The sequence below is a fragment of the Hyphomonas sp. GM-8P genome (assembly GCF_003263315.1).
Lineage (GTDB): Bacteria > Pseudomonadota > Alphaproteobacteria > Caulobacterales > Hyphomonadaceae > Hyphomonas.
Window position 1 is genome coordinate 1 of the sequence record NZ_AWFE01000062.1, and the last position, 57,671, is coordinate 57,671.

Genomic DNA, 57,671 nt, shown 5'->3' on the forward strand with positions numbered 1-57,671 from the left:
GAAACGGTGGCCGGATCCGGACACGGGCTGAACTTCCCGACAATTGGGTGACTTTGCCGGAGCGCGGGAGCGTGTCCGGGCGGAGGTGCCGGTGAAGGCAGTTATTCCGTTTCCGGACCACCTGTCAGAGCCAGCAGCAGAAGCACGTCGCTTTCCAGCCGCGCGCGTTGTTCCGCCACCATCCGTTCGGCCGAGATCAGGGCACGCCGGCCGTTCAGGAATTCGGTGATGGTGATCTCGCCATACTCGTAGCCTTTCTGGATCGTCTCCAGAATCTTCCGGGAGGACTCGGCTGTCTCAAGGGATTTTTCGTAGAGTGTCATCGAAGCGCCAAGAGACTGCCGCGCAGACTGCACCGCCTGGAAGGCTTCTCGCTGGGCGGTGACGCGGTCCAGCTCGGCAACGGTGGCGCTGGCAGACATTTCCTGCGCATAGGCCCGGCGGGCCGAGCCGCCGATGGGAATACTGACCCGGGCCATGACACTGGTTTCGGATCCGCCAAACTCATTGCCGAAGTCGAGTCCGAAGGTCGGGTCCGGGCGCTTCTCCATCCGCGCGCGCTGTGCCTTCAGCCGGGCCTGTTCCGCGACCAGGCCCGCGCGGCGATAAGACGGTGTGTTCTCGATATTCGCCTCGAACAGGGGGGATATCATCTCATCGGACACATCGAGCGGCGCAGTCCGCTCCGGAAACACGATATCGGGATAGCGGGCGACCAGGGCCGCGCGGGCGACCTGAGCGGCTGTCCGGTCCTGCTCGGCCTGCAATTGCAGCAAACCGGCCTCGGCGGCCAGCTGGTCCGCCCGGATCTGGCGCTCTGCACCTTTGTCCACGGCGATCTGCTGGAGTTCGGCGATGCGCAGCGCTTCCGCCGCCTGAGACGCAGAGGACTCCGACAACAGGTCCGCCCGGCGCCAGGTATTCCAGAGCGAAGCGAACTTCTCCCGCTCGGCGAACAGGGATTGGTCGAGCCCGGTACCGGCAAGGTCGATTTCCAGCTGCGCCAGATTGGAGTCGACCTGGCGCTTGCCCGGCAGGCGCACAGTGCGGGAAATGCCGGCAGACCATTCCGTATACCGGTTCTCCGATGCCAGAGGGTCGTCGATCTTGCGCTGCCCGCCGCTGGCATTCATCTCGAACTCATAAGGGCCGGAAGCGATCCGCCGCGCCGAGGCGCTCGCCCGGTCCACATCGGCCTTAGCAGAGCGGTAAGACGGGCTCGTCCGGATGGCCTGTTCCATCAGGTCGACAACAGGATCGGTCTGGCTGGCGGCAGGTTGGGCGAAGAAGATGGCGCCAGCAAACGCGGCGGCAAGAAGAGGCAGTTTCATTTGAGGCGTCCAAAATCGAGTACGGGTTCGATCCAGTAGGAGATCTGGCGGCGCGGGCAGGCCTGGCGGATGGTTTCCAGAACGAGCGGAATGGCATTCTCCGGCAGGACCATCAGCACAGTGAAGACTTTCATCGCGCCTTTCACCTTTTCCGCGGTCGAGGCGAGATCCATCGAGCTGCCATGGCCGAGCCCATCATGGCTGGTATAGCCGGGCAGCGGCGGGTCAATCGCGTCCAGCGTGTCCAGCACGGTGGGCTGAATGCTTTTCGGGCAGACAAGCGTCAGTTTGCGTAGGGGCGAATCCATTGAACCTCTCCTTGCGGCACACCGGCTGGCGTGCGGTCGACACCGAACCGGCGGTAAAGCACCGGCAGAAGGAACAGTGTCAGAATGGTGGAAGAAACGAGCCCGCCGACCACAACGATCGCCAACGGACGTTGGAGTTCGGAGCCCGGGCCATGCGCGAACAGGAGCGGGACGAGGCCGAGGGCAGCGGCTGTCGCGGTCATCAGGACCGGACGCAGCCGGCGTTCAGCCCCCTGTCGCACGGCCTGTTCCGTGTCGAGACCAAGTGCGCGGAGATCATTGAAACAGGTGACCAGAACGAGCCCATTGAGGACAGCGATGCCGAGGAGGGCGATGAAGCCCACCGATGCCGGAACGGAAAGGTACTCGCCTGACAGGCTAAGCGCGATGATCCCGCCAACCAGTGCAAACGGAATGTTCAGCAGGATCAGCAGCGCCTGCCGCATCGATCTCAGGGTGCCGAACAGGACAATAAAGATCAGGCCGAGTGACAGCGGCACCATCAGTGACAGGCGGGCCGACGCGCGGCGCTGGTTCTCGAACTCACCGCCGAACTCCAGCGTGTAGCCAGCCGGCAACGCGACCGTCGCATCGACTGCGGCCTGAGCATCGGCGACGAAGCCGACAAGGTCCCGCCCTGATACGAAGGCCTGCACCACGGCGTAGCGAGACCCATTTTCGCGGGCAACGGAGGCGAGCCCGGCGACACGGGATACAGTGGCGACATCGGAGAGGCGCACCATCTCGCCGGCCGGGTTCACGATCAGAAGGTTGCCGAAGTCAAAGGCGCCAGTTCCTTCGGCCTGGTTCTGACGGATGACGATCGGAGTCCTTCGGCCTGGTTCAATGACTTCGCCAGCGAGAACACCTTCAAGGCGCGACCGCAGCTCATCCTGGATTGTAATGACATCCAATCCCAGACGGCCGGCCCGAATCGGATCGATTTCGACCTGCAGATACTCGGAAACATCATTCGATGCAGTGAATACGTCCGCGGCGCCCGGAACGGTCGAGATGGCTTGTTCCACACGCCCGGCCAGATCAGCCAGTTCATCGGAGTTGGGTCCGAAGATCTTGACGGCCAGGTCTCCCCGGGAACCCGTCAGCATTTCGGAGACACGCATCTCGATCGGTTGGGTGAAGGAGGACTCAATGCCGACAAAGTCGTCCATGACACTGCGGACTTCTCCGACCAGCCATTCCGTATCCGGCCCGCGCCACTCTTCCCGCGGTGCGAGTTCGAGGAACATGTCAGCTTCATTCAGGCCCATCGGATCGAGGCCGAGCTCATCCGAGCCGATGCGGCCAACAATGTGCTCAACTTCCGGAACCTTATCCAGAATGGCGGCTTGCGCGCGCATGGCGTCGGCTTCGCTTTGATTGAGGTTGATGGAGGGAAGCGCCGCGAGCTGCATCACCACAGCCCCCTCATTCATGGTCGGCATGAAAGTCTTGCCCGTGGACGTGTAAGCGAAGCCGGCAAACACCACGCTGATTGCCGCAACCGCGTAGACGATCACCGGCATGTTCAGGGTGCGGTTCAGAAGGCTGCGATATGCCGGCGTAAGTACCCGCATGAGGAAGGTCTCATGCGCTCCGGAGGATTTTAGCAGATAGGATGCAAGCACCGGGATAAGTGTGCACGCAAGCAGAAGGGCGGATCCGAGGGCGAACACGATGGCCAGTGCCACCGGTGCGAACAGTTTCCCTTCAAGGCCTTGCAGCGTGAGCAACGGAACGAAGACGAGGCAGATGATGAAGATGCCCGAAGCGGTCGGCAGAGCGACTTCGGATGCTGCGCGATAGATGACATGCAGCTTGCTGGATTTCGGGTTCTCGTGCAGGCGTTCGACGGCATTTTCCGTGACCACGATGGCACCATCCACGATCATGCCGATCGCGATGGCAAGACCGCCAAGGCTCATCAGGTTCGCCGAGAGGCCAAACATTTTCATCAGGAGGAAAGTTGCCAGTGCAGATGCAGGCAGGATGAGGGTCACGACTAGCGCAGCGCGCCAATCCCCGAGGAAGACGATGAGAAGGGCAATCACGAGAACAACTGCTATCAATAGCGCTTCCGTAACTGTCCAGACTGCTTTTTCGATCAGGTCGGAGCGATTGTAGAAGACTTCGACTCTTGTGCCCTCGGGCAGGCTGTTCTGGAGTTCAGCGAGCTTGTCTTCGACGCCTTTAATGACCGTCCGGGCATCAGCCCCGCGGAGGGCGACAACGATACCTTCGACAGCTTCGCCGGCTCCGTCGCGGGTGACGGATCCGTAGCGTGTGAGGCTGCCAAGCTGGATGGTTGCAATATCACGCAGACGGAGGACTTGCCCATCCGTTTCACGGATCACCAGCGCGCCGATATCTGCTTCGTTTTCGGTTGCGCCGATGGAACGAACGACGAGGGCTTCCTCTCCTTCTGACATCCGGCCGGCGCCGTCATTGCGATTGTTGTTCTCAAGCGCTGTGCGGATGTCATCCAGGCTGATGCCTGCCATCGCCATGGCCGCTTCGTCCGGTGCGATGTTGAATGTCCGAACGCGACCGCCAAGGGCGTTGACGTCCGCCACCCCCGGCAGGGTGCGCAAAGCGGGGCGGATGACCCAGTCGAGCAGGGAACGGCGCTCCTCAAGGGAGAGGTCGTCGCTCTCGATGGTGAACATGAAGACTTCCGACAGGGCGGTGGAGATCGGGGCAAGGCCACCGGAAACCGTTTCCGGGAAATCTCCACTAACAGCCGTCAGGCGTTCGGAGACCTGCTGGCGCGCCCAATAGATGTCTGTGCCTTCCTTGAAATCGATGGTGACGTCGGCGATCGCATACTTCGCCTTGGCGCGCATAACAGTCTGGTCGGGAATGCCGAGCAGTTCCATTTCGAGCGGACGGACAACGCGGGACTCGACTTCCTCCGGCGTCATGCCAGGGGCTTTCAGGATGATCTTGACCTGCGTGGGGGCGATCTCGGGAAAGGCGTCAATAGGAAGGCGGGCCGATGCATAGAGGCCGGCTATGGCCAGCAGCAGGGCGGCGCCCAGGATGAAGATACGCTGCGTGAGCGAAAAGGAAACAAGGCGATCCAGCACGGTCCTCAGACTCCTTCAGCGAGGTTCTTAAGGGCAGCCAGACCGGAGACGGCGACCTGATCGCCGGGGGAGACGCCGGCGTTCAGCACTGCATCGTCGCGGCTGCGGGTGATTATGCTGACTTCCACACGGCGGAAGCCTTCGCCCGTATCGATGAAAACACAGTCTGTACCGTTGATGCGGACGATGGCGCGCGCGGGAATGACGAGATTTGTTTCCTGCTCCGCTGTATCGAGAGACAGGTTGACCAATTGGCCGAGGCGCCATGAGGACGAGGTGGGCAGTTCAATCTTTATTCGGACAGACTGCAAGCGCGCGTCGACCGTGGGATCAATCGCCACCACAGTCCCTTTTCCGGCAGATCCGGGCAGGGATACCGAGGACCCGATCGAGAATGTGTTTGCCACACGCTCCGGCAACGCGACATCAAGCCAGTAGCGCTTGCCGTCAAAGATCGAGAGAAACGGTTCGGACATGCCAACCGCCTCACCGGCAGCGACCGATACGCTGGCCACCGTGCCGGAAGCAGGCGCGACAAGCTTGAAGCGGCCGGCACCGCCCGCGCTGCGTACCGCACTCAGGCGGCGCTGCGAGGCTGCGAGATTAAGGTGAGCCGATTTTGAATCGTGCTCGGCTTCATCTGCTTCCTGCGCGGAACGCAATCCGAGTTCACGAAGCTCCAATGCGCGCTCAAGCAGGTGATCCATGTGTTCGGCCATGATGCGCTGGGATTCGACTTCCGCGCGGGCCGTTTCATATTCAGGACTGTAGAGTAGGGCGACCGGATCTCCGGTCTCCACTTGCATGCCGGGAATGACCAGCGGCTCCAGCAGCACGGCTTCGAACGGGCTGGCGACGGGCGAGGAGTTCCCCGGAGGGGCAATCACGGTTCCAAATGTCCGTGTACCCTCAATGGAGCTCTCTGTCCGAACAGGTTCAGTCGTAATGCCGAGCGCTTTCCGGCTCGCCGCAGTGACTTCAACTGTCTGGGAAAGTGCCGGTTCGCCTAATATTGCCAGTGAGGTAACCGCAAGCGCTGTGCGCAAAACCCAATTCACCATCGTCTTCTCGCCGTGTCGTGGTTTCTGTCCATGACAACGTTCTGACAGCGCTCACTGACGCCAGCCTGACGGGGAATTGCGCATCTGCATGTGTGGCATGCGGAATTTGCAGCACCCGCATGCTTAAAAATCAGGCAGGGCGAGCGGTTGGAAACCGAAGGGCAAGACCGGAGGACTCCGGCAGGCAGGTGACCAGTTCGCCGCCATGGGAGTCGGCAATCCGGTCAGCAATCGCGAGGCCAAGCCCCGCTGCACCGCCCGGGGCCCGGTCAGCCCGGATGCCACGCGCCTTGAGCCGTTCCAGTTCGTCCGATGTCAGACCCTGTCCACCGTCTATGACAGCGAGGTTAGCCCCGGGGCCCGCGCGGACGATAACTTCGCTGCCTTCGGGAGCGGCGCGGAGGGCATTGACGATCAGGGTCCGCAAGGACGCCGCCACGGCTTCCTCCAATCCGCGGAATGGGGCGGGATGGTCGGTTTCCACAGACAATTCCCTGCCAGCCTGGATCGCGGCAGGGGCGAGCTCCGCCACGATGCGGCGGGCCAGACTGTCCGGCTCGATCAGGCTGCGACGTTGCGCCGTGTCCGGCGCATTGCTGCGGGCGAGCAACAGGAGCTGGTCGACCATGTCAGACAGTGCGTGGATCTGTGCACGCAAGGGAGCCGCGTCTTCTGCTGGCAACTTGTCGAGCGAGAGCGCGAGGATCGAGAGCGGGGTTTTCAACTCGTGCGCAGCGTCGGCGGCAAAGGCTTCCTGCCGTCTGGCATGTTCTGCCAACCGGCTGGTGAGTTCGTTGACAGCGTCCGTAAATGGCGTGAGCTCTGCAGGCAGTGCGTCGGGTGGCATTTGGTAGCTGCGAAGGTCTTGCGCGGCTTCCCTGACATCGCCTGCAATGGCTTTCAACTGGCGCTCCACGCGGCGCACGACCAGAAGCGCGCCAATGCCGAAGAGGGCGAGGAACACGCCAAAGGGGACGAGCACATGCTCGGTGATCTCGCGTACTGTTCGCCAGAACGGCGGTGGGTTCGGGCTGAGTAGGCCGTACTCATAGATCACCATGAGGGTGAGCACGACACCTCCCGCAAGGCCGGAGATCAAAAGGCCGCGCAGCAATCTGCCAGCGATGGAGTTCATGATGTTCTCCGGTTTCCGAACAGATACCCGACACCCCGGACCGTGTGGAGGATGTCCTCTTCACCGGCCTCGGCGAATCTACGCCGCAGTCTTGATGCGACAGCTTCGAGCGCGTTGGGCGTCACGGGATCCGCGGCGCTATAGAGTGCGCCTTCAATCCGTTCGCGTGGAACGACCTTGCCAGCATTACGAAGGAGAATTTCCAAGAAATCCGCTTCCTTGCGTCCAATTGCAAGCGGCCGGCCGGAGAGTTCTGCCTGCCGGCTGGTTGTATCAAAGGTGACGTCGCCGACCGTCAGGACGACCGGGTCGCGGCGGCCGGGCCGGCGGATCAGCGCTCGCAGACGGGCGGCGATTTCTTCGACTTCGGCAGGTTTGACCAGGTAATCGTCCGCCCCTGTGTCCAGACCGGTAACGCGGTCATCCAGGGTGCTGCGGGCAGACAGGATCAGAACGGGCGGGCGGTCCGCCGGCAGGCCGCGCAGCCAGTCGATTCCATCGCCATCCGGAAGGCCGAGGTCCAGCATGATCACGTCGAATTGCCCAACGGCCATGTGATCGTCAGCTTCGGCGATACCGCCGGCAATGTCGCTGTCGATGCCGCGCGCGCCAAGACGCTCGGCCAGCAGGCTGGCCAGTTCGCGATTGTCTTCGATGATCAATGTTCGCATGCGTATCTGGAGTCCGGAATTTTAAAGTATCTTACCAGCAAAAGCTGACATCGTCCTGACCAGTTGCGCCTGCTGAACAATGACCTCCGGCAGCCTCCCTTGGGCCAGCGCGGGATGACTGCGGAAGGACGGCCGGGTGCGACGTCCTGAACTGGACAAGTGCGACTTGCAGGTTATTGCATCACCAGATGAGCCAGTATCACGATCTTCTCGTTGCGCTGCGGAAAATAACCCGCGCCATTGATATGCACTCCAAAAAGCTGGCGAAGGACACCGGATTAACGGCGCCCCAATTGCTGGTTCTGCAAAGTGTCGCTGGCGCCAAGCGTGCGAAACCGAGTGACATCGCGCGGCAGGTTCACCTGTCGCAGGCGACGATCACATCGATCGTGGACCGGCTGGTGCGGGCAGGGCTGGTTGTCCGGGAACGCAATGAGCATGACCGGCGGAGCCTGGAAGTCGTGATCACTGAAGAGGGGAAGCGGCGCCTGGTGGATGCGCCCGAGCTCCTTCAGGAGGGGTTCCTGTCATCTTTCAATGGGTTGGCAGACTGGGAAAAGTCGCTTCTCGTTTCCAGCATGCAAAAAGTCGCGTTCATGATGAACGCAGACAATCTTGATGCCGCACCAATCCTGCAGGTCGGCGATATAAGCGATCCGGGAACCTAACGGTTCTCAATCTGCTCCAGCTCATTTTCCGGAGGCGTGTCCCACTGGATGTGCCGGCCATCGAGCACAACGATGTTGTCGCGGCTGACGATGGTCGCATTCGTCTGGAAGCCCAGCAGTTGCTTGGCAGGAATTTCCTTGTTTCGCGCGAGGATCAGGGTTTCCTCTGCCGTGAAGTTTGAGAGACCGCGGGCGCGCTCATTTCCTGATTCATCATAGATGTGGAGTACATCACCCCGGACGAAGGTGCCCTGGATCGATTGAATGTCTTGGCGCAGCAATCCGCGTTCCCCGCGGCAAAGCGCGTCGGCTGACTCTTCAGAGACCACAATGCTGCCGGCCATCTGAAGGCGGTCGGTCAGCCAGGCCGTCCAGTCGGTCGCCGGCTTGTCGTGTGCGATGCATCTGGTGTGCTTGCGCGACCCGTCGAGCAGGGAGGTCACCGGATTTTCCGCTTCACCATTCCCGATGATTGTGGTGCAGCCTGAGTTCTGGGCCATATTTGCGGCCTGCATCTTTGTCAGCATGCCACCGCTGCCGAGACTGCTCACGCCTTTGGTGACTTCGAGGAATTCGTTCACGTCATTCACGGTTTCGACCAGTTGTGCGCCTGGCTCTTCCGGATTGCGATCGTAGAGGCCATCCACGCAGGTCAGGATGATGAGAGTTTCGGCCTGCACCATCTGGGCGACCTTGGCCGCAAGCCGGTCATTGTCGCCGACGCGGATTTCTTCGGTCGTAATGGAGTCGTTCTCATTGACGATTGGCGTGATGCCGGCCTGAATCAGCCGGTGCACTGTGTTCTTCGTATTGAGGAAGCGGCGCCGGTCTTCGAGGTCTTTCAGCGTGATCAGCACCTGTGCGATGTCGAAGCTGTATTCGTGTGCGACCTGCTTGTAGGCATTCAGCAGGATTGGCATGCCGCACGCGGCAGCTGCCTGCTTGTCCCGCAAACCAGCCGTTTCCTGTGTTTCACCGATCGTGTTCAATCCGAGTGCGACAGCGCCGGATGAGCAGATCAGGACTTCATATCCATCATCGCGGAGCGTTTTAACATCGTTCAGCAATTGCTGCATGAACGCCCATCGCGGCGTCAGCAGCTCTTCATTGGCCAGTAGGCTGGATCCGATCTTGATAACGATACGCTTAGATTTAGGCACACAGGGCTCCCTTGGTTCCTCGGGCTACGACCTAGGCTGCGTTGGGTTGGTTCGCAACACGATTAGAGCACAAAGTAACAGTCTTTGGCTTAATATGCGGTGATAGCCCCGTATTTCTTCCAGAATTAACAGTTCATTGTCCGTAATTGTTCCGAAAGCAGGCTGCAAACGAAGGGAAACCGCAGCAGAATATTTGAATTCAAAGTAAGATCGGCCTATGTGCGGGGCATTCAGATTCGGAGGTTTCATGCACGTATTGATGGTTGGTTGTGGAAATATGGGCGCATCACTGCTGGCCCGTTGGGTAGATGTCCCGGGTATGACTTACTCGGTCGCTGACCCGGTCGCGACGTTCCCGGATTCACGTGTCAAATCCTTCAAGTCAGCAGAAGACGTCGAAGGTGGTCCGTTTGACCTGCTGGTTATCGCCGTGAAGCCGCAACTGATCGCGGACGTCATTCCGGACTACCTCGATCACCTTAAGGCAGATGCTCCCGCGCTTTCCATCGCTGCGGGCGTATCCTGTGAGCGGCTGGAATCGATTGTTGGTGCGCGTCCAGTCATTCGCGTCATGCCCAATCTGCCCGCCAGCATTGGGAAGGGCGTGAGCGGCCTGTATTTCACCGACAAGACTCCGGACGGTGCGAAAGAGACGGCGCAGCAGATGATGAGGGCTGCCGGCACTATCGTGGAGGTCGAAGAGGAGTTCGATCTCGACAAGGTGACCGCCATTGCGGGTAGTGGACCGGGTTATGTCTTCGAGATCGCGCGAGCCTACATGGAAGCGGCCAAGGAGCTTGGCTTTGAAGAAGAGCAGGCCCGCAAACTGGTGCTCGACACCATTGCCGGAACGATCGAGATGGCTGTCGGCTCGACCGATGACCTGGCCGACATGCGCAACGCCGTGACCAGTAAAGCGGGCACCACCGAGGCGGGCTTGAACGCCCTGAATGGAACCGGAGACCTTTCCCGGTTGTTGATTGGGGCAACACAGGCAGCGTACAAGCGCGCAGTCGAGTTGAGGTAACGCGTTTCATAGCGATGCAGGGGCAGGGCATGATGATATCACGCAGGACATGCAAGCGACGTCAGACTTTCATGACGCGCGTACCAATGGAGTGCGTTTTCTAGGCGCAATGCGGAAATCGCCAAGGCAGCAAAATCTCTCGATGGGTCGCTTCAGTTGGCCCTTTTCGAAATACGAACACCTGAAAAAGTGAGCCTATGAATTACGAAGCTCTGATCTCTCTTGCGGTATACTTTGTTCTGATGCTGGCCATCGGCCTTTATGCATACCGAAAATCCACCAGTGATGTTTCCGAATACATGTTGGGCGGGCGTAAGCTTCACCCAGCCGTCGGTGCGCTGTCTGCTGGCGCATCCGACATGAGCGGATGGATGCTCATGGGCCTTCCGGGCGCGGTTTTCGTGTCCGGGTTCAGCGCTGCCTGGATCGCTGTGGGTCTCGTTATTGGCGCGTATCTCAACTACCTCTTTGTTGCGCCACGTCTGCGCGTCTACACAGAGCTGGCAGACGACGCGATCACCATTCCGGACTTCTTCGAAAAGAGGTTCCACGACAAGTCACGTGCGCTGCGTGTTCTTTCTTCGGTCGTGATCGTTATCTTCTTTACACTGTATACGTCTGCGGGCGTTGTTGCTGGTGGCAAATTGTTTGAGGCCTCGTTCGGTCTCGATTACCAGCTGGGCTTGTTCCTGACAGCTGGTGTGGTTGTTGCCTACACGTTGTTCGGCGGATTTCTTGCCGTCAGCCTGACCGACTTTGTTCAGGGCTGCATCATGTTTGTGGCGTTGATCCTCGTGCCAGTCGTTTCCTTTATCGTCCTGAAGAACGAAGGTGACTGGGCCTCGGCTGCTGCTTCCGTTGAGCCTGGCTATTTCGGCATGTGGCCGAAGGGCATGACTGTGATGGGGGTCATCTCATTGCTTGCCTGGGGGCTTGGCTATTTCGGCCAGCCGCACATCATCGTCCGGTTTATGGCTATCCGTTCCCTCAAGGATATTGCCACGGCCCGCTATATTGGCATGAGCTGGATGATCGTGACGGTGATTGGTGCCGTGCTCACGGGGATCGCCGGCTATGCCTACACTTATGCTCACGGCACTCCTGTGGATGATCCTGAGACGATTTTCATCATTCTTTCCCAAATTCTGTTCCACCCGCTTGTGGCCGGTTTCCTGCTAGCAGCCATTCTCGCGGCGATCATGAGTACGATTTCGTCTCAGTTGCTTGTGTCTTCCAGCTCGCTAACGGAAGACTTCTACAAGACGTTCCTTCGCAAGGAAGCGAGTCAAGGGGAGCTGGTTGCGGTTGGCCGGATATCTGTGCTTGTCGTTTCGCTGGTCGCGATCGGGTTGGCATTTGATCGATCCAGCAACATCCTCTCGCTGGTCGGCAATGCTTGGGCCGGTTTCGGCGCTGCATTCGGGCCGATTATCCTTCTCAGCCTCTATTGGCGTGGTCTTACCCGGAACGGTGCGTTGGCAGGCATGATTGTCGGGGCTGTCACGGTGTTGTTCTGGCTCTATGCGCCGATTGAGATCGACGGGAAGTCGCTCTCCGACATTATCTATGAGATCGTGCCGGGCTTCGTGCTGGGTGGTACAGCTGCCATTGTGGTCAGCATCGTGGGCCGGGATGTGTTGCCTCACGTTGCGCACCGCTTCGGCGAGATGGAGAAGTTGATGCAGGAAGACAACAGCTAGGCTGCACCCCAAAGAAAAGGTTCAGGAGCCGTTTCGCAGGCGCGCGTGATAGCTTGCGACGAGGAAGCAGACTTCCCGCGTGATTTCTTCTTCCCGCTCCGGGGCCTCCAAGGCCATCTCGGTCGCCGAAAACATCAATTCGATTGTCAGCTTGGTTGCCATGGCAAGTCGATCTTCGGGGATGTCGGGCAAGTTCTTGCGGAGCGCTTCCAGGATCTCTTCGCTAACAAGGTCACGGGAATCCAGCCGGACTTCCTTGAGCACGGGAATGACCCGCATAACGCGGACGACCCAGGCGCCTCCGGGAAATGTCTTCGTGATTTCGTTTACTCGTTTCTGGATTCGCAGGATGCTTTCTGCTGAAGACTCGAATGACTGCGTATCGATCCCCCCCTCGCGAAGCCATTCGAAAACGGCCTGGTCCTGCGCCTCCATCAGGCGTCGGCCGAGTTCGTGAAGGATGGCGTACTTGTTGGGGAAGTATCGGTAGAGTGCTGGCGGGGTGAGGCCGGCGCGCTTGCAAACCATATTGGTCGACAACCGTTCGAAACCGACCTCGGAAAGCAGGTCCCCGGTCACGGACAGGATCGTTTCGAATGTGTTGCGTGCGCGGTCCTGGGATGGAGAGACTTTTGTCTCCAGCTCGACACCATCCGAAGCCTGAGGCGTATTGTCGGGCTGAGGGCGTTTGGTCAAATCTGAATTCTGCCCCGGTCCGGGCATGCTTGCTCCCCTCAGCCTTCGGTTGACCCCGTTCACGTTTAGCTTGAGGGGTGATTGTTATACTTACATTACAGTTAAGCGCAATCGGCACGCCAAGTCTATCCAACAGCGAACGCGGATCGGGTCTATAGCTATGCAATCAAAGCACTTTTTCGGTTTTCTGATGTTTCGTAGAGGACGCTGGAGGCGTGCACCGCCACTTTGGCAACGTAAATAAAACATTCTGAATTGAAGGCTTTAAATGGGTTTGTTTGCCCGCCGGAGAGGCGTGAATGACCCCCAAAAAATCTGAGCAAAAAATTCTGTTCGATCTGGATAGAAAGTCAGTTCAAAGCGTCTGGTTCATATACGTGCGTGCAAAGTGCAGAGGACGAGTATGGTCGGCAGGTTATTGAATTCGTGCCTTTTGGCGGTGTGCGTGGCTGGATCCGCGTTTGCTCAGGATCTGGCGATCACGGGCGTCACAGTCTTCGATGGCACGGGTGCTGATCCCTACAAAGCGACTGTGGTGTTTGAAGACGGTCTTATCTCGTCGGTCGACAAGGCGGCCGGGCCTGCCCCCGCGGGCGTACCCGCGATTGATGGCGACGGCCTGTCACTTTTGCCTGGCTTCTTTGACCTGCATGTTCACTACACACCGATTGGCCAGCCGGCGACCACGCCTCAGATTTCGCAGGAATATGCCAAGACCGGTGTCACGTCCGTTTATGATTTTGCCCAGCCACCGGAAGCCTTCGCGCCTCGCCGCGAGTGGCTGGAGTCGCTGCCGGGTCCGCGTGTGAATTTCGCGGCGCGTATGAGTACAACCAACGGGCATGGCGCTGACTGGTCTGACAAGAGTACGACCAAGTGGGTCAACACACCCTATGCGGCCACCGAAGCGGTCAAGGAGCTGCTGCCCTACAAGCCTGACGTCATCAAAGTTTTCACGGATGGCTGGCGTTATGGCTCCGGTGTCGACAATACGAGCATGAATGAGCCGACCCTGACAGCATTGGTTGAAGAGGCTCATGCTCATGGCTTGAAGATTCTGACCCATACCGTGACCAAGGACCGGGCTGAGATTGCCGGCCGGTCCGGCGTGGATATCATTGCGCACTCCGTACTCGACAAACATGTGGACCAGGAAACCATCGACACGCTCAAGGCTGGCGGTACGGCTTACGCGGGGACGCTTGCTGTCTATAATCCTGACAAACCGGAGACGACGGAGTTTGAGCGCGAGCATCCGACATTCAAGTCGCGTCAGGCACGGTTCCAGGTGGGTTTGGACAACATGAAGGCGCTGTATGAAGGTGGCGTCCTTATCGCGCTGGGTACCGATGCCGGAATGCCGCGTACGCCACATGGGTACTCCACACTTTCCGAAATGGAATTGATGGTGCGCGCGGGCCTCCCGGCGAAGGCTGCCTTGATGGCGGGTACTTCCAACAGTGCACGCGCTGTTGGGGTGTATGACCAGCGCGGCTCCATCGAAGTTGGCAAAGATGCCGATGTGGTTCTGATCGCCGGTAAGCCTTGGGAAGATATTTCCGATTTGCACAAGACGAAATACACCTTCGTTGGCGGAGACAAGGTGTTTGGAGAGGGGGCGCCGGTGCCGGTTTCCTCGACTGTGATGGAATCGTCCAGTATTTCGAGCGCACTCATCGATGATTTCGACCGGGAAGATGGGCGCTCCTCGCGTGACACTCTTGTTGTTGGTGATCCTGATGGAGGGATGGAGCGCAGCTGGCAGGTTTTTGAGATTCGCGACGATGGTGAGCGCGGAGGTGTGCTGCACCTGTCTGCAGATCTCGCGCTACGCGAAGAGGCCCGGGCGGGTATTGTCATTCCAATGAATGTTGGGTCGGTTCAGCCTGTGGATGGGGCGTCTTATCAGGGCATTGTCTTCGATATGCGCGGAGATGAGAAACCCTACACCTTGACTGTGTCGACCACAGAAGGCCGCTGGGAGCGGCAATTCGAAGTGGGTCAAGATTGGGAAACTGTCAGTATTCCGTTTAAAGATCTTAGTGCTCCCGCGGAAGGTGTTAAGTGGTCAGGTGATGGCATCGTTGATGTGCGGTTCCTGATCAAGAGGCCGGGCGGTGAGGCAGTATGGTATGAGCTTGATAATGTCAGGTTTTACTGAGCATTAGTGCGTTTGCGTAATCGAGTCTGGGTGCTAGAAACAACAAAATTCGTGTACGAATAAAAAAGTGAAATCGCCCCTCGGGTGCCGAGGGCGATTTCCATGGTTTTCTTCTTCGCAATTTCTTTGTGTACTGCGTGATGATTTTATCTGCGCAGGTGCAACATTTGTGTGCAGCTGACACAAAAAGGAAAAATATTGACATTTTTTCGTGTGCGATGAGGCGTGCGCCGATAGCCTGCTTATTGCTCAATGAAGAGCAAGGAATGTGGTCAACGGCGGCCGCACAAAAAATCCGAACACAGATTTAACTAGTTCTGGCCGCGCTTGGTCGTGCCAGCGGGTGCAAGAGCTGCGCGAATGTCCGGCAGGGGGTCTGCCGGCAAGGCGGAGACTTGCGGGAAAAAAGAAGCTCAGGAGTCAGCAAAAATGAAATCCAGTGGATTGAGGGGGTCGATGAACGGGAACGGCGTCGCGCGCGTCGTGAAGTCGGGACGATTCATGCGGCATTGTGCAATGACAGTATCTACAAGCGCGCTTTTGCTTGGTGTGCTGTCGCAAGGGGCGTTGGCCCAAGAGGAGGCGGAAGACGACACTGCCCAGATGGAAAAGGTTCTGGTTGTTGGCTCCCAGATTGCTGGTGCCAAGGTTTCCGGCGCCCTTCCGGTTTCGGTTGTATCGCCTGACGAAATCGAGGCGACTGGCGCGGTTTCCGCAGAAGAGCTCTTCCGGACCGTTCCCTCAGCCGGTGATATTACCTTCAACGGCACTTATCTCGGAGGTGGCAACTCAAACGCTGCCCGGGGTGACGTGTCGACGGTCAGCCTGCGTGGTCTGGCCCAGGGCAATACGCTGCTTCTGATCAATGGCCGCCGCTCGGTGGTCCACCCGACATCGCAGACCGACAACCAAACTCCGGTCTTTGGTTACAACGTCAATGCAGTTCCGGTTCAGGGGCTGGCGCGCGTTGAGGTTCTGAAAGACGGCGCCGCCGCTCTTTATGGATCCGACGCTGTTGCGGGCGTTGTGAACAACGTCCTCCGGTCCGACTTCGAAGGTCTGGATGTCAATCTTCAATATGGACTGGCCGAAGGGACGAACCTGACTGAATTCACCGGGGATATTCTCTACGGCACGGATTTCGCGAACGGCAAAGGTAACATCTCTGTCTATCTCGGCGGCACAACGCGGGATTCCCTGCTGCGCTCTGACCAGGAGTACACCAACCTCGCCGATATGCGCCCATTGACCGACGGCACCAATTGGGCGGGCGTCGCATGGGATAACCGTTCGACCTGGACGAGCCCCTGGGGGCAGTTCACGCCGGTCGATACGTCTATTGGTGAGATCAGTGCAGACGGCACAGCTTTTACTGACGCGGCAGGCACCTTCCACGTTCAGCCTGCGGACTTTGGTGCAGGGTGTCGGTACGATGTCGGTGGCGACATTTGTTATGGCGCAGGCAGCATCTTTACATCTGCATACAGAGATATGCGGCATGACGACCTGGAGACTTTCGATACGCTGACCATGCTGCCGGCGGTAGATCGCTTCAACATGTTCAGCTTCGCGAACTACGATGTTTCCGACAGCCTGCGAGTGTATGGCGAGGTTGGTTATTACAATGCGACGTCAGAGGCGGTTATTGCTTCCAGTGGTTCCCTGGGATCTGGTCCGATCTACATCGCTTCGGATGCATACTGGAACCCGCTGGGGCCTGTTGGGTCGGCAAACCGTATCGATGGGCTCAGCGCGAACGTTCCGGCAGAAGGCGTGGATCTTGTGATCAACTCCTACAGCGCCGTGGATGCAGGTACACGTGACGTTGTCGTCGATAACGAGCAGATCAGGCTCCTCGCTGGTGCAAAAGGTGATGCATTCGGATGGGACTGGGACTCTGCAATCCTCTATACCGAAGCCACCGTGAAGGATTCTGCTGACGGGTATGACTCGCGACTGTTCCAGGAGGCTATCAACCGTACAGACGCCACCGCATACAACCCGTTCTGTGGTGGTGATCCGGCGGTGCCGGATGTCGGCGCTCCGGATTGCAACTCGCAGGAAACGATCGACAGTTTCCGCATCACTCAGGTTCGTGAAAACAAGACCACGCTTGCTTTGGCAGACTTCAAAGTTTCCAAGCCGGATCTGTTCTCGATCTGGGCAGGTGATATCGGTGTTGCTGGCGGTATCGAGTTCCGTCGTGAGACCTATCACGACGACCGCGATCCGCACCAGGATGGCTCGCTGCCTTACTATGACCAGATCACGGGGAACCTCGTTTCAGACTCCAGCCTGATGGGACACAGCCCATCGCCGGACGTCAAAGGCAACCGGAATGTTTCTTCAGCCTATTTCGAACTGGCTGTGCCACTGGTCTCACCTGAGATGAACATCCCGTTCGTTCAGGCGCTCGATCTACAGGCTGCGGCTCGTTATGAGGACTACTCAGATGTCGGGTCAGTCTCGAAGCCGAAGGTCGCAATGTCGTGGGATGTCATTGACGGTCTTCGCTTCCGTGGATCCTGGTCGGAGGGTTTCAAGGCGCCGAACCTTGAAGTGGTCAACACGCCGCTTCTGGAACGCGTCAATGGCTATCCGGACTACATCCAGTGTGAGGCAGCCCTCAGCCAAGGCCGGATCACCGACTTCAGCCAGTGTGCGACGCTGGGTGTGACGGTTGCCAGCCTGCGCTCGGGTAACTCCGAACTGGAACCAGAAGAATCGGAAAGCTCGTCCTACGGCGTGGTGTTCGAACCTCAGTTCATTCCTGAAAAGTTCGGTTCGCTCACGCTCACGGCAGATGTCTGGAGCATTGAGCAGAAGAACCCGATTGGCCTTCTGAATGACTCTGTCGCCCTGTCGTATGACTATCTGCTTCGTTTGCAGGGCAGCTCTAACCCGAACGTAATCCGTGCGGACCCAACACCTCAGCAGATCGCGGACTTTGCCGGCACAGGACTCACGCCAGTTGGCGATGTGGTCAACGTCATTGCCCGGTTCACCAACCTTTCGCCGCTCAAGGTCGAAGGTATCGACTATGGTGCGTATTGGGATGTCCCGGTTGGTCCGGGTGAGCTTTCGGTCAATCTCAATGCCACCTATCTGGACACCTACTATCAGAGCCCGACGGCTGAAGCTGCGGCTCTTCTGGAAGGGCTGGCTGACGGAACGGTTAATCCGTATGTCACTGTCACCGGCGGTGGTAGCCTGATCCAGGAGAACGGGCGTCCGGAGTGGAAATATTCCATGTCGATGGCATATGACATCGCGAACTGGAAGTTCGGTGCGTTCTCGCAATACACCAGCGAAGTTTTCCAGACGAGCGTCAGCAGCTCGACCTATGGTCCATGGCCGATCGAAGACCATATGACCTGGAATTTCTACGGCCAATATACAGTCGAGAACGACACCTGGACAGACGGCACAGCCATTCGTGTTGGTGTGCGGAATGCGTTCAACGAAGATCCGCCGCTGGCTGATACCTACGGTTATCTCTCGTCCCTGTATCAGCCGCTGCCGCGCTACTGGTATGTGAATGTGAAAAAATCCTTCTAAGAAGGATTGGTCTCCGAATGGAGTCCGGGGCGGTGCAATCGTGCCACCCCGGACTTTCGTCCCGGGGTGGTGGTTGCTTGTCAACCGCTGAACCCTGGTTTCATCTGCATGCTTTGATCATCAGCCATCCATCGCGATTGGCGATGGGGTGTTGAAGGGGAGCTCAGGGATTCATGAAAAAGCTCACAGAGCAAAGTAACGCTGATCGAAACAAGCTTGAGCATACGGATGCTCATGGTCTGGACCGTAGGAAATTTCTGACTGCGGGCGCAATTGCCGCAAGTGGCGTTGCTGTTGCATGTGTGTCTCCGGTAGACGCGGCAAATTCAGGTGTTGCGTCCCTGGAACCAGTTCGGCCGCCGGACGCACCCGAAAGCGGTGACCTGAACGTTGCGGCGCATCGCGTCGAGACCCCGGGTCCGCGCGGCGTCGTCACGGCAGGTCATCCGCTCGCTGCGTCGGCTGGTCTGAGGATGTTCATGCAAGGTGGCGCAGCCGGCGATGCTGCGGTCGCGACAATGGCTGTTCTCAATGTGGTCGAGCCGTGGGCTTCCAGTATTGCCGGGAACGGATTTGCGACAGTCTATGACAAGCCGAGCGGTCAGGTCAGAGCCTTGAAATTCGGCGGCGCGGCACCTTTCGCACTAGATCCGAAGAGCGATCCCAAAGCATTTGACTGGGGGGTAAAGGCCGCCACGACCCCCGGTGCATTTGACGGCTGGATCGAACTGCTTCGCAAGCATGGGCGCCTGTCTCTGGGGGATGTAATTGCGCCAGCAATTGATTTGGCCAGAAACGGCCATCCGATAGATCCCTCCATTGCCCGGATCATAGAGTACATGCAGGGGCGCTTGCAGATGCACCCGACCACGGCGGAAGTATTTCTGCCGGGTGGGAAGACACCAAAGCCGCGCCAGATTCTGACCAATGAAAACCTCGCCAGAACGTTCGAGTCGCTGGTCGCAGAAGAACAAAAGGTTCTGGCTGGCGGTGGTGATCGCGATACCGCACTGCTTGCGGCAAGAGAGTATTTCTACAACGGCCCAATTGCGGCTGAGCTTGATCGGTTTTTCCGCGAAGTCGGTGGCTGGGTGAGAAAAGCCGACCTGGCTGCCTACAACGCTGAGTGGGCAGACCCGGTAAAAACGACCTATCGAGGATACGAAGTCTATTCGACACCCCTGACCTCCCGCGGCGGACTCGAAGTTTGTATGCAAGCCAATCTTGTAGAGCGCTTTGACGTGTCCTCACTCAAGCCGGGAAGTACGCAGCTGCTGCATCTGCAAGCCGAAGCCATCAAGCATGCCAAGGCCGACATCTATGCCTATGCGGCGGATCCGAAATTTGCCGACGTGCCGGTCGCGGCGATGGTATCAAAAGCATACGCTGCGGATCGCGGCGCCATGATAAACCCTTCGCTGGCTTTGCCGTTCCCTGAGGTTACGGATTTCCGGCGTTACGACCCATCTGCACCTGCTCCGCCGGTGTCGGCAACGCGCACGCCTGACGACGACGCCCGATATAGCGATACGACAAGTCTGACCGTTGTTGATGAAGAAGGGAACACGATCGTTGTGACCACAACACTTGGCGGCGGTTTCGGCGCCGGTGTGATCGCGGGCAGTACAGGCTTCCTTTTGAACAATGGGATGCGCCTGGGGTCGACGTCGCCCTACGAAGACAACGTGAATTTTGTCGCGCCGGGACAGATCCCGATCCTCAACAACTCCCCGGTCGTGGTCATGAATAATTCCAAGCTTTGGGCTGCATTCGGAACGCCGGGCGGAGAAACGATCGGACAAAGTGAATTTCAGGTTCTGATGAGCCTGATCGATCATGGCATGGGAATTCAGGAGGCGATTGAGGCACCGCGCTTTGCGGTGAAGGCTGACCCGAATTTCTACCTGCCGGGCGCCAAATGCTTCTTGCAGCTGGAATCGAGATTCTCGTCGCAATGCCTCTCTGGTCTAAAGGCATTGGGACACATGGCAGATTATGTAGGACCTTACGCGATCGGAAGCATCCAGGGAGTGCGAGCATATGAAAACGGCGCTGTCATGGCGGGGGCCGATCCTCGACGGATGGCGATGGCGGCAGGCTGGTAAGGCCAGTTAATGTCCGTACTCGTTAGGTAATAGCGGACTTAAGGTTTTAAGGTTCTAAATTGGGAGAGATCCACGTGAGTTATAAAATGCGATTGAAATCAGCCGGGGCAGTTCTTGTGTTCGCGTCGGCAGTTCTGGTTGGCTGCAGTAGCCCGGGTGAAACAGCTGAGACCGAAAGCAAGGTGGAGGCTTCCGCCTCCGGTCCCGTGCTTATCGACGTTGAGATGACAGAGGGAACCAATATGTCAGCGGCGATGTCGCCCGACGGCAGCATGCTGATCCTGGCGCTGCAGGGCGTTCTGTGGTCCTTGCCTGCGGAAGGTGGTGAAGCGACAGCGCTGACACCAGCAGAACTGGATTCGCATGAGCCGGCCTGGTCACCGGACGGCTCTCTGATCGCATTCTACACCTATGCGGAGAATGGCTTCACGATCTGGACAATGAAGCCTGACGGATCGGATCTAACCCAACGAACCTTTGGCCCTTCTGATGCACGTTACCCATCATTCACGCCCGATGGCAGTAGCCTTCTTTATTCTGCCGATACTGAAGGGGGTTATCAGGTCTGGTCCCTTACGCTCGAAGAAGACGCCGAGCCGAAGCAGCTGACTGTCGCAGATGAAACCGGCTACGAGACGCCGTTGACACCTTACTTCTCAGGCTTTGGTAACGCAGTGTACCCAGTCCTGTCTCCGGATGGTTCGAAACTCGCATTCGTTATCGATGGTCAGATGGATGCACTGGTTGTCCGGGATATTGATACGGAAGAGAAGTTCAGCATAGCCTATACGGCGAATACACTTGGTGCGCCTGTCTGGGCGCCAGACGGCGAGTCTCTCTTTATTGCGGGTCTTCTGGGACGAGAGGGGCTGGTTACCCAGGCCTTCACGGATGGTTCCGACGCAAAATTGTTGGTGGAAGGAGGGGATGTGTTCCCGTTCCGGCCGTCCGTGCTTTCAGACGGTTCGGTACTGTACACAGCTGACGGCAAGGTGAATGTCATCGCGCCCGATGCTGAAGCGCCAACGAACATCGATTTTTCAGCCACAGTTGAGTTGAACCGAACACCCTATAAGCGCCGGGTTTATGATCTCACATCTACGGAAGCGAAGCCGGCACTTGGTGTGATTGACCCCACCCTGTCTCCTGATGGCAAAAGCGCTGTCTTCACGGCGGTTGGGGACCTCTGGATGGCGGACCTGGAGAGCGGCGAGACAAAGCAGCTTACCGATGATGATTTTATTGACATGTCTCCCAGCTGGTCACCCGACGGTTCAAGCATTGCGTTCGTCAGCGACCGGGGTGGCAAGTCTGATGTCTGGTTGCTGGAAGTTGCGTCAGGTTCCTTTACTCAGCTAACTGATGCAAGTCGCCCTGCCAACTCTCCGATCTGGTCGCCGGATGGGTCGAGTATTGCATACTTGTCAGATGCGCTCATCACAATCTTCCTCGGCGCGACAGTTAATATCGTTGATGTCTCTACCGGCAGCGAGACAGTGATTTCCGAACCGATTTTTGGGCCTAGCCCACCCGCGTGGTCGAGTGATGGGAATACTGTGCTCGTGGTTAGTCGTCTTCCGCAAACCAACAGGTTCCGTGAAGGCTACAATGCCCTTCTCCTGATGCCTGCTTCAGGTGAAGGTGAGACCAAATGGGTGGCACCACAAGGCATGGATGCCTCTCTCGGACGGCGCCAATGGAACCGCCCCGCCTGGTCGTCTGACGGCATGATCGTGTATCGTTATCAGGGGGCTCTTTATATGGCGCCTCTGACTGCAGATGGCAGCCTCGGGGAAATTTCTCTGGTCGCCGAAGCCGGGGAAAATCCGAATTGGTCAACTGATGGAACCAAACTGATCTACATCGACGGCGCGGACATCATGTTGTTCGATCGAACTACCGGCGAAACAAGCACGCTCGACATCAAGCCTGAATGGCACCGTGATATGCCGGACGAAGACTACACGATCCGCGCTGGCCATATGTTCGACGTGGCTGCAGGTGAATATCTCGAAAATGTGGATATCATTGTTGAGGATGGTGTCATCAGTTCCATCGAGCCAGCGGGAACAGCCGAACTCGTCGGGACGCTGGTCGACGCTTCAGACAAGTATGTCATTCCAGGCCTGATCGAGAGCCATACACACCAGTCGATCACACAAGGAAAGGCGCTTGGCGATATCTGGTTCAAGTATGGCATCACAACCGTGCGTGAGACAGGCGATGACCCCTATCACGCGGTCGAACGCCGGGAAGCGGCAGATGCCGGCCGCCGGTCTGCGCCACGGGTGTTCACAGCCGGACCGCTGAACGAGGGGGCGAGAGTATCATACGGCGTTTCCGAAACAGTCGGCACGGTGGAAGAGGCCGCCAATTCCGTCCGCCTCTCTACCGAACTCAAGCTGGACCTCTACAAGAGCTATGTGCGGCAGGATTATACGGTTCAGAAAGAGGTGATCGAACTTTCCCATGAATCCGGAATCCCGGTTACCGGGCATGAATTGTATCCTGCTGTCGCGAATGGCGTTGACCAGATGGAACATTTCGGAGCCACCAGTCGTCGTGGATATTCCCTGAAGAGCTCTCTGAACGGACATTCCTATCAGGATGTGATTGCCCTGATTTCGCAATCGGGAATGTATGTCACTCCCACGCTCGCGATGGGAAAGCGGGCAGGTTCGGAATTCGTTCAGGCCGGTCAGGATGCCTTGGTAGAAATCATCGAGAATGGCGGCAAAATAGTTGCCGGCACGGACTCCCCGTTCGTGCCTTATGGTGCTTCACTTCATGATGAGCTTGCAGTTTATTCCGAAGCTGGTGTGCCCAATGCAACCGTATTGAAGCTGGCGACAAGTCAGGCCGCTGAGGCAATCGGTGTCGGCGACCAACTGGGTCAGATTGCGCCGGGCTATCTTGCCGATATCACCATCCTGGATGCCGACCCGTTAGCAGATATTGCCAACACTTTGAGCGTCAGTGAAGTGATGAAAAACGGAGAGATCGTCTACACCAAACCGGAATAGGTTCCGGTCAGACCCAATGTCGTGATTTTCGAATACGGTCCATCTTCGCAGGAGTGCGAGGGTGGACCGTATTTGTGTCCTGTTGGCGCGCCCGTCGGCTCCGATATCAGCCGGGCAAGGAAACGAAAATTGGCATTCGATCCGCACGATTGCTTCAGATCTGCGCAAGTGCAGACATTTGCCAACGCCGGTCCTCATCTCGCTTGTTTCTTTCCGCCTCTTCGGGATGGCTATGTCCGGTCGGGTGTTGAGCTGTGAGCAGGGTGTTGAGCAAGTCCAATACGAAATCCCTTTCATCCAATCAGGATGCGCTGAGCGCTGGCGACCGTGTGGCATTAAATGACGCGGCAAACTTCGAGCAGCTCTACCGCGTTTACTGGCAGGACCTTTGTGGTCATCTGAGACGCATGTTCGGGGCGGGGCCTCCGGAACCGGAAGATGCAGTACAGGCGGCTTTCATTCGCTTTGCCGCTTTGGAAGAGCCGCAAAGCGTCAGAAATCCGCGGGCTTTCCTGCTCGTAACGGCTCGCAACATCATTTTAGACCAGAAACGCCGCTCAGGGCGTCACCTCGACTACGCAAAGGCGGTGCTGGCTGAAAATTCTGGCCCTCAGCTGGATGATTTGTCTCCTGAGCGCGTCCTACTTGAGAAAGAGCGTTTTGAAGTCATCAATGCAGTGTTTCAAACATTGCCTCACAAGCAACAGGTCATCCTGACTCTTCGGCGGCGGTATAACTATACTTATCAGCAGATTGCCGATGAAACGGGATGGTCTTATGGCGATGTCTACAGGCAAATGGACAAGGCACTCGCCAGTCTGTCGCAAGCGCTGAAGCGCTAGCAGTTCGGGAGGAAAGTTTGAGTTTGGTGCGGCCAGATTCCAATAAAAACAAAGGCTACACCGAACGTGTGGAGGCGCAGGCGCGGTCCTGGGTCGTATACTTGAATTCCGGTTATGCCACGGCAGACAAGCTCGCAGAGTTCGAAACCTGGCTGGCTGCGAACGCTGATCATGCCCAAGCATTCCATGACTATGAGCAGATCATGATGGACCTTGGGCTGCCTTGCGGTGTGCCAGAAAGGGCTCTGGGCGGACGGGTCGAAACCGCTTTGCAGACGCACGCAGCGCCAAAGCGTTCCTTTTCACCCATCCGCGCTGTGGCAGGCGGCGTCATGGCCGCGGCGTTGGTCCTGGCGGCCACAGTCGGTGTGTCGCTCCATGAGCGGCCGAGTACCGTCGAAAATCTGCAGGCAGCGGCTTTGCCCGCGATTGAGACCCAGGTCGCCGAGATCCGTGCCGTGACCCTGCCGGATGGCACTGTCGTCACATTGGGCGCCAGGTCCCGGATCGAATACAAGTTCGAAGATGGTCTGCGAACCGTCGCGCTTGAGGAAGGTGAAGCTTTCTTCGACGTCGCCCCCGACAAGAGCCATCCATTTTATGTTCAGGCCGGTGATCGGCTGGTGCGCGTCGTCGGAACGCAATTCGATGTCCGCCAGTCGTCCAGTTCGGTGATGGTGTCGGTGGTTGAAGGTGTGGTGGAGGTCATCAAGGCCCGGAACCCCGAAGCCACCGAAAAACGTCACGGCACCCTCGTGAAAGACGTGCTGACGGCCGGCGACAAGGTGACCGCGATGATCGGCCAGGACCAACGCCAGATTGAAACGATTGACCCTGAAAAGGCCGCGAGCTGGCGATCGGGCTGGCTGGCATATGACGATGTCAGTCTCGATGACATTGTTGCAGACCTGCACCGCTATGATGATCGCAATTTCGTTTTCTCGGATTCCGCGTTGGGCGAGGTTCGTGTCACCGCTGCCTTTGGATCGGATAATGTCGACCAGTTTCTTTTTGCGCTGGAAGCTTCGTATCCCCTGTCGATAGACCGCGCCGATCCCTCCAAAGTAGTCTTTCTTCCGGCCAGCTGAGATCGCCCGGAACACTCTGACAAAAATATGGACATGGGCGCGCATTTTCCGCGCGTGGAGCAATCGATTGCCATTACGCCGGCTTTGCACTGGTGCGTTTGCCCGGCCTGGCGGACATATTTTCCAAGGCACGATCGTTCACTAGGCGTTGTCATCACGGCAGCACAGACGCTCTCATCACAGAGTCATTGTTAACGTTCAGGCCGGGCAATTCGGAGCCTTTTCGAAGTTTGAGGGGTGAGTAGAGAATGCCAGAGGTCAGAAGTCCGCTCAGCAGAGCTGGTCTGGCTGGCGTGGTGTTCCTGTTTATCCTTCAGGGGGCGCCAGTATTTGCTGATCCTGCAGGCGCAAAACCATCTTATTACGAGATCGATGCGCAACCACTTGCGCACGCCCTTATGGCGTACTCGGAACAATCCAAGATAGTAATTGTGGTGCCTTCCGGGATCCTGGAAGGCAAAACATCTCACAGGGTCAAAGGCCGACTGAACCATGAAGCGGCCTTGACAATGCTCCTCAAGGGCACCGGTCTGGAGGTCGAAAAACTTGATAATGGTGCGTTGACCTTGCAACAGAGCACCCCGGAAGCTGTGGAACTTCCACCGCCGCCCCCTCCTGTTCCAGTCGGCGAGCCAAAACCCTCTCCTTTGAATATCCCTATGGTTCCGGAAACTGAGATCGAAGAAGGACCAAGTACTCAGGATACGGTTGTTGTAACCGGGGTCAGAGGTGCGCCTCGATCAGTAACCGACAGCCCAACTCCCATCGATGTTTTGACCTATCAGGATATGCAGCAAGGCAGTTCAACCGGCATTTATGGATCATTCCGCTACCTGATCCCGTCCTTCAACCTGCCGACCCGTGGTGGCGGTGGTACAGCAAGCATAATCGCGAGTGGCGGTATGCGAGGATTGAACCCCGATCACACGCTGGTTCTTGTGAATGGCAAGCGTCGGCACAAGACCGCTCTGATCAACTCGGTGTCTTCGCTCTACAATGGCGCGGCCGGTGCCGACTTCAATATGCTCCCGTCGTCAGCGATCTCCCGCGTCGAAGTTCTGAGAGACGGGGCTGCGGCTCAATATGGCTCTGACGCGATTGCTGGTGTCATCAATATCATCCTCAAGGATGACCCCGACGACGGGGATCTCTCGATCAGCGCAGGGCAGAACTTTGACCGTAATGATGGTGAGTTCTTCACTGTGTCCGCTGGAAACGGCATATCCATTGGACAATCCGGCAGCCTTAACCTGTTCTACAATTTCATGAGCCGGGAAGAATCCAACAGGGCTGTGCCGATCTCGGACCGTGTCAATCTTTACCCGCTGCTGGAAGGTGGCGCGCGCGATCCGCGGGAAGCGACAATCGATCGTATGATCACGCAGAACTATGGGGCATTTCCGCAGATATCGCATATTTTCGGCGGGAACTTCAGCTATGATTTCGCAGATATGGAATTCTATTCTTTCGGGACATACGGGTTTCGAAAGTCCGAGTTAAACTGGTCATTCCGTGCACCAAACAGAATTGTTTCGCTGCCGGAAGTTTATCCGGATGGGTTTCGTCCGCGCCTGGTGATCGAGGAAGATGACTTTGAACTGGTTGCCGGTTTCCGGGGGGAATCTGCAAACGGCTGGGCTTGGGATGTATCGTCGGGCTTTGGCACCGACATTACCGATTGGAAGAATACCAATGGGCTCAATGCCAGTCTCGGGCCTTCCAGTCCAACCCAGTTTAATATTGGTCACCTCATCTCTTCTGAATGGGTCAATGCGCTGGATGTGACGAAGCTGCAGGAGCTGTACAGGGCGGGGGCAATACAGGTCTCCTTCGGCCTTCAGCACCGGCTCGAAAGATATGAAATCGAAGAAGGGGAAGAAGCTAGCTGGATCGCTGGAGATTATGTCCGACCGGAGGGGCAGCCCTTTGCCGGCGAGCTTCTTCCGCCGGGGGCCCAGGCGACGCCCGGCTTCCGTCCGGATGATTCAGGCGCAATCCGTCGAACAAACCTCAGCGCATATGGCGAATTGGGCTGGAGCCTATCGGAAAACTTGTTCCTGAATGCGGCTTTGCGATACGAAGATTTTGATGACGCTGCCGGCGATGAGATTATTTACAAGGCCGGCGGCCGGTATGCTGTGACTGATTGGCTCACGCTCCGTGGGTCTTTCAATACCGGGTTCCGCGCGCCGTCTCTGGCCCAGCAAGCGTATGCGTCGACCACCAGCCAGTTCCGGGATCTGGATGGCGATGGAGAAGCCGAGCTTTTGTTGCTCAAGAATCTGCCGGTCAATTCGGTTGCAGCCCGTGCCCTTGGGGCGTCTCCGCTGCAACCGGAGACGTCGAGGAATACAAGCTTTGGATTCGCGTTGACCCCAAACTCGAACCTTTCGGTGACGGTGGATGCTTACCAGATCGATCTGGATGACCGGATCGTTGTAACTTCCACGTTCTCTCCATTGGACACGCGCCTTTCAGCGGACGGCATCACAACCATTGGCGATCAGATCCAGGCGCTGCTCGTCGCAAATGAGCTCTCGCCAGGGATTAGTGGACAGTACTATACAAATGCCATCGACACGCGTACGCGCGGACTCGATATTGTTGCGACTTACCGGGCGCATACGGAGTATGGCAGCTTCAGATTTATCGGCGGGTTCAACAGGAACGAAACAGATATACGCAGAATCGTCGAGAATCCGCCTGAGCTGGAGGCGCTGGGGGGTATTGATATATTTGACCGGAGCAAGCGGGCAGCCCTGACGGACACTATTCCCGATTCCAAGATCAGTCTTGGCGTTGGCTGGGAGTATGGTCCGTTCAAGACGACTTTCCGGACAACACGCTTCGGCCGTTATATGGTCCGTAATGCAACAAATCCGGATGAGGATTATGATGTGGACCCGGAATGGATCGCAGACCTCGAAATCGGCTACGCCCTTTCGGAAAACTTCACCGTTTATGCCGGGGCGAACAATTTACTCAACACATATCCTGAGCAGATCAATGAGCCGAGCGAGATCAATGGGTCGAACATGTACAACACGTTCGCGCCATTTGGATTCACCGGGGGAAACTGGTTTGTCCGGGGTGCCTTTCACTGGTAGAAATGTTCCCGTCCCAAAACAAGGGAGACCCGGCCAGCGGGGAAAGACTGGCCGGGTCCTGAGTGTGGTTAGAACGAGTACTCGTACTGGATCCAGAAAGACCGCGGTTTACCGTTCCAGCCATACTGCCTGTAGTAAGCGCTGTCGTTCGGGCCGATCTCGCCCCGGACAACTGCCCGGTCACGGGTATAGGTGGACCCACCGGATGCGCGCTCGAAATAATCTTCGCCAAGCAGGTTCACGCCTCGGATCAGGAAGCGGTGCTGCTTTTCATCACCCATGAAGTATTGAACCGAACCGTTCAGGACGAAGTAGTCACCGAAGTTCATGTCCTCGACAACACGATTTCCATCGGTGTCGACAAGGCGGGCCAGGCTGGTCCCAGCATAAGCCCATTCAGGACCCTGCCAACGCGGGTTCAGTGAGAACACCCAGTTTTCGTTCGGCGTGTAGGTGACAAGGCCTGACAGGGTCCATTCAGGACGTTCCGAAGACTGACGGAGCTCTGAATTCCCCGCAGCACCCGGGATCACAAAGTCAAGATTGGTCGATGTGCCATCCAGACGAGCCAGAGTGCCGTAGACCGGGTTTGGCTCCAGCGATTCCATGTCGGTGTAACTGAAGTCTGCCTGCCACTTATCGAAGTCGAACGCGACGTCGATGGTGAAGCCCTTGATGTCCTGATTGGCTAGAGCATTGACGGCGACCGTTTCACCCGGATCGGAAAGACCGTTGGCTGCGGTAGAGCAGAAGTCATCCGGCGCGATGATGTTCCGACGGTTTTGTTCGATAGCGGCCGTGTCGTTGGTCAGGTTATCGAACAGCGGATTTGTCAGATCGTTGGCATATTCGAGGCAGACAGCGCCGACAGCACGGCTGGAGAACAGGTTCTTGATGTCTGTTTCGAAGTAGCCGACTTCGACGTTGTACGTGCCGCCAAAGATGTCACCGTCGATACCGGCACCCACGTTGAACGCGTCGACTTCCTGCGGCTGCAGGCCGGGGTTGATGTTTGCACCGGCACCGAACGCACCAATCTCGTCAATCTTCGGAAGGCTGTAGGATGTGCCGCCCGAGCCGCGAGCATAGAGGCCGTAGCCGAAGTTCTGGCGCAGGCCGACTTTCCAGACGGACTGGTCATCGAAATTGTCATTGAAGTCCTGACGGGCAGCGAACGAACCGCTGAAGCCTTCAAGAACGGGGAGGGACAGGCGCAGGTCGCCATAGACACCTGTGCTGGTCAGCTTCACATCGCGTACCCCGAAGGAGTCGTCCGAATTGTCCTTGTAGCTGGTGTTCTGAACACCGGCGACGATTTCAACATAGTCATTCAGCGTGTAGGTGGCCCGGGCGTTGAATCCATAGTCGACATAACCGGATTCACGTTGGTCAGTGGTGCCAAAACCCTTGGTCAGACCGCCGTCACCGAAGGACGCAGTGGACTGGACGACATAGCCGATAGGGGCGCCAATCGGGAACGGGTTCTCGATCGTACCGTAGGGCTGGCCGTAGAACGGGCTGTCAGGATCCTGGTTGATGTAGTAGCTGCTGCCACCGTTCCAGTTGTCATCACCCGCACTGCCGGCGCTGCCGTAGGGGTTGGTCACACAGCCGGCTGGCAGGCCCGGTACTGATGCAGCAAAGGCTTCAAAAGCTGCGGCAGTCGAGAAGCCCGTGATGCCTTGATCTGCTGCAATTGCCTGGATGTCGGATGGCAGGTCGCCAAGACGCGGGATCTGACAGATGCGGGCGTCGATCTCGTTGTTCTTCAGCTGCGGATCCTGGTAGTGCGCTTCCAGATTGATCTTGAGCTTGTCGTTAAAGCGGTGCTTGAAGGCCGCGTTATAGATCGGGAATTCCGTAAAGTTCGGCTGGAATACCGTGCTTTGCGGGAAGGAATCGCGGAAGTCGATGGTCGAGTAAGTCGCGCCGGCGCGGAACTCTGTGTCCGGTCCGATCTGCCAGAGATACTTCAGACCCAGACTATTGTAGCTGTACGGGAATTCATGACGTCCGCCAAGGGCCAGGACGTTGTCGCCATAAGCTTCCTTGCTGAACAGCTCGTGGGCATCCGTTTCATAGGAGCGGCCGAACACGAGGATGGAGTGCTTGCCGTCCTTATCGAGCGGCAGGGACATGTTTCCGTAGATTTCGCGCGTCTTGAAGGCGCCTGCATACACGCCGAACTGACCTTTGGTGGTGCCATCAGGCTCCTTGGTGCGAACGCTGACGACGCCGAGGCCGCCATTGGAGCCGAAGTAAAGGCTGTTACCGCCGCGGTAGACTTCCACGCTATCGATCATGCGAGGATCAATGGCCGTCGCGGGCCAGAGGTCTTCCAGCGGGGAAGACCGGTCGAAATAGGGGACGCCATCCACCAGGAGCAGCGTGTCCCGGTCGGTGCCGCCATCGATACGGATGGTAAACTCACCTTCATCCGGCGAGTAGCCGATGTTGGCGCCGCGTATCAGGCCGGACGCGAGTTCGCCAAAATTGGTGAAGCCGCCGGTTTCAATTTCTTCAGAGCTGATCAGCTGGACCTGGGTGCCAAACTCGGCAAAGTCGACAGCAATGTCAGATGTCAGAGCGTCGACGGCCTGGCCTTCGACGCGAATTGTTTCGAGTCGGCGTGTATCACCCCCATCCGGCTCCGGTTCTGCAATCGCAGCCTGAATGACGCTCGACGCCATCAGTGCGCTCAAGCAGAATTTTACGCTGCTTTTCAGTTTCTGTTTCATGGCTGGTGTCTCCAAATAACCCCATCACCCGCCGGACATCGACGAGCCGGGCGCGGGCGGTCGGTTGACCGCACTCGCCACGCCGCCGATCTAGACAGCCATCGCAACACTTCTGTGAACTTTGAATAAAATTGATATGAATAGTATTTACATTAGACTTGGTTTGTAATTGAGAAAAATTCAAATATCGGATTGAGTTCTGGAGTGAATTGCATGGCGCATGGCTTTTTGCCCGCCTCATCGGCCGAGATCGCGCACGTTGCGCAATCGGCCAGAGGCTTCCTTATCGACTGGGATGGTTGCTGTGCCATCGACAATCAATTGACCGAGTCAGCCGCCGCTTTTCTGCGGGCGCACCAGACCCGGGCAGCCATCGTATCGAATAATTCCACCAATACCGTGGATGACTTCCTGGAGATACTTTCCAGTTCCGGCATTACCATGCAGCGTGAACAAATCGTGCTGGCGGGTGTCGAGGCAATTGATCGCGCGTCCAAGGCGGGGTTGGTCGATGTCATGGTTCTGGCGCATCCGCGTATGCGGGCTGTCGCTCGCAATACTGGCATTCGGCTGAACCGGGATGAAGCGGATGTGGTTGTCCTGCTACGGGATACGCGGTTTAGCTATAGCCGACTGGAGCGCGCTGCGAATGCGCTTCGGAAGGGTGCGCGCCTGATTGTTGCAAATCCGGATCTCACGCATCCCGGCGCCGAGGGGCGGATCAAGCCAGAGACAGGGGCGCTCCTGTCAGCACTCGGATCGTGCGTAAATCTCGATGCTGTGGATATGGAGGTCGTAGGAAAGCCGAAGCCCGGGCTTTATCTGAAAGCCTGCCGTGCACTCGATCTCTCACCTGAGATGGTTGTCATGCTGGGGGATAATCCTGCCACCGATCTGGCGGGGGCGCAGGGATTAGGCATGCATTCCCTGATGGTTCGTGCGGATGAACCGGGTGTGCTGGAGGCCCTAGCTCGGGAAGTCAGTTTCTAGAAGCGCTTCAAGGACAAAACATCGAATGTTTTCCGGAGTGTGTCGGTCGCGCGGTCATAATCGGCGAGGGCGAGCGCCGCGATCAGCGCGTCAAGCACGCAAAGCTGCGCGATGCGGCTGGTCATGGCCTCGGTCCGGAACTTGGTCTCGCGGGCCATGGTGAAAAGTTTCACGTCTGCATAGGCTTGCAGGGGCGAACTGGAGAAGTTCGTGACGATGATTGTCTTGGCGCCAGCCTCTTTGGCGAGGCGTGTTGCGGCAAGTGTTTCGTGCGTCGCGCCTGAGTGAGATATGGTCAGCACGGCCACTTTCGGTCCCGTACGTGAGGCGCTGATCGCCTGTATGTGGCTGTCCACGACGACTTTGGCATCAATGCCGATCCGCAGCATGCGATACTGCGCGTCCTCTGCAATGGGGGCGGAGGAACCAATGCCATATATTTCTACACGATCGGCCGCGCGGATAATGCGGACAGCTTCGTCGACAGCATCAGCATCCAGAATCGAGAGCGTGTCACGCAAGGCCTGAATACCGGCGTGGAAGGTTTTCCGGCATACGGTCGGTGTTGTGTCCGAGGGACGTAGGTCTTCGTGGATGAACTGGACGGGCTGAACGACTTCCTGGGCTAGGCTGAGTTTGAGCTGTTGAAAACCGGACAAATCCAGCTGGCGGCAAAGGTTGATGACGCTTCCGTCGCTGGCACCCGTTGCTTCAGCAAGTTCGGTGACGGACATGCCGACTACCTGGCGGGGGTTCTCCAGGATAAAATCAGCTATGGAGCGAGTGCTTGGACCGAGAGAAGCGTGACGCACCCGGATGCGCGTCATCACATTGTCGACGATTGGAACGTCGCCGCGCTTTTTGGTTGCGGCTTTGCGTTTGGGTTTGCTCTCGGACATTGATCGCTTCCTAAGGTTCGTATCACAATAATTGAATTTAGTTCAAGAAAGGTCAAGAATGCACTGACTCCGTTACACCAATGTCACAAGCGGCTGTTATCGAAGATCCTGAGTATTGTTGCGGCGCACAAGGGGGCGCTGCCTGGATTGAGAGGGGTCTGACATGCGTCTGGGAATGCTCCTGATCGTCCTGATGGGTTTTTGCCTAGGCGGATTCCCGGCCAGTGCTGAGCGTACCGGCGCGGCGGGCAGTCCGCTCCGTGTGCTGTTAATTCCGGCGGATGGCGGGACAGAAGATGGAACGCGGGCCGATTTTCTCCCATTGTTCAATGCAATAACCCGCACCAGCGGAATCCATTTCGATGTCCAGACCGGGCAAAGCTATTCTGCGGTTATCGAAGGCATGTGCGCTGGCCAGGCGGAAATTGCCTGGCTCGGGCCTGTGTCTTATGTGGAAGCGCACAAGCGCGGCTGCGCAGACCTTTTAGCCATTGAAGAACGAGACGGCAGTTCGACCTATTATGCGGGTGTCTTTGTGTCCCGGGATTCCGGGATCGACACTCCAGATGATCTGATCGGAAAGTCCATAGCGCTTGGATCACAGCACTCGGCAAGCAGCTTTTCCTACCCGCTGGCGATGTTATCGAAAGCCGGTGTTGATCCGCTTCGGGATCTTGATGCTGTTCGTATTACGGGGAGCCACGCTAACAGCCTGCTGGCGCTGCAGAATGGCCTGGTCGATGCTGCTGGCGCATCATTCATATCGTTTGAGCGGGCGGTAAATCAGGGTGGCCTTAGCGCGTCAGGATTCCGCCTGCTGATTAAGTCGGACCCAATTCCGAATCCCCCCATTGCGATGCATCCGGGATTGTCGCCGTCTGTGAAGGCTTCTCTCAGGTCTTCTCTTGGTAGTGTTCATAAGATGCCTGGTATCCGGCCAGAGTCCATCCGGGGCTATGGTGGCAAACAGGTGGATCGTTACAACACAGATGCTTCCGATGAACTGTTCGAAGCAATGGCAAGTACGATCGGCTTTATCGACACCGACTATCAAGCCGCCATTTTGCTCAAGTCCGGCTCCTGATTGAACCGAATGAACAATACGCGATCCTGTCCAATAGGCCCCCAGGCAGTTCTGACGGTTGATGCCGCGTGCAAGACCTTTGCGGACGGTCCAACTGTCCTTGACAGTGTGTCTCTGCGGATTGAGCCGGGGAGCTTCTGTGTTCTGCTCGGTGCGTCTGGATCCGGTAAAACCACACTGCTGCGCTCGGTTATCGGTCTAACCCCACTGGACGCGGGATTCATTGATGTCGGCGGGGTGAAACTCTCGCCGAGAACGATGCGCAACCTACGCCGCAATGTCGGCATGGTGCATCAGGATTTTGGCCTTTCAGCACGCCTGACGGCGGCGCAGAACGTCATGGCCGGCACGGTGCCTGATTTGCCAATGTGGCGAGTGTTGTTCCAAGCCTATTCAAAGTCTGTTCAGGATAGAGCCTGCGGTTTGCTTGCGCACGTCGGTCTGGAAGAGGGGCATGTGAACCGGCCGGTGAGCGGTCTTTCCGGTGGCCAGAAGCAGCGTGTCGGCATAGCCCGTGCTCTGATCAATTTTCCAAAACTGATCCTGGCAGACGAGCCGGTTGCCAGTCTCGATCCGCAAACGGCGCAGGATGTCATGGGGCTGCTCCGCCGGTGCGCAGAGGAGCAGGGCGCAGCAGTTCTCTGTTCGTTACACCAGATTAACCTCTCTCGCACCTATGCTGACCGCATCATCGGGTTACGTGAGGGGCGGATCGTATTTGACGGTCCACCAAGCCAGCTCAGCCAGGACATGCTTGCCCGCATCTTTGGCGTGGAACGTGAAGGCTTTTCTCTTTCAATGGCGGTAGCCTGATATGTCAGAGAGCGCGGTGACCGGACGTGTGGACGCTGCGCATTGGCGCGTGCGCCCGGCTTTTGGCTGGAAGACTGTTCTGACGGTTGTGGTTGCGTTCGTGCTACTGTCCGTTTCTGCTCATCGGATCGAACTGCACCGGCTTTCCAGCCAATTGGGTGAATTTCTTCAGGCAAGTGTAGGATTTAAGGAATCGTCCCAGATCGGGCGGGGCATCGGCAGCGTCACTCAACAGATGTACCCGATCGCCATCGCGGAGCGAACACCGGTATCCCTGATCGACGATTTCGATCCGGCGCGCCTTCCTCTGTTTTCACGTCTCGAAACTGAGCGAGTGGAAGAATCTGCGCTGGACCCTGAGACCATGCAGATGACAACGACGACTGTGGAGAAAACATTTCTCGTCGAGCCTGCCGGATATCTGACCTTTACGCTCGGCAAGATGTTGGAAACGGTGGAGATGGCCATATGGGCCAGCCTGTTTGCCGTATTGATGAGCCTGCCATTGTCCTGGATTGCCGCGCGCAATTTCACCCCCCACTCGGCACTGTATGCAATCGCGCGCAGCTTCATTTCGTTCCTGCGTGCTGTCCCGGAGCTGATCAGCGCGCTCTTTCTGGTGTTGGCGTTCGGATTTGGCGCCATCGCAGGTATTCTTGCTCTGGCGTTACATAGCGTGGGGTTCCTGGCCAAGTTCTTCGCTGAGGAGATCGAGGCGGCCGACAAGGTTCCGCAGGATGCCGTACGCGCGACCGGGGCGGGCAACTTTGCTGTATTGCGCTTGGCCGTGCTGCCACAAGTGTTGCCAAGTTATACCGCGCTGAGCTTCTATATCCTCGATCGCAATATCCGTATGGGCACGGTAATCGGCCTCGTTGGGGCTGGCGGGATCGGGCAGGAGCTGAAAGGTCGGTACGACATGTTCCAATACGACCATGTCGCGACGATCTTGCTGATAATTTTCCTGTCGGTGCTGACATTGGATGCGCTGGCGGCGAAAATTCGACACAAGCTGATCTAGGGCGGCCGGGCTCAGGCCGCCCCACGATCAATGGTGCAGGTTTATTGCCCGGCGTTCTGGAGTTCGGCGCTCAGACGGTCACGCAGGTCACGTTTCACGAACTTGCCACTGGCATTCCGGGGCAGGGCATCCGCGATGAACCAGACATAGCGGGGCACTTTGTGCTTCGCCATGGTGGTTGCACAGTGAGCCCGGAATTCGTCAGCGGTCAGTTTTTCGCCTGGCTTCAGGACGATGGCGATACCTACTTCTTCTCCCAGCCGATCGTCAGGGACGCCAAACACACTGCACTCGGCAACTGCCGGATGAGTATAAGCAACAGATTCCACTTCGGCGCAGTAGACGTTTTCGCCGCCGCGAAGGACCATGTCCTTTTTGCGGTCGACGATATAGATGAACCCGTCCTTGTCGATCCGGGCGATATCGCCGGTGTGGAGCCATCCATCGGTGATCGATTCCGCGGTTGCTTCGGGACGGTTGATATAGCCCTTGATGACCGAGGAGCCTTTGACCCAGAGCTCGCCCAGCTCGCCGGGGGCGACGGTTTCACCGAGCTCGTCCACGCATTTGACCTCGAAGTTCGGCATGGACGGTCCGGCGCTGTCCGGCTTGTCGACGAAGAAATCCGCCGAAACGGAAGTAATGATTCCGCATGTTTCGGTCATGCCATACCCGGTGGCCGGGCGGGCGGTCGCGATGCTGGATTCGATCTTGTGGACCAGATCAGGCGGCACCTGTGCCCCACCGCCCGAAAGCTGGACAAGGCTGGATGTATCGGTCTTGGCAAAGTCTGGGTGATTGATCAGTTCCCGACCCATGACCGGCACGCCGCCTAGGCTGGTAACTTTCTCGCGCTCGATGATTTTCAGCGCTTCGCCGGCATCCCAGCGGTACATCAGGATGATCGTGCCACCGGCCGCTGTGGTGGCGTACGCGCCGCAATTGTTGGCGGTGACGTGGAAAAGAGGCGTCGTCAGGAGGGACACGGGTGGCGGCGGATCTTCCGGAGGTTCGATGCCGGTTGCGCGCTGAATCGCAAGTGCCGTGGAAGCCCCGGCATACATCATGTTCATGAGATTGGCGACGCACCCGCGTTGGGTGAGTTGGGCCCCCTTGGGAAAGCCGGTCGTGCCAGACGTATAGAAGATACACGCATCAGAGTCGGGGTCGACAGTAACATCCGGCATCTCGCCGCCGTGGGAGATGACGTCGCTCCACGGTATTACGTTAGCCGGCAAGTCGGGGATCCGGACTCCGACGACTTTCATTGAGCCTGTCAGGTCATCGCGGCCCCTGATCCGTTCGAGCCGTTCAGCATCGAGGAACAGGACTTTCGGTTCGGAGTCTTTCAAGGCGTAGGCCATTTCCTCGGCGGTCCACCAGGCGTTCATGCCAACCACGGTGATCCCGACCGACACACAGGCCCAGTAAATGAGAAGCCACTCCGGATAGTTGCGCATGGCCACGGCGACCCGGTCGCCCGGCTGGACGCCATGATCGAACAACCACGCTGCTATGGCATCCGTCTGCTTGTGCGCTTCGGCATAGGTGAGGCGCTCACCTTCATAGACAAGATAGGTCCGGTCGGCGAAATCCCTGCTGGCGAGCCAGACTTCGCGAATGCTCGGTGGGGCATTCTTGTAAACACGGAGCGTGTGGCCAAGAACCTCAGCCTCGGTGATTTCGAAATCACCGCCCGGACCGGTCAGTTCCTCGCGCGCCTTCAGAAGTTCTGCGTAGTGCATGTCTCTCCCCAATGGTATTTTTGGGGATCATACATGCCTTACCGGTGAAGGAAATGATTTGCGTAGGGGCAAGCAAAGCCCGGAAAGAGCGTTCCGGCGCTGAGAAACGCCGGAACGTAGAAACTAGTCGCGAACAGCAACAACTTCGATTTCGATCAGCCAACCCGGGTTGGCGAGACCGGCGACCTCGAACACCGAGCGGGTCGGCAGGTTCGGTTGCTCTTCTGTCCCGAAGAACTTCACGTAACCTTCCATGAAGCCGCCAAAGTCCAGCGAGTCTTCGCCCGGAGCGGCAACAATATAGACCTGCATTTTGATGACATCACTCATCGTCAATCCGAGACCCTCAAGGCGGGATTCGATCGTCGCCAGAGTGGTTTCGGTCTGGGTTGTAATATCCCCATAGGCCGCCGGGGTTCGCGGTTCAGCAGTTTCGTCGGTGACCGCCGGGCCGGCGCCGCTCAGGTAGACCAGTGTCGCATCTGCGGGCACTTCAACCGCTTGAAGGATCGGGAAGTCGGATCCTGGAATCTTGTGACGGATGACTTCACTGTCGGCGGCGCCGCAGGCAGCAAGCGCGACGGCGGCAATCGAAAGAAAAGGGATGGTAAAGCGCATAGGTTTCACTCCGTATTCAGATTATTGAGGCCGGCTTAGCTCGACCTGTTCGACAGTTGCGGCCGGTTCATAAGAATTTTCACCCAGTCCGGACTGCAGGTAATTGACGACCGCGGCAACCTGCTCGTCGGAAAGCGTGTGGGCGAATGATGGCATTGCTTTGTACCCGTTCAGGACGATGAAGACAGCATAATCCGGATACTCAAGCTTATCATTCCCCGCGAGGGCGGGGTACATGCCACCGCCAACTGCGCCTTCACCTTTTGGCATATGGCAGCCCGCACAGAGCGTGGAGTAAATCTCTTCGCCGCTGGTCACAGTGACGCCCGGGCCGTCGAATATTTTCTTCTCAAGTGGCGTCGGTTCGAAGCTTGTAATTTCAGGGATGCCTTGATCGGCCTGCATGTTGAGGGCAACGGCCGAGAAAGCGAGAACGGTCAGCGCGGTGCGGGGGAATCGGGCTTGATGTCTCATCCGTTGATCACCTTGTCATGCAGACGGCCAATCGCGTCGAGTGAAGATTCAATTGCGCCTTCCAGCCAGGCACCGAGATAAGACACGTGCTCGCCGGCGCAGACAACACGGTTGTCGATCTTCACCGCATTTGCGTAGTGAGCTTCCTTGTCCCGCCAGATACCGAAGCAGCCGAGCACCCATGGCACCTTGTGCCAGACGACGCTGACGCCGGTCTTGAATTCTTCAAGATATTGCGGATGGAGTTTCGACCCGAATTCAAGTGCCCATTTGATCCTGTCTTCCGGTTGCATGGCGTTGAACTCGTATGCCTGCGCGTCATCCCATGTGTAGCCGCCCAGCAAGACGGCCGGGCCCTTGGTGAAGAGGCCTGTTGAGGGGTAAGAGATCATTTCAATGGGAAGATCGGTATAGCTGATCCCGCCATAGATATGTTCATCCTGCTCCCAGAACCGGCGTTTGAATTCGAGGCCCCATTTGGCGGATCCGCGATAGAAGACGTTGTTCACCGCCGCCGTGAGTTCCGGTGACAGATTGTGATCCATCTGGCCAAGGATCGAGAATGGTACGGTACAAACACACCAGTCCGCTTGAGCTGTCAGTGTGTCGCCTGTGCGAGTGTCTTCGTAGGCGACTTTCACGCCATCATCGTCCTGTTGCAGCGAAACGACTTTGGAATTGAAGCGGATCAGGTCACCCACTTCCCGTGCAAATGCCTGCGCGATCATGTCCATGCCGCCAACCGGTTGGAACATCGGCATTTGGTGATCCAGCAGGTCTGCGTCGGCCAGCCGGCCCCACATGCCGGATTGAAGGATTTCGGACAGGCTGATCGGATCCGAAGCGGATGGCGCGCCATTGAAGCCGGCGCCCGGCGGTTTGCCAAAACCGCGATACCGGCTGGTCAGGTCCCCGGCCTTATACGAATTGGTGTCGTCCAGTGCCCCGGTCGCCCGGAGCGATTCAATCAGCGCTTCCCGGTCTTCCGACGTCAGCATGTCATCCAGACGATTCTGGTCGACCGCCTTGGCAAGCAATTCCGAAGTCTGGCCACGATAGTCCGTGGCGATGTGTTTGAAACGTTGCGGCTTGCCGCCAAACGCTTTGCTATTGTGGATATAGGCGTTGTGGTTTTGCTGGATGAAAGGTTCCAGCTGGACGCCTAGACGCTGGCAGTAGTCCAGCACGCCGTGATGGTCATAAGGAATCCGCCAGGGCCCCGGATTGATATAGTTATCGCCTTTGAAGGAAACCTTCTGGCTCGCGCCGCCGAGCTCGGTGTAGGTGTCACCGCCGCGCAGCGTCCAGCAACGGCCGCCGGCTTTCTCGCGATACTCCAATACCTCGACGTCATAGCCTGCGGATCGAAGTTCCAATGCTGCGACCATGCCCGCGAGACCGGCGCCGAGAATGAGGACTTTCGCGCCTTTCGGATCTCCATCGAGCCTGATGGGGCCTTTATATGATGACGGCTGGACGTGTCGAATGGACTTCATCGCGGCATACAGCGCAGCGCTGCCAGCCGTTGCCCCGATGAGCGCCAATGCAGACCGACGGGTCGCTCCCTCCATAATACCCTCCATTTTTCCTTTCGTCGTAGGTGACCGGGGGCGCAGGTAAAGGAAAAACTGGGGCGAATCGGCCCATTGTTTGGAACGGACCAAATTTCAATCAGCTTTGACCGGTGGGGCGGAGCCCCCGTGTGGCATAATCACGAGGGAGGGAATGCTGCCCCGAAGCGGCAGTCCGATTCTCCGCTAGACCGGAGGCGTGTTCGGCTCGGCTGGGAGACGAGAACCAGCTGACACAGCGCGTATGAGTGGGGCAGTTCGGCCGAATAAGTCCAGAAAATGCAGTGACTTGTGGAATGGCTGCAGACGCTGGCGGGTCTGCCCTTGTTTCCAAATTTAGAATGATTATAGAAACAGGTTCAGGGCGAAGGAAACGTCAGTCGCGGGATGCGGCGCGCAACAATTAAAAACAAGCGCGCGATATGTCCCACCACAATTTATTGGCAAGCCATATGGGACGGGTATTGGGTCTGTCCCGGCAAGCAACAACAAGACGGAGCCACAATGTCCCTCATCAATACTGAAATTAAGCCCTTCAAGGCCGAAGCGTTCAAGCAAGGCAAATTCGTGTCGGTCAGCGAAGCCGACGTGAAGGGCAAATGGGCAATCTTCTTCTTCTACCCGGCAGACTTCACCTTCGTCTGCCCGACCGAACTGGAAGACCTGCAGTCCGAGTATGCAACTCTGCAGAGCATGGGCGTGGAAGTCTTCGCAGTCTCGACTGATACCCACTTCAGCCACAAGGCCTGGCACGAGACCTCGCCGGCCATCGGCAAGATCGAATACTACATGCTGGGCGACCCGACTGGCGCCATCACCCGCAACTTCGACAATATGCGCGAAGACATGGGCCTGGCTGACCGCGGAACCTTCGTGGTCGACCCGGACGGTGTGATCCAGGTGATCGAAGTGACCTGCGAAGGCGTGGGCCGCAATGCGGCTGAACTCGTCCGCAAGGTCAAAGCGGCCCAGTACGTCCGCGCGAACCCGGGTCAGGTCTGCCCGGCGAAATGGGAAGAAGGTTCGGAAACCCTCGCCCCGTCGCTGGAACTCGTCGGCAAGATCTAAGCTGACCGCTTTCCATTTTTCGGCTGGCTGTGCGTGTCACAGCCGGCCGGCTTTCCCTTTCCCCGCAGAACATCGCGCTGCCAGTCAGTGCGGCCTCGCTCTTCGCAGGAGATGACGCATGTTGGATGCCAATCTGAAGACCCAGCTCAAAGCCTATATGGAAAACATCCGGCGCCCGGTAGAACTCGTGGCAGCCTTGGATGACACCAAAGGCAGCCGAGACCTGGAAGAACTCCTGCAGGAAATCTCAGGGCTCTCCGACAAGGTCAACTGGAAGCGCGGCGACGATGCGCGCGCACCGTCCTTCGCTATCACCACGCCTGAGGCGGACATTAGCCTGCGCTTTGCCGGCCTGCCGCTCGGCCATGAATTTACATCGCTCGTTCTCGCGCTGCTGCAGGTCGGCGGACATCCGCCCAAGGTGGCGCCGGAGGTCATCGAGCAGGTCAAATCGCTCGATGGCCCGTTTGAGTTCGAAACCTATTTCTCTCTGTCCTGCCAGAACTGCCCGGACGTGGTTCAGGCGCTGAACATGATGGCGGTTCTCAATCCGAACATCCGTCATACTGCGATTGACGGCGCGCTATTCAAGGAAGAGGTCGATGCACGCCAGGTGATGGCTGTGCCGACTGTGTACCTGAACGGCGAAGTCTTCGGGTCCGGCCGTATGGAGGTCGAACAGATCCTCGCGAAGCTGGACACTGGCGCGCAGGAAAAGACGGCCGCAAAGATTTCGCAGAAAGAGCCGTTTGACGTGCTGGTTGTCGGCGGCGGTCCAGCCGGCGCAGCTGGCGCGATCTACGCGGCCCGCAAGGGCATCCGCACGGGTATCGCCGCAGAACGGCTTGGCGGGCAGGTGCTGGACACGATGGGCATCGAGAACCTGATCTCGGTGCCGTATACGGAAGGGCCGAAGCTGGCCACGGCGATGGAGGCGCACATCAAGGAATACGACATCGATGTGATGAACCTCCAGACGGCCTCGAAGCTTGTTCCGGCGAAAGATGAAGGCGGTCTGCATGAAGTCGTGCTGGAGAATGGCGCGAGCCTGAAGACCCGCAGCCTGATCCTCGCCCCCGGTGCGCGTTGGCGCCAGATGGGCGTGCCGGGTGAGGAAGAGTACCGCAACAAGGGAGTTGCCTACTGTCCGCACTGCGATGGTCCACTTTTCAAAGGCAAGCGTGTCTCGGTCATCGGCGGCGGTAATTCCGGCGTGGAGGCCGCCATCGATCTTGCGGGGCTCGTTGCCCATGTGACGCTGATCGAGTTTGATACGCAGCTGCGCGCTGATGCGGTGCTTCAGAACAAGCTGCGCAGCCTGCCGAATGTCACCATCATTACGTCGGCCATGACGACTGAGGTCCTCGGCGATGGGGCCAAGGTGAAAGGTCTGGTCTACAAGAACCGAAACACCGAAGAACTGCACGAAGTTGCGCTGGAAGGTATCTTCGTGCAGATCGGCCTTGTGCCGAATACGGAATGGCTGCGCGGCAGCATCGAACTGAGCGAGCGTGGAGAGATCGTGACGGACATGCGGGCCCAGACGTCACTTCCGGGCGTCTTCGCGGCCGGTGATGCGACGACGACGCCCTACAAGCAGATCGTCATATCGATGGGCGAAGGGGCCAAGGCGGCCCTCTCCGCATTCGATTACCTGATCCGGTTGGCACCGGCAGAGGTGGCGCCGGTTCTGGAGGACGCCTGATCCCGGTCAGAGGCCCAGTTCGCTGAGATCTGGATGATCGTCTGGGCGCCGGCCCTGCGGCCAGTGAAAGAGACGCTGTGCTTCGCTGATCTTCAGATCATTGATGCTGGCATAGCGCTTCTGCATCAGGCCCTCTGCGTCAAACTCCCAGTTCTCATTGCCATAGGCACGATGCCATTGGCCGCTCGCGTCATGGAATTCGTAAGCATAGCGGACGGCAATGCGATTGCCGGAAAAGGCGAACAGTTCCTTGATCAGGCGGTATTCCTGTTCCTTTTGCCACTTCTCCGTAAGGAAGCGGACGATTTCGGCACGCCCCGTGATGAACTGGCTGCGGTTCCGCCAGGCGCTGTCTTCCGTGTAGGCGAGAGAGACTTTTTCTGGGTTGCGGCTGTTCCAGCCGTCTTCTGCAAGGCGGACTTTTTCCGTTGCGGTTTCAGCGGTGAATGGCGGGAGGGGCGGTCTCATGTTTGTTGTCTCTTTGTGTTCCGGGAGGAAAGCATGAGCGGCTGGAAGCAGTTACCAGCCGCCCGCGTACGAGCTTACAGGTCGCCGACGGCTTTGTGTTCGATGCGCGGCCAGGTGCGTTCGGCCTTGGCCAGAATACGCTTGGAGTCCTTCTTGTACTTTTCGAAGATCTCCGCATTCACGAACAGGTAGAGCTTGCCATCCACGATGTCGGCATATTGTGGGTCACCGTCGAACTTCTTGCCAAGAGCAACCGCATAGGCGCAAAAGCCGCCATATTGAGGTGCATACATCGCCGGGTTGGCTTTGAACTTGTTCGCGGAGTCTTCGGAGGCGAAGTAGTAGGCCACGCCGTCTTCAACGACAGTGTATTGTGCGTCACCTTCGGCAACGGCGTTCAGCGTAGTCAGCGCGACAGCATCGACGCCATGAAGGCCCAGCGGTACGCCCGCCGTCGTGATGCCGGTCGACACGTTGTACTCGTCTTCGGCGGCAGCTGGCATGGCAGTAGCGATTGCTGCGGCCATCACCATGGTGGAGAGTGTGATTGTACGGGACATTTCAATTTCCTTTTTGGGAGGTTGGAGCCACAGGCTCGGTGGGGAAGGTGCCTGCCGGACCGGGGAGGCGTCCGGCAGGCGATGGACGTCAGAAGTCTCTTGGACAGTGAACTTCAGACTGACTTGGAAGATCAGTAGGCAGAAGACATGTGCTGGGACGATTTCTGGCTCCGGCGAGAAAAGGAGTTCTTGCTGCAACATGTCGTGCTTCCTGAGAATCTGTAGGGCGGGTGCGCATTCTATAGCGGCCCCAAAGGGCCCGGCTGGTGGGGGAGAGAGGGGGGGAGCCACCAGCCGGGCTGCGGGGCATCCACGTGGGTGAGACGTGGATCGGGAGGAGATTACTTTCCGTGAGCAGCCTTGATCGCTTTCACGGTGTTTGCCGTGTTGTCGACTGAGCTGGCGATCATCCGGAAGTTGGTCAGGGACGCATCATAGCCGTTGTAAAGCGGAGTGATCGCGCCTGCGGTCGCATCGGTTACCACCATCACTTCGAAGCCCTGCTCGATCAGTTCGCGCATGTGGGATTCCGTGCAGAGGTTCGACGACATGCCGCCGAGGATGACTTTCGAAATGCCTGCCTTGCGAAGCTGAAGGACGAGGTCATTGGTTTCCGGGCCGTAGACTTTGTGTGGGCTGGTGACGACCGTCTTGCCGTTGTTGATGTAGGGTTTGTAGCGATCGAGCCAATCGGCGCCGGACCCTTCAAATCCTTCCAGGGTCAGGGCGTGCGGACGGTCGAACATGCCGATGCTGTGCATCAGTGTTTCAAGCGTGCCTTCGAATTCCCATTTGTGATCGTGTTCGAAATAGAAGTGCGGCGACACGAAAACGGGCATGCCGGTCTCATCGGCAACTTTGAAGAGCGCCTCGAGGTTTTCGACCGTGCCGTTCTCGGAGATGCTCTGGCCAACAACGCCCCAGGTCACGCCTTCCGGTGACAGGAAGTCATTTTGCGGATCGGTGATGACGATTGCAGTCGTTGCCGGATCGATTGTGAAGCCTGGCATGGGAAGGCCGTCATTGACCGGCGGCATTTTTGCGGTTGCGGCGCGGGCGGTTTCAGCGCTGGCGGTTTGCTGGGCGAACAGCAGGCCGGCCAGTCCGGCCGATGCCAGGGCGAGTTTCAGTGGGAGGCGGGAGGTAAACATGATGGTCTCCATGAGAGTCGTTTTGGGTTCCGCTTTTCCTTGGGGAGAGGCATCGGTTTGGAGTTGCCTTGCCCTTCAGAAGTGAGCTGAATCTTGACTACTCCTCGGAGCTGCGCCGGTATTGACGGCGGACGACACAGTTTTGACCGGTCGCGTCAAAGAGACGGAAAGCGGGTGGGGAAGTTTGTCTGATACTGCGCGCAAAAAGACCGGGCCTTCAGAACGAAGACCAGGTCATGGATGTAAGCTAAGTGAAGCTGCTTGGTGGCTAAGCCAGCTTGGAAGCCAGGTAGGCGTGTCCTTCGACCATGCGGCGGATTTCGTCCGCTCGAGGCTCAAGGCTCCAATCGCCCTTATCGACTGATCCGCCCAAGAGAATGCCTGTCTTCCTGGGGAACGAATAAAGCAGGCCATAGTCATCTGTTGATCCGGCATAGCCATAATCGATGTCGTTCTGAGGCAACAGGAAGCTAAGCTGGCCGCGCGCCGGAATGATGCTTTCGTCTCCGAACACCTTGCCGGAACCAAGTCCCATGCAGTTCACGATACTGGACTCTGGCAGCTTTTCGAGGTCGCCCTCGGTCTCGAACGCCATTTCCTTCATCTTGCCGCCGGCCGCGAGGAAATCATTTACCAGTGCACGCAGGTAAATGTCCGGATCGATCATCAGCGTGTAGTACCCGTCGTAATAAGGGAAGCCGAACGGACCGCCGGGCTGGTTGCGCTTGAGCCCAGGATAGAGTGCGTCGCCGCCCACATACGGGCGGATCGTGCTCATGGGCCGGTCGCTCAATGAATACTGGCGGATCCAGTAAACGCCGTATTTCGGATCATTGGCAAAGCGGATGAACCGGTTGAAGGCGATCCGGGAGGCGAGATCCAGCATGGCCAGGGTTTCCTGGGAGACCTGATCATTCTCAAACAGGGTCACAGGGTGCCACATGGCGCCCGCAACGTTCGAGGTCGTGTAAGGCGGGAAATCCTTGGCGTAGATCGTTACATCTATGCCGGCACGTTGGAGAAGAATGGCTGTCGACAAGCCAACAGATCCGGATCCCAGAACGGCGACCTTGTCGCTGTGCGTCTTTTTGACGAGTGCCGCTGCCAGTTCTGCAACGCCCCAGGAAAGGGAGACACCGCCTCCGCCGTGGCCGTAATTGTGCACGACATCCTTGGAACCGATCTTCACTGCTTCCAGCCGGGGACCGGGTTTTCGGAAGGGGCGAAGACCGACAATTGTGCGAGTCACGCGGCTCATGGAGGATTTTATGGGCCGCATCGGTGCATCGATGGACTGGACCAACGCATCGCCGGTCACTGGTGCGGGAGCAAATCCCGTAGTGGTCGTTGTACACCCCGTGAGGGCAGCGATGCCGAGGCCTGTCCCTGTCGCCAGAAAGTCTCTACGTTTCATGATTTCCTCGATGCGTAAGCGTTCCCGTAAGCGACTGTTGAGCTCTGCCTTTAAAGGGTCAAGGCGTGACCTTCAGAGCATAGCGTCGCCCAGTGGAATGCTCGCTGATTCAGCGATTTTGACCTGACGCAATCATGGTTGCCCTGAAACTGGACAATGCTCCAACAAAGACGGGGGGGGTAAATGCAGCCTTTCGTGCCGAGTATTTGGTCAATCGCGAAACAGGAATAATCAGATGCGGCAATCTGACATGCCAACTTCATCCTGGCTGTTTGGACTCGGCGCGGTTGTTCTCAAAAATCAATTGACATCAATGGTTTGAATGTTTTGCAGAGAGCCCCGACCGAAATGGCTGCCGAGAATCCCCGCAGTACAGTCTTGCTGGAAGAGCAACAGCAATCCATTTCCGTGTCTGAAATGGGGAGTTGGGGTGGGCAGATCCTGGTGCTTGCCAGCGATGAAGCGCGGGCCAGGCAGATCTCAAATGGGCTGGGTGACCAGCCGCATCACACCGAAATCACGGGGCAGGCGGACTGGCAGACCCGGCGGTTGAGACTGATGGGCGCGCGGGCAATTCTTATCGCCTCGCCAACTGCAGATCTGGAATTGCTGACAGAACTTCTGACGATGCGCAGGTTCCGCTCTGTGCCGGTCCTCGTGTTCGTCGATCAGGGATCCCGGGAAGAGATGAGCAGGGCGCTGAAGCTCGGCGTCAGTGCATTCATAGTCGATGGACTGGAGCCAGAACGCGTGCCTGCAATCCTGAATGTGGCAGAGGAGCGTCATGCGTTGACGTTGTCCCTGCAGGATCAGTTGCAGAAAACGCAGGAAGACCTCGCAGCCCGCAAGACAATTGAGCGGGCCAAGGGTCTGTTGATGACGAAGAGCGGTCTCGCGGAGCAGGAAGTCTATGATTCCATGCGCCGCATGGCCATGACTCAGGGAAAACCACTGCGGGAGATCGCAGAAAACATTCTCGCAATCTTCGCGATTTTTCCATGAAACCTCTGATCTTCTGGAGCCTGATTTCTGCATTCTGAGTGCTGAGACTTTGGGCGTTGTTTGGTGTGCGGTGCACAAAAGCGAGACGGGTTAACGATTCAGCATCACCGGCGACACGTTTCGAATTGGCATTCGCGGGGGCGCAGGACAGCTTGATAGGCAAGTCAGCAGGAACTGAATGCCAACGGAGGCATTTTGAGCAGTCTGCTGACGTATGTGGCTCAACGGCGGGCCGACTTAACACCTCAGGATATCAGTGCCTTGGGCGTTCTGCCCAATGGGGGAAGCTGGTGTGTGCTCGACAACAGGGGGCAGACGGAACCTCAATTGTGAGTGTTGGTTCCGCTGCGGAAAGGGAATACAAAGTGCGATTTAGTTCTTTCTTGAAATGTGCCGTATCGTCCGCGGTCGTTGGAATGGTGGTCACCGGGGGGGTGGCTTATGCAGAGCCTGACGATGAACCGGCAGCAGACGAAACTTCCGTCCAGGAAAAAGTCATCATCACCGGCTTGCGGGGTAAAGCGCGGTCCGTCATGGATTCTCCGGTTCCGGTAGATGTTCTTAGCTCGGACGAAATATCCGACGTGCCGTTCACGGACGCCAACGATATCATCAAGACGCTGGTTCCGTCTTACTCGCTGGCACGTCAGCCGATTTCGGATGGCGGCACATTCATCCGCCCGGCCACACTACGTGGCATGCCGACCGACAAGACGCTTGTTCTGGTCAACTCCAAGCGCCGTCACCGCGCCGCTTTGGTGCAGATCGGCGGTTCCGGTACGCAGGGTCCGGATATCGCAACCATCCCGGCTATCGCTCTTAAGAGTGTTGAGGTTCTGCGCGATGGCGCTGCAGCCCAGTACGGTTCGGATGCCATTGCCGGCGTTATCAACTTCATCCTGAAGGACTCGCCGGAAGGTGGTTCCATCAGCGCAGACTTCGGTCAGTACTATGAGGGCGACGGCTTCAACACGACCCTTGCTGGCAACTTCGGTCTTGCGCTTGGCGACAATGGCTTCGTCAACGTTTCGGCCGAATACTCAAAAGCGGATATGACCGTTCGCGGCGAACAATATTGTGAAAGCTGGGTCTGTGTGGACGTGAACAGCCCGGACTTTGCTCCAGGTGATACTTCTATCGCCGGGTTCGATCTGGACTCCTTCATCGCCGGCCTCGACAGCGCTGACTATTCCGGTTCTGGCGTGGTTCAGCCTTGGGGTCAGCCAAACGCCAAAGCGTTCCGTACCTTTGTGAATGCTGGCTATGACTTTGGTGCATTCGAGCTTTACGGGTTCGGCAACTACTCGAACTCAGAAGCTGACGGCAGCTTCTTCTATCGTTATCCAGGTAACGGCACGATCGAAAACATTCGCCTTGAGGATGGTTCGCTCTGGTCGTCGCTTTACCTCTTCCCGGGCGGCTTTACCCCGCGCTTCTTCGGTAACGTCATCGACTATTCCGGTGTCGGTGGTGTGCGTGGCGAGTGGGACAACGGTATCACCTATGATTTCAGCGGCCGTCTTGGTCATAACGAGATCAAGTATACGCTAAAGAACACGGTCAACCCGTCGCTCGGAGAAATGTCACCGACGAGCTTCCATCCGGGTGACCTGATCAACGAAGAAATGCAACTGCAGGCCGACTTCTCGAAGGAATTTGAAACCGGTCTGGCCAGCCCGCTGCTTTTCGCTTTCGGTGCCAGCTACCTGGACGAATCCTACGAGCTCGTTGGTGGAAACTACGAGTCCTACATCGATGGGCCTTACTCGCTTCCGGATCCGTACGGTTTCTGTGACGCAGGTGCGCCGACCGCTGCAGGTGCAGCCGTCATCGCGAACGGCTCCACACTGGATTGCGCTGACTCCTCCGATCCCGTCTACACGGCGCTCGGTGTGGGTTCGAACGGCTTCCCGGGCTACTCACCGGAGTTCTCTGGTGAATATACCCGCGACTCCTACGCCATCTATGGTGATCTGAGTGCTGACGTAACCGACTCCCTGTTCCTGCAAGGTGCTCTGCGCTTTGAGGACTATTCGGACTTCGACTCCGAACTGGTCTGGAAACTGGCTGGCCGTTACGAATTCACGCCGGCTTTCGCGGTGCGCGGGTCAGTCGGTACGGGCTTCCGCGCTCCGACACCGGGTCAGCAAGGTACAACCAACGTGTCGACCCGCCTCCCGAATGGCTTCCCGGTTGCAACCGGTCTGTTCCCGGCAGGCGGTCCGATCGCTGGCGCACTGGGTGCCGAACCGCTTAAGCCAGAGAAGTCCACCAACTACACGCTGGGCTTCACGTCTTCCTATGATGCCTTCTCGCTGACGGTCGACTTCTACCAGATCGACCTGGAAGATCGTGTGAACGCGATCTCGACGCAGGATGTGTCAACGGATCCGACATCCGGAACCGCGTATGACAACTATCTCGCCCTTGTCGGTGCTGGGGTTGTCGGTGCTGAATCGATCGGTGGCGTGTTCTACTTCACCAACGCATTCGACACGAGCACAAAGGGTGTCGACGTGGTCGGTACCTACTCCAAAGATTGGGCAAACGGGTCTTCGACCAAGTTCACCGCATCTGTGAACTACAACAAGACCGAGTTCGACAGCGATGTTGGTAGCCTGTTTAACGATGAAGACCAGTATGACTTCGTGAACTACGATCCGAAATGGCGCGGCGTGTTCTCTGTGACGCATGACGTCGGCCCGTACAGCTTCCTGGCACGCGCTAACTATTACGGTGAGTCGACGAACTCTGACGGTTCGAACGCTCCGCTGCGCTATCAGGATTATGGCGCGAAGGTTCAGGTGGACCTTGAGGGATCCTTCCAGGCTTCTGAAGCGGTGAAGATCTCGCTCGGTGCGCGTAATGCCTTCGACCAGTATCCGGATGAAGCGGAACTCGGCGACAGCTGCTGTGGCCGGATCTATCGCTCCGGTGACATCATCGACTGGCAGGGTGGCTATTACTACGTCAAACTGCAGGCCAACTTCTAGGTCGGCATGAAATCCGCCCGCCTCGTGATCGGGGCGGGCGACATTTTCGCGGGGAGGGGTATCGCTACCCCTCCTTGCATCTTCGGGAAGAGGCGCTTTGACAAGCCTCAATCAGGAAACGCAGATCAGAATGTCTGGCAATAAATTGCGGCACGCATCCGCCGTCCGCGAACCGCTTCTTGTCTTCGAGGGATCAACCTTTCGGAGTGTTTTGGTTCCTGCTGCTTTGTGCGGCGCCATAGTCTTCGTGTTTTCGCACATTGCGCCAGCGAATCTCCTTCTCGAGTATTCGCTCGAGATCTATGCAATTGCCGCGGCGGCAGGCGTGACAATTTCTTTCCTGACTGCCCTCTTGAGCACCAAAGCTGCCCACCAATTCAACGTCGCAAGCGCCACAACGGCAATTGCTACCCCTTCGGTCGCAACATCCGGCATAGTCCTGTACAATAGTCGGACAGGATGATGCTGCCATTCGCAATCAAGCGGACCTCAAGGATTCAGTTTCTTTTCAACCCAAAGGCTACAGGTAATTCAGAATATGGCTTACGATATTTCCAGACGTTTTCTTCTGGCTGGCGCGACCGGCCTCGGTGTAGCAGGCGCAACAGCCTGCGCGTCGGGCGCATCCGCGATCGCGGAAACCACAGAGGCAGCCTTCCCGCCTGAGAAGGTCGCTGTTGAAAACCCCTACCTCCTCGGTCCGCCGGAAGGCGTGGCGCTTCTTTCGCGCAACGAGAACCCTTACGGCCCGTCACCGTCCGCGCTGAAAATGATCGAATATGCCGGTTCGAAAGGCGCCTATTATGCTTCGCAGGATGCGGTGAAACAGCTGGCAACGATGATTGCCGAAAAGAACGGCGTCGCGCCGGAGCAGATTGCGCTGACCACCGGCTCGGGCGAAGCGCTGTCGGCGATAGCAATGATCTATGGTCCGAATGGCCCGATCGTTGCGCCGCGTCTGTTCTGGGATACGACGGCCCTCTATGCCGCCCGTCTCGGCATGGCGACCATTGACCGTGTGCCGCTGAAAGCGGACATGACAACCGACCTCGAAGGTATTGAGGCGAAGGTCACGACCGAAACCGGCCTCGTCCAGCTCTGCAATCCGAACAACCCGACTGGCCTCGTGGCAGACGCGGCGACGCTGAAAGCCGCTGTGACTCGCATGGCTTCCAAGACGATGGTTCTGGTCGATGAAGCCTATATGGAACTGGCCGACGATCCGGAAGGAAACACCTGCATCGGCCTGATCAAGGACAATCCGAATGTGATCGTGTCTCGGACCTTCTCGAAGATCTACGGCATGGCCGGTATCCGCATGGGCTACACGATCTCTTCGCCGGAAGTTGCCCAGAAGATTCAGGCAACGGCCATGTCCTGGTCGCCGTGCACGTCGTATGCAGCGGCCATCGGTTGCTACAATGACGAGGAATTCCTGGCTTATTCCAAGGCGAAGGTCAAAGAAGCTCGTGAAATGATCACGACCACGCTAGACACGCTCGGCCTCGAATACCTGCCGTCGCAGACGAATTTCGTCTTCTTCAAATCCGGCAAGGCAGCCAACGACGTCCAGAAAGCGTTCGCTGAGCAGAAAATATCAGTCCGCGGACAATACATGGATTATGTCGACTGGACGCGTGTCTCGACCGGCAAGATCGAAGACGTGGAACGTTTCTGCAAAGCGCTCCCGGCCATCGTGGGTGCATGATTGGAGGACGGCGCCCCGGCTCCGGGGCGCCTCCATCGCTCATCTGAAGCATCTGTCAAACAGATTAGGGCGAGGCGGTTCAGATCGCTTCGCCCTTTTTCTTGGGCATCAGTCCCAGCTTTTCAGCCCGGCGACCGCCTGATCATGGATCTCGTCGGATATGCGGATGACATTGAAGCGCCAATCCGCTGCCTTTGGATAAAAGCGTTCGACCAGTTCGTTCCGCACAGCGTCCACCTGCGCCGGATCAGCCTTGCCTGATCGGTGCATCAGCCAATTGTCCATTACCAGGGCCAGCAGCATTTTCTCGACCTCATAGGTACCCCATTCGATCGTCAGGTTCACCAATTTAGCAGGATTGAACTTCTGGATCTCGGCTCGCAAGCCTTCCAGCAACAGCCCGTTGTAGAAAATGGAAACGCCGTCGACCACGTCGTCACAATGGATGGCGTGGTCCGGCCACCAGGCAGAGAGTAGGCTATACGTATCTGATGTTTTCGGCTCATCCAGAATGAAATGGGCTTGTCCGTATTCGCCGATGCCGGTGTGCCAGTCGATGTGCAGGATTCGTTCTGCCTGGCCGAGATGGGCGCGGGCGATCGCAAAAAGGGTTTCGCCTGACCAGCTAAGCGCTGTACCGCCAAAGCTGAGCCCGTCCGGATGGTTGAACTGGCCAGATGTAATACCGGTCAGAGCGGCATTCATGCCCTTGCTCTCCGTCAGTGCGTGAAAGCCCTGCACGAATCTGTCGAGCCCTTCATCGTCCATGGTGGCCGCAAGCAGGAGTTCGTGAATGTCCACATAGTCCGGATTTGGCGGAAGTGGCTTCCCCCGGTCCGGAAAGTTTCTGTTCAGATCAATTCCGTTTTCATTGATCCTGTGCGCCCAGGCCCACCCATAGGGATTGATGGCATGGATAAGCAGAGCGGCCATGTCCTCTGGCAGTTGCCCGGGGCCACCCCTGTCGAGCCAGCGAAGGATAGTGGCTGCCCCAGCAGCAGCTTCCAGTCCGTGTGTGCCGCAGCTGAAGACGAGGACGCGCTTGGCATCGCGCGATCCATACCACACGGCATCAATGGAAAGGTCTTCGGCCGAGGGCCCCTTCAGGGTTGGATGCACATGGCTCTGGATCTCCAGGCCGTGGCGCTGGCAGAACTCGAAGAACTTCTGGCGTCCTTCTTTGTAGCTGGCAGAAAAATACCGGGAAAGTTCCACATCAACAGGGGGCATGATGCGGATCCTTCCCGGTATCGAGTCAGAGCAGGTGAATTAGAAGTTCACAACCAGTTCAGCGCCGTAGGTCCGCCCGATGTTCGGGTGGTTTACCAGCGTTCCGAAGAAATCGCGGAAGTCATCCACCAGACCATCTTCGTCGGTGAGGTTGCGGCCCCACAGATAGGCTTCGTAACGGCCATCATTGCTCATGAGACCGATGCGGCCGTTCAGCTGAGTCATCGAGTCGATATAGCCGAACGGCACCACCTGGGTGGAAGCAAGCGTTTGCGTCTTGATGTTGTCAGCGGTGGTGAAATAGCCATCCGAATAGGTCATGTCGAGGCGCGTCAGAAGAGTCGAGTCAATCGACGGGATATCCCGCGTATAGACCGCGCCAAGAGAGGCGCTCCATTCAGGCGCGTTGATCAGATCGTTTCCGGAAGCATCCGAACCTGCAGTGCCGCCGCCCGGGAAGGAGTCGAACGTGGCATCCAGGTAACCAGCGGAGCCTTGCAAGGACAGGTGATCCGTAGCCTGAAGGTTGAATTCTGCTTCCAGACCCTGGGTGATAACTTTTGCTGCGTTGGTGATACGGATCGATGTCCGGCCTTGGCCAAGGTCAACAAACTGGTTCACCTGATAGTCGCTGTATTCGGAGTAGAAGGCTGCAAGGTTCAGTGTGAAGCGGCCATTCATGAAGGTATTCTTAAGGCCGACTTCGTAAGCATCCACGGTTTCCTTGCCGAATTCCAGACCGGAGTTTGCCGCCAGTTCGTCCTCGTTGATGTAGTCGAGGTTGAAGCCGCCGCTTTTATAGCCGGATGAGTATTTGGCGTAGAGGTTGCTCTGGTCGGTCACGGCATAGCTGAGGCTGATTGCCGGTGACAGGAAGCTGTCGCTGCGGTCATTGAGCAGCGGTGTCGGAGCGGTCGTGGTGTCACCGGGTGCCACATTGGTGGAACCAATACCAAAGACGCCCGAATTCCGGCCATCAAGCAGCCAGTTCACGCTCTTGTCTTCCGTGCTGTAGCGCACGCCGAAACCGAGGGTCCAGCGGTCATTGAAGTCGTAAGACCCATTGAAGTAAGCGGCGAAACTTTCCGTTTCGACACTCCCGCTGTTGGTGACTTTCGAGCCGAGCGGGCCGAAGCCAACCAGCGAGGAGATGAATGCCAGCTGTGCCGGTGTCAGGGTCGCCGGATCCAGATTCAGGAGAGGGGCCACGCTGGGCGCAATGACCGGCTGAATGAAACCTTCGAGGAAATTATCGCCGAGGGTCACATCCCGGACCGTGTCGGCATCTTGCTTGTAGTAGTAGAGACCGCCCATGTAGGTGAAGGCGCTGTCAGACGGGGAGATCAGCTGGAACTCCTGGGTCGTCTGTTTGAATTCATCACCATAATCGACATAGACGATCGAGATAGGCGCATAGTCGGTGGCGTTTGAGTAGGACGCATCCGTGTTACGGTAGCCGGTGATCGACTTCGCCGTGAAGCCGTTCTGGAACTCATAGGTCAGGTCCATCATCGCGCCGGAAACGTCACGTTCTTCGGTCGGGTCGAAGTCGAAAGCGACCTTGCGCGGTTCCGGGGCAAACGGCGTGATCATGACGCCGTACGGGTCCGTCAGAGGTTCGCCGACCAGGATTTTGTTGTCAGCCGACAGGCCATCATAAGCGAGATTGATTTCGAACTGGTCGCTCGGTGTGATGCGCAGCTGGGCGCGGTAGGCCAGCACGTCCTTGGTGTCGAGTTCGTTGCCGGTCGTGATGTTGTCGATATAGCCGTCGCGGTCGGTCTTGGAGATCGAGACTTTTGCGGCGACCTTCTCGGAAATCGGCACGTTCAGCATGCCTTGGAATTCACGCAGGTTGTAGTTGCCGACATTGGCGCTGAGCTTGCCGAAGAAGCGGTCTTCCGGCTTTTTGGTCACCAGGCTGACAGCGCCAGCCACGGTGTTTTTGCCGAACAGCATGCCTTGCGGGCCGCGCAGCACTTCAACACGTTCCAGATCAAGCAGTTCCTGGTTCACGGCCGGGGACTGACCCATGTAAACGCCATCGACATAAACGCCGACGCGGCTGTCAAAGCCAATGTTGCGGGAGGCCGAGCCGACGCCGCGGATCGTGATGACAGACCGGAAGTCGTTGTGTCCCGAGATTGAAACGTTCGGAATGTATCCGGAGATTTCCGACAGTTCGCGGACGCTGGTTTGGTCAATATTGTCGTCGCCGAAGACGGACATGGCGATCGGCACTTCCGAAAGTTTTTCGGCGCGGCGGGTCGCCGTAACGACGATGCCTTCATAGACCTTCACGTCGTCTTCCTGCACCGGGCTGGTTGTTTCAACCGTGTCGGCCGTTTCGCCCTCAGCTTGCGTTTGGGCGGAGGCGGCGGCCCATGGAGCGGCTGCCAGAATCAGGCAACTTGCGCCCATCAGCAGTTTAGACGTCTTCATCTTGTTCTTCCCTTTAAATTCGGATGTCGGGCTTGGGGTAAACCCCGGTACCTGCGCGCAAGCAGGCACTTCCAAGCCTTGCCCGAAGAAGTTAATTGAATTAACATTAATGTGTCAACGCGTCATGGTGACGGCGGTCCGGGGAATTGCAGCGAATGGCAGGTGGCTTGAAAACATCGACCAGCCGCGTCCGCAAAAAGGCGGGATACCACCATGGCGATCTGCGGAATGCGATCATCGAGGCCGTTGCCGGGCTGATTGCGAAAAGCCACTCGCTGGACTTCCAGTTAAAAGAAGTTGGCGAGATGGTTGGGACATCCGTTCCGGCAATCTACCGGCATTTTGAGAGCAAGCAGGACCTGCTCGTCGAAACGGCGATCGCAGGGTACGTGCTGCAGGAAAACTATCGCACTTATGCGCTCGAACAGGCGGGTAGCATGACGCTCTCGCGGCTGCTGGCCGTCGGTTACGCCTATGTTCACTTCGCCCGCTCCCATCCCGGTTATTTCCTGTTGATGAAAAGCATGGAAACTGAGGAGATCCTCTCTTCGGAAACCTATCAGGCGCAGCGGCACAAAACGATCCAGTTGATGGATGATCTGGTCACCGAGTGTTTCGGCGCAAATTACTTTATTGATGTCGAAAAGGACCTCGTGCTTGCCGCCCTGCAGGCAGCTGCGTTCGGCATTGCGAACCTCTATACCGCCGATCAGCTTCGCTATGTCGCTCCGACCCTGATCGGGCAGGAAGACGTCGTTGCCCGGCTCTTCAAGATCAGCCTGCGCGCCGTGCTGAGTGAAGACGGAATTCACGCCATTGAAACAGCCGTAGGCGATCCGTTCAAATAATCCGCAATCAGCCCTGAGTGAGATTCAGCATGACCACAACAACCCAGCCGACCATCGGGATCAATGAGGTGCTTGCCACTTCCTTCGTGAATGCGAAAGCGCCGCCGGCCGCCACGCTGGACAATACTGCATTGCTTCTGATCGATATCCAGCATCTGGCGGAGCCATCTTACCATCTTAAAAATGCTGTTGCGGCAGGCCTGCCTGAAGATGCTGCCCGGGCAGCTCTAAGTGATTATGAAGCCCGGTTTAATGCCGCAGTAGTCCAGGCTGCACGTGTCCTGAACGCGGCCAGATCGACTGGAATCCCGCCGATCCATGTGAAAATCCAGACCCTGTCAGATAAGGGACGCGACACTAGCCAGCTACATAGCCGCCTCGGCTGGTGCTTCCCGCCCGACA

General features: G+C 57.6%; 41 protein-coding genes (1 of these 41 running past the window's edge). 21 read left to right on the top strand and 20 right to left on the bottom strand.

What is annotated here, in order from left to right:
- Window positions 1-101: 101 nt before the first annotated feature.
- The 6 genes from HY26_RS07315 to HY26_RS07340 all read right to left on the bottom strand — a co-directional run bounded on the left by HY26_RS07315 (window position 102) and on the right by HY26_RS07340 (window position 7,592).
- Complete coding sequence (locus tag HY26_RS07315) at window positions 102-1,331, bottom strand: TolC family protein (RefSeq protein WP_112073251.1); 1,230 nt, start codon at window positions 1,329-1,331, stop codon at window positions 102-104.
- Window positions 1,328-1,639: a DUF3240 family protein gene (locus HY26_RS07320; RefSeq protein WP_034767225.1), complete on the bottom strand. Its 312-nt coding sequence runs from the start codon at window positions 1,637-1,639 to the stop codon at window positions 1,328-1,330. Before HY26_RS07320 ends, HY26_RS07315 begins: the two co-directional genes overlap by 4 nt.
- On the bottom strand, window positions 1,615-4,725 hold the full coding sequence (locus HY26_RS07325; RefSeq protein WP_034767223.1) for an efflux RND transporter permease subunit: 3,111 nt from the start codon (window positions 4,723-4,725) through the stop codon (window positions 1,615-1,617). The genes HY26_RS07320 and HY26_RS07325 overlap by 25 nt, the downstream gene beginning before the upstream one ends.
- A 5-nt stretch (window positions 4,726-4,730) precedes the next feature.
- Window positions 4,731-5,786 (bottom strand): efflux RND transporter periplasmic adaptor subunit, encoded by a 1,056-nt coding sequence (locus HY26_RS07330; RefSeq protein ID WP_112073252.1) that lies wholly within the window; start codon window positions 5,784-5,786, stop codon window positions 4,731-4,733.
- A gap of 130 nt (window positions 5,787-5,916) precedes the next feature.
- On the bottom strand, window positions 5,917-6,921 hold the full coding sequence (locus HY26_RS07335) for a HAMP domain-containing sensor histidine kinase (RefSeq protein ID WP_034767218.1): 1,005 nt from the start codon (window positions 6,919-6,921) through the stop codon (window positions 5,917-5,919).
- Complete coding sequence (locus HY26_RS07340) at window positions 6,918-7,592, bottom strand: response regulator transcription factor (protein ID WP_034767215.1); 675 nt, start codon at window positions 7,590-7,592, stop codon at window positions 6,918-6,920. Before HY26_RS07340 ends, HY26_RS07335 begins: the two co-directional genes overlap by 4 nt.
- A gap of 188 nt (window positions 7,593-7,780) precedes the next feature.
- Between HY26_RS07340 and HY26_RS07345 the strand changes: the two genes are divergently transcribed.
- Window positions 7,781-8,260: a MarR family winged helix-turn-helix transcriptional regulator gene (locus HY26_RS07345; protein ID WP_034767212.1), complete on the top strand. Its 480-nt coding sequence runs from the start codon at window positions 7,781-7,783 to the stop codon at window positions 8,258-8,260.
- On the opposite strand, the gene proB is transcribed toward HY26_RS07345, so the two are convergent.
- Window positions 8,257-9,420 carry a glutamate 5-kinase gene (proB, locus tag HY26_RS07350; RefSeq protein ID WP_034767210.1) on the bottom strand — a complete coding sequence of 388 codons (1,164 nt, stop codon included), beginning with the start codon at window positions 9,418-9,420 and terminating at the stop codon, window positions 8,257-8,259. The genes HY26_RS07345 and proB overlap by 4 nt on opposite strands.
- Window positions 9,421-9,667: 247 nt before the next feature.
- On the opposite strand from proB, the gene HY26_RS07355 reads away from it, so the two are divergent.
- Both HY26_RS07355 and putP read left to right on the top strand, forming a co-directional pair.
- Complete coding sequence (locus tag HY26_RS07355) at window positions 9,668-10,447, top strand: pyrroline-5-carboxylate reductase (RefSeq protein WP_233351557.1); 780 nt, start codon at window positions 9,668-9,670, stop codon at window positions 10,445-10,447.
- A 197-nt stretch (window positions 10,448-10,644) separates the two neighbouring features.
- Window positions 10,645-12,147, top strand: coding sequence for a sodium/proline symporter PutP (gene putP / locus HY26_RS07360; RefSeq protein ID WP_034767208.1), 1,503 nt, complete (start codon window positions 10,645-10,647; stop codon window positions 12,145-12,147).
- A 21-nt stretch (window positions 12,148-12,168) separates the two neighbouring features.
- On the opposite strand, the gene HY26_RS07365 is transcribed toward putP, so the two are convergent.
- Window positions 12,169-12,870: a TetR/AcrR family transcriptional regulator gene (locus HY26_RS07365; RefSeq protein ID WP_112073253.1), complete on the bottom strand. Its 702-nt coding sequence runs from the start codon at window positions 12,868-12,870 to the stop codon at window positions 12,169-12,171.
- A 418-nt stretch (window positions 12,871-13,288) separates the two neighbouring features.
- Between HY26_RS07365 and HY26_RS07370 the strand changes: the two genes are divergently transcribed.
- The 7 genes from HY26_RS07370 to HY26_RS07400 all read left to right on the top strand — a co-directional run bounded on the left by HY26_RS07370 (window position 13,289) and on the right by HY26_RS07400 (window position 28,727).
- Window positions 13,289-15,004 (top strand): CIA30 family protein, encoded by a 1,716-nt coding sequence (locus tag HY26_RS07370; RefSeq protein ID WP_233351558.1) that lies wholly within the window; start codon window positions 13,289-13,291, stop codon window positions 15,002-15,004.
- 516 nt (window positions 15,005-15,520) lie between these two features.
- Complete coding sequence (locus tag HY26_RS07375) at window positions 15,521-18,562, top strand: TonB-dependent receptor domain-containing protein (RefSeq protein WP_233351559.1); 3,042 nt, start codon at window positions 15,521-15,523, stop codon at window positions 18,560-18,562.
- Window positions 18,563-19,041: 479 nt separating this feature from the next.
- Entirely contained in the window at window positions 19,042-20,667 is a 1,626-nt protein-coding gene (locus tag HY26_RS07380) for a gamma-glutamyltransferase family protein (protein ID WP_255342772.1), read from the top strand.
- Between the two features lie 59 nt (window positions 20,668-20,726).
- Complete coding sequence (locus tag HY26_RS07385) at window positions 20,727-23,690, top strand: amidohydrolase family protein (protein ID WP_146740197.1); 2,964 nt, start codon at window positions 20,727-20,729, stop codon at window positions 23,688-23,690.
- A 266-nt stretch (window positions 23,691-23,956) separates the two neighbouring features.
- The gene (locus tag HY26_RS07390; RefSeq protein WP_034767202.1) at window positions 23,957-24,532 is read left to right on the top strand and encodes an RNA polymerase sigma factor; all 576 of its coding nucleotides are present in this window, start codon (window positions 23,957-23,959) and stop codon (window positions 24,530-24,532) included.
- Window positions 24,533-24,558: 26 nt separating this feature from the next.
- Window positions 24,559-25,620 carry a FecR domain-containing protein gene (locus tag HY26_RS07395; RefSeq protein ID WP_233351563.1) on the top strand — a complete coding sequence of 354 codons (1,062 nt, stop codon included), beginning with the start codon at window positions 24,559-24,561 and terminating at the stop codon, window positions 25,618-25,620.
- Between the two features lie 248 nt (window positions 25,621-25,868).
- The gene (locus HY26_RS07400) at window positions 25,869-28,727 is read left to right on the top strand and encodes a TonB-dependent receptor (protein ID WP_112073257.1); all 2,859 of its coding nucleotides are present in this window, start codon (window positions 25,869-25,871) and stop codon (window positions 28,725-28,727) included.
- A gap of 68 nt (window positions 28,728-28,795) precedes the next feature.
- Here HY26_RS07400 and HY26_RS07405 read toward each other — a convergent pair whose 3' ends face one another.
- The gene (locus HY26_RS07405; protein ID WP_112073258.1) at window positions 28,796-31,465 is read right to left on the bottom strand and encodes a TonB-dependent siderophore receptor; all 2,670 of its coding nucleotides are present in this window, start codon (window positions 31,463-31,465) and stop codon (window positions 28,796-28,798) included.
- Between the two features lie 213 nt (window positions 31,466-31,678).
- On the opposite strand from HY26_RS07405, the gene HY26_RS07410 reads away from it, so the two are divergent.
- Window positions 31,679-32,455 carry an HAD-IIA family hydrolase gene (locus HY26_RS07410; protein ID WP_051600076.1) on the top strand — a complete coding sequence of 259 codons (777 nt, stop codon included), beginning with the start codon at window positions 31,679-31,681 and terminating at the stop codon, window positions 32,453-32,455.
- On the opposite strand, the gene HY26_RS07415 is transcribed toward HY26_RS07410, so the two are convergent.
- Window positions 32,452-33,354: a MurR/RpiR family transcriptional regulator gene (locus HY26_RS07415; RefSeq protein WP_034767199.1), complete on the bottom strand. Its 903-nt coding sequence runs from the start codon at window positions 33,352-33,354 to the stop codon at window positions 32,452-32,454. The two genes, HY26_RS07410 and HY26_RS07415, sit on opposite strands and share 4 nt — an antisense overlap.
- Window positions 33,355-33,529: 175 nt before the next feature.
- On the opposite strand from HY26_RS07415, the gene HY26_RS07420 reads away from it, so the two are divergent.
- The 3 genes from HY26_RS07420 to phnE are packed head-to-tail and all read left to right on the top strand — an operon-like array spanning window position 33,530 to window position 36,272.
- Window positions 33,530-34,438: a phosphate/phosphite/phosphonate ABC transporter substrate-binding protein gene (locus HY26_RS07420; protein WP_112073284.1), complete on the top strand. Its 909-nt coding sequence runs from the start codon at window positions 33,530-33,532 to the stop codon at window positions 34,436-34,438.
- Window positions 34,439-34,447: 9 nt separating this feature from the next.
- A complete protein-coding gene (locus HY26_RS07425; protein WP_112073259.1) occupies window positions 34,448-35,251 on the top strand; it encodes a phosphonate ABC transporter ATP-binding protein in 804 nt (267 codons plus the stop codon).
- A 16-nt stretch (window positions 35,252-35,267) separates the two neighbouring features.
- A complete protein-coding gene (gene phnE, locus HY26_RS07430) occupies window positions 35,268-36,272 on the top strand; it encodes a phosphonate ABC transporter, permease protein PhnE (protein ID WP_233351560.1) in 1,005 nt (334 codons plus the stop codon).
- Between the two features lie 41 nt (window positions 36,273-36,313).
- Here phnE and HY26_RS07435 read toward each other — a convergent pair whose 3' ends face one another.
- The 4 genes from HY26_RS07435 to HY26_RS07450 all read right to left on the bottom strand — a co-directional run bounded on the left by HY26_RS07435 (window position 36,314) and on the right by HY26_RS07450 (window position 40,680).
- The gene (locus HY26_RS07435; protein WP_112073261.1) at window positions 36,314-38,017 is read right to left on the bottom strand and encodes a class I adenylate-forming enzyme family protein; all 1,704 of its coding nucleotides are present in this window, start codon (window positions 38,015-38,017) and stop codon (window positions 36,314-36,316) included.
- Between the two features lie 123 nt (window positions 38,018-38,140).
- On the bottom strand, window positions 38,141-38,635 hold the full coding sequence (locus tag HY26_RS07440) for a RidA family protein (RefSeq protein ID WP_112073262.1): 495 nt from the start codon (window positions 38,633-38,635) through the stop codon (window positions 38,141-38,143).
- 21 nt (window positions 38,636-38,656) lie between these two features.
- Window positions 38,657-39,040 carry a cytochrome c gene (locus HY26_RS07445; RefSeq protein WP_158531444.1) on the bottom strand — a complete coding sequence of 128 codons (384 nt, stop codon included), beginning with the start codon at window positions 39,038-39,040 and terminating at the stop codon, window positions 38,657-38,659.
- A 65-nt stretch (window positions 39,041-39,105) separates the two neighbouring features.
- Entirely contained in the window at window positions 39,106-40,680 is a 1,575-nt protein-coding gene (locus tag HY26_RS07450; RefSeq protein WP_034767192.1) for a flavin monoamine oxidase family protein, read from the bottom strand.
- Between the two features lie 504 nt (window positions 40,681-41,184).
- Between HY26_RS07450 and ahpC the strand changes: the two genes are divergently transcribed.
- Together ahpC and ahpF are read left to right on the top strand one after the other, a co-directional pair.
- Entirely contained in the window at window positions 41,185-41,748 is a 564-nt protein-coding gene (ahpC, locus tag HY26_RS07455; protein WP_034767190.1) for an alkyl hydroperoxide reductase subunit C, read from the top strand.
- Window positions 41,749-41,866: 118 nt separating this feature from the next.
- A complete protein-coding gene (ahpF, locus tag HY26_RS07460; protein ID WP_112073264.1) occupies window positions 41,867-43,453 on the top strand; it encodes an alkyl hydroperoxide reductase subunit F in 1,587 nt (528 codons plus the stop codon).
- A 6-nt stretch (window positions 43,454-43,459) separates the two neighbouring features.
- Here the strand turns inward: ahpF and HY26_RS07465 are convergent, their stop codons facing one another.
- From HY26_RS07465 to HY26_RS07480, 4 genes are all read right to left on the bottom strand, one after another.
- Window positions 43,460-43,921 (bottom strand): nuclear transport factor 2 family protein, encoded by a 462-nt coding sequence (locus HY26_RS07465; RefSeq protein ID WP_112073265.1) that lies wholly within the window; start codon window positions 43,919-43,921, stop codon window positions 43,460-43,462.
- A 74-nt stretch (window positions 43,922-43,995) separates the two neighbouring features.
- Window positions 43,996-44,481 (bottom strand): YHS domain-containing (seleno)protein, encoded by a 486-nt coding sequence (locus HY26_RS07470; RefSeq protein ID WP_112073285.1) that lies wholly within the window; start codon window positions 44,479-44,481, stop codon window positions 43,996-43,998.
- 341 nt (window positions 44,482-44,822) lie between these two features.
- Window positions 44,823-45,632 (bottom strand): isochorismatase family protein, encoded by an 810-nt coding sequence (locus tag HY26_RS07475; RefSeq protein WP_233351561.1) that lies wholly within the window; start codon window positions 45,630-45,632, stop codon window positions 44,823-44,825.
- Window positions 45,633-45,900: 268 nt separating this feature from the next.
- Window positions 45,901-47,046 carry an FAD-dependent oxidoreductase gene (locus HY26_RS07480; protein ID WP_112073266.1) on the bottom strand — a complete coding sequence of 382 codons (1,146 nt, stop codon included), beginning with the start codon at window positions 47,044-47,046 and terminating at the stop codon, window positions 45,901-45,903.
- Between the two features lie 348 nt (window positions 47,047-47,394).
- Here HY26_RS07480 and HY26_RS07485 point away from each other — a divergent pair, with 348 nt between their 5' ends.
- The 3 genes from HY26_RS07485 to HY26_RS07500 all read left to right on the top strand — a co-directional run bounded on the left by HY26_RS07485 (window position 47,395) and on the right by HY26_RS07500 (window position 52,749).
- Window positions 47,395-48,048, top strand: coding sequence for an ANTAR domain-containing response regulator (locus tag HY26_RS07485; RefSeq protein ID WP_051600072.1), 654 nt, complete (start codon window positions 47,395-47,397; stop codon window positions 48,046-48,048).
- A 416-nt stretch (window positions 48,049-48,464) separates the two neighbouring features.
- A complete protein-coding gene (locus HY26_RS07490) occupies window positions 48,465-51,041 on the top strand; it encodes a TonB-dependent siderophore receptor (protein WP_112073267.1) in 2,577 nt (858 codons plus the stop codon).
- Between the two features lie 538 nt (window positions 51,042-51,579).
- Window positions 51,580-52,749, top strand: a complete 1,170-nt coding sequence (locus HY26_RS07500; protein ID WP_034767178.1) for a histidinol-phosphate transaminase — start codon at window positions 51,580-51,582, stop codon at window positions 52,747-52,749.
- Window positions 52,750-52,857: 108 nt separating this feature from the next.
- Here the strand turns inward: HY26_RS07500 and HY26_RS07505 are convergent, their stop codons facing one another.
- Window positions 52,858-53,979: a DUF2817 domain-containing protein gene (locus HY26_RS07505; RefSeq protein WP_112073269.1), complete on the bottom strand. Its 1,122-nt coding sequence runs from the start codon at window positions 53,977-53,979 to the stop codon at window positions 52,858-52,860.
- Between the two features lie 39 nt (window positions 53,980-54,018).
- Window positions 54,019-56,421, bottom strand: coding sequence for a TonB-dependent receptor (locus HY26_RS07510; protein ID WP_112073270.1), 2,403 nt, complete (start codon window positions 56,419-56,421; stop codon window positions 54,019-54,021).
- A 155-nt stretch (window positions 56,422-56,576) separates the two neighbouring features.
- On the opposite strand from HY26_RS07510, the gene HY26_RS07515 reads away from it, so the two are divergent.
- Both HY26_RS07515 and HY26_RS07520 read left to right on the top strand, forming a co-directional pair.
- Window positions 56,577-57,269: a TetR/AcrR family transcriptional regulator gene (locus HY26_RS07515; RefSeq protein ID WP_051600069.1), complete on the top strand. Its 693-nt coding sequence runs from the start codon at window positions 56,577-56,579 to the stop codon at window positions 57,267-57,269.
- 29 nt (window positions 57,270-57,298) lie between these two features.
- A protein-coding gene (locus HY26_RS07520; RefSeq protein WP_112073271.1) for a cysteine hydrolase family protein crosses the window boundary here: on the top strand, window positions 57,299-57,671 show its 5' portion. It continues 344 nt past the right edge of the window; the window shows 373 of its 717 coding nt (coding positions 1-373); its start codon is at window positions 57,299-57,301; its stop codon lies off the right edge, out of view.

Coding starts and splice junctions, on each gene's coding strand:
- ahpC (WP_034767190.1), top strand. CDS start 41,185: ATGTCCCTCATCAATACTGAAATTAAGCCCTTCAAGGCCGAAGCGTTC.
- HY26_RS07480 (WP_112073266.1), bottom strand. CDS start 47,046: ATGAAACGTAGAGACTTTCTGGCGACAGGGACAGGCCTCGGCATCGCT.
- HY26_RS07440 (WP_112073262.1), bottom strand. CDS start 38,635: ATGCGCTTTACCATCCCTTTTCTTTCGATTGCCGCCGTCGCGCTTGCT.
- HY26_RS07475 (WP_233351561.1), bottom strand. CDS start 45,632: ATGTTTACCTCCCGCCTCCCACTGAAACTCGCCCTGGCATCGGCCGGA.
- HY26_RS07485 (WP_051600072.1), top strand. CDS start 47,395: ATGGCTGCCGAGAATCCCCGCAGTACAGTCTTGCTGGAAGAGCAACAG.
- HY26_RS07330 (WP_112073252.1), bottom strand. CDS start 5,786: ATGGTGAATTGGGTTTTGCGCACAGCGCTTGCGGTTACCTCACTGGCA.
- HY26_RS07355 (WP_233351557.1), top strand. CDS start 9,668: ATGCACGTATTGATGGTTGGTTGTGGAAATATGGGCGCATCACTGCTG.
- HY26_RS07450 (WP_034767192.1), bottom strand. CDS start 40,680: ATGGAGGGAGCGACCCGTCGGTCTGCATTGGCGCTCATCGGGGCAACG.
- HY26_RS07435 (WP_112073261.1), bottom strand. CDS start 38,017: ATGCACTACGCAGAACTTCTGAAGGCGCGCGAGGAACTGACCGGTCCG.
- HY26_RS07345 (WP_034767212.1), top strand. CDS start 7,781: ATGAGCCAGTATCACGATCTTCTCGTTGCGCTGCGGAAAATAACCCGC.
- HY26_RS07505 (WP_112073269.1), bottom strand. CDS start 53,979: ATGCCCCCTGTTGATGTGGAACTTTCCCGGTATTTTTCTGCCAGCTAC.
- HY26_RS07375 (WP_233351559.1), top strand. CDS start 15,521: ATGACAGTATCTACAAGCGCGCTTTTGCTTGGTGTGCTGTCGCAAGGG.
- HY26_RS07510 (WP_112073270.1), bottom strand. CDS start 56,421: ATGAAGACGTCTAAACTGCTGATGGGCGCAAGTTGCCTGATTCTGGCA.
- HY26_RS07445 (WP_158531444.1), bottom strand. CDS start 39,040: ATGCAGGCCGATCAAGGCATCCCTGAAATTACAAGCTTCGAACCGACG.
- HY26_RS07465 (WP_112073265.1), bottom strand. CDS start 43,921: ATGAGACCGCCCCTCCCGCCATTCACCGCTGAAACCGCAACGGAAAAA.
- HY26_RS07335 (WP_034767218.1), bottom strand. CDS start 6,921: ATGAACTCCATCGCTGGCAGATTGCTGCGCGGCCTTTTGATCTCCGGC.
- HY26_RS07410 (WP_051600076.1), top strand. CDS start 31,679: ATGGCGCATGGCTTTTTGCCCGCCTCATCGGCCGAGATCGCGCACGTT.
- HY26_RS07340 (WP_034767215.1), bottom strand. CDS start 7,592: ATGCGAACATTGATCATCGAAGACAATCGCGAACTGGCCAGCCTGCTG.
- HY26_RS07500 (WP_034767178.1), top strand. CDS start 51,580: ATGGCTTACGATATTTCCAGACGTTTTCTTCTGGCTGGCGCGACCGGC.
- HY26_RS07320 (WP_034767225.1), bottom strand. CDS start 1,639: ATGGATTCGCCCCTACGCAAACTGACGCTTGTCTGCCCGAAAAGCATT.
- HY26_RS07400 (WP_112073257.1), top strand. CDS start 25,869: ATGCCAGAGGTCAGAAGTCCGCTCAGCAGAGCTGGTCTGGCTGGCGTG.
- HY26_RS07380 (WP_255342772.1), top strand. CDS start 19,042: ATGCAAGGTGGCGCAGCCGGCGATGCTGCGGTCGCGACAATGGCTGTT.
- HY26_RS07470 (WP_112073285.1), bottom strand. CDS start 44,481: ATGTCCCGTACAATCACACTCTCCACCATGGTGATGGCCGCAGCAATC.
- ahpF (WP_112073264.1), top strand. CDS start 41,867: ATGTTGGATGCCAATCTGAAGACCCAGCTCAAAGCCTATATGGAAAAC.
- HY26_RS07415 (WP_034767199.1), bottom strand. CDS start 33,354: ATGTCCGAGAGCAAACCCAAACGCAAAGCCGCAACCAAAAAGCGCGGC.
- HY26_RS07315 (WP_112073251.1), bottom strand. CDS start 1,331: ATGAAACTGCCTCTTCTTGCCGCCGCGTTTGCTGGCGCCATCTTCTTC.
- HY26_RS07490 (WP_112073267.1), top strand. CDS start 48,465: ATGGTGGTCACCGGGGGGGTGGCTTATGCAGAGCCTGACGATGAACCG.
- HY26_RS07420 (WP_112073284.1), top strand. CDS start 33,530: ATGCTCCTGATCGTCCTGATGGGTTTTTGCCTAGGCGGATTCCCGGCC.
- HY26_RS07515 (WP_051600069.1), top strand. CDS start 56,577: ATGGCAGGTGGCTTGAAAACATCGACCAGCCGCGTCCGCAAAAAGGCG.
- HY26_RS07425 (WP_112073259.1), top strand. CDS start 34,448: ATGAACAATACGCGATCCTGTCCAATAGGCCCCCAGGCAGTTCTGACG.
- HY26_RS07365 (WP_112073253.1), bottom strand. CDS start 12,870: ATGCCCGGACCGGGGCAGAATTCAGATTTGACCAAACGCCCTCAGCCC.
- putP (WP_034767208.1), top strand. CDS start 10,645: ATGAATTACGAAGCTCTGATCTCTCTTGCGGTATACTTTGTTCTGATG.
- HY26_RS07405 (WP_112073258.1), bottom strand. CDS start 31,465: ATGAAACAGAAACTGAAAAGCAGCGTAAAATTCTGCTTGAGCGCACTG.